Annotated in this window: 55 protein-coding genes (2 of these 55 cut by a window edge); 23 read left to right on the top strand and 32 right to left on the bottom strand. The window is 65.0% G+C overall.

Translation table 11 applies throughout. The annotated features are described in order from the left end of the window. The 3 genes from exbB to AC1DPX_RS06165 all read right to left on the bottom strand — a co-directional run. Nucleotides 1-517, bottom strand: the 5' portion of a protein-coding gene (gene exbB / locus AC1DPX_RS06175; protein ID WP_477235257.1) for a tonB-system energizer ExbB. It extends 410 nt beyond the left edge of the window; only the first 517 of its 927 coding nucleotides appear in the window; it begins with the start codon at nucleotides 515-517; its stop codon lies beyond the left edge, outside the window. A gap of 62 nt (nucleotides 518-579) precedes the next feature. After that, nucleotides 580-1,365 carry an ATP-binding cassette domain-containing protein gene (locus AC1DPX_RS06170; protein WP_477235767.1) on the bottom strand — a complete coding sequence of 262 codons (786 nt, stop codon included), beginning with the start codon at nucleotides 1,363-1,365 and terminating at the stop codon, nucleotides 580-582. 88 nt (nucleotides 1,366-1,453) lie between these two features. Continuing rightward, nucleotides 1,454-1,621, bottom strand: a complete 168-nt coding sequence (locus tag AC1DPX_RS06165; RefSeq protein WP_477235255.1) for a hypothetical protein — start codon at nucleotides 1,619-1,621, stop codon at nucleotides 1,454-1,456. 14 nt (nucleotides 1,622-1,635) lie between these two features. Here AC1DPX_RS06165 and AC1DPX_RS06160 point away from each other — a divergent pair, with 14 nt between their 5' ends. Further along, nucleotides 1,636-2,319 carry a cysteine hydrolase family protein gene (locus AC1DPX_RS06160; protein WP_477235253.1) on the top strand — a complete coding sequence of 228 codons (684 nt, stop codon included), beginning with the start codon at nucleotides 1,636-1,638 and terminating at the stop codon, nucleotides 2,317-2,319. Nucleotides 2,320-2,326: 7 nt separating this feature from the next. Here the strand turns inward: AC1DPX_RS06160 and AC1DPX_RS06155 are convergent, their stop codons facing one another. Beyond that, nucleotides 2,327-3,262, bottom strand: coding sequence for an LLM class flavin-dependent oxidoreductase (locus tag AC1DPX_RS06155; RefSeq protein ID WP_477235251.1), 936 nt, complete (start codon nucleotides 3,260-3,262; stop codon nucleotides 2,327-2,329). A 133-nt stretch (nucleotides 3,263-3,395) separates the two neighbouring features. Next, nucleotides 3,396-3,551, bottom strand: coding sequence for a hypothetical protein (locus AC1DPX_RS06150; RefSeq protein WP_269904759.1), 156 nt, complete (start codon nucleotides 3,549-3,551; stop codon nucleotides 3,396-3,398). Between the two features lie 91 nt (nucleotides 3,552-3,642). Between AC1DPX_RS06150 and AC1DPX_RS06145 the strand changes: the two genes are divergently transcribed. Then, a complete protein-coding gene (locus AC1DPX_RS06145; RefSeq protein WP_477235249.1) occupies nucleotides 3,643-3,795 on the top strand; it encodes a hypothetical protein in 153 nt (50 codons plus the stop codon). 47 nt (nucleotides 3,796-3,842) lie between these two features. Then, a complete protein-coding gene (locus AC1DPX_RS06140; protein ID WP_202357287.1) occupies nucleotides 3,843-4,610 on the top strand; it encodes an SDR family NAD(P)-dependent oxidoreductase in 768 nt (255 codons plus the stop codon). Nucleotides 4,611-4,841: 231 nt separating this feature from the next. Here the strand turns inward: AC1DPX_RS06140 and AC1DPX_RS06135 are convergent, their stop codons facing one another. The 7 genes from AC1DPX_RS06135 to AC1DPX_RS06105 form a co-directional block, all read right to left on the bottom strand. Continuing rightward, nucleotides 4,842-5,786 (bottom strand): ABC transporter permease, encoded by a 945-nt coding sequence (locus AC1DPX_RS06135; protein ID WP_477235247.1) that lies wholly within the window; start codon nucleotides 5,784-5,786, stop codon nucleotides 4,842-4,844. Then, on the bottom strand, nucleotides 5,783-6,838 hold the full coding sequence (locus AC1DPX_RS06130) for an ABC transporter permease (RefSeq protein WP_477235245.1): 1,056 nt from the start codon (nucleotides 6,836-6,838) through the stop codon (nucleotides 5,783-5,785). Before AC1DPX_RS06130 ends, AC1DPX_RS06135 begins: the two co-directional genes overlap by 4 nt. Next, the gene (locus AC1DPX_RS06125) at nucleotides 6,838-8,328 is read right to left on the bottom strand and encodes an ABC transporter ATP-binding protein (protein ID WP_477235765.1); all 1,491 of its coding nucleotides are present in this window, start codon (nucleotides 8,326-8,328) and stop codon (nucleotides 6,838-6,840) included. The genes AC1DPX_RS06130 and AC1DPX_RS06125 overlap by 1 nt, the downstream gene beginning before the upstream one ends. A 211-nt stretch (nucleotides 8,329-8,539) precedes the next feature. Then, complete coding sequence (locus tag AC1DPX_RS06120) at nucleotides 8,540-9,571, bottom strand: BMP family protein (protein ID WP_202357284.1); 1,032 nt, start codon at nucleotides 9,569-9,571, stop codon at nucleotides 8,540-8,542. 152 nt (nucleotides 9,572-9,723) lie between these two features. Next, on the bottom strand, nucleotides 9,724-10,929 hold the full coding sequence (pcaF, locus tag AC1DPX_RS06115; RefSeq protein ID WP_477235763.1) for a 3-oxoadipyl-CoA thiolase: 1,206 nt from the start codon (nucleotides 10,927-10,929) through the stop codon (nucleotides 9,724-9,726). 1 nt (nucleotide 10,930) lies between these two features. Beyond that, nucleotides 10,931-11,725, bottom strand: a complete 795-nt coding sequence (locus AC1DPX_RS06110) for a CoA-transferase subunit beta (protein WP_202357283.1) — start codon at nucleotides 11,723-11,725, stop codon at nucleotides 10,931-10,933. Continuing rightward, entirely contained in the window at nucleotides 11,722-12,579 is an 858-nt protein-coding gene (locus tag AC1DPX_RS06105; protein ID WP_202357282.1) for a CoA transferase subunit A, read from the bottom strand. The genes AC1DPX_RS06110 and AC1DPX_RS06105 overlap by 4 nt, the downstream gene beginning before the upstream one ends. A 120-nt stretch (nucleotides 12,580-12,699) precedes the next feature. Here AC1DPX_RS06105 and AC1DPX_RS06100 point away from each other — a divergent pair, with 120 nt between their 5' ends. Next, on the top strand, nucleotides 12,700-13,470 hold the full coding sequence (locus tag AC1DPX_RS06100; protein ID WP_202357281.1) for an IclR family transcriptional regulator: 771 nt from the start codon (nucleotides 12,700-12,702) through the stop codon (nucleotides 13,468-13,470). A gap of 228 nt (nucleotides 13,471-13,698) precedes the next feature. Here AC1DPX_RS06100 and AC1DPX_RS06095 read toward each other — a convergent pair whose 3' ends face one another. From AC1DPX_RS06095 to AC1DPX_RS06080, 4 genes are read right to left on the bottom strand one after another with little or no spacing between them, the layout of a single operon-like run. Beyond that, nucleotides 13,699-14,997, bottom strand: a complete 1,299-nt coding sequence (locus AC1DPX_RS06095; RefSeq protein WP_477235243.1) for an NAD(P)/FAD-dependent oxidoreductase — start codon at nucleotides 14,995-14,997, stop codon at nucleotides 13,699-13,701. Nucleotides 14,998-14,999: 2 nt separating this feature from the next. After that, nucleotides 15,000-16,379 carry a glutamine synthetase family protein gene (locus AC1DPX_RS06090; protein ID WP_477235762.1) on the bottom strand — a complete coding sequence of 460 codons (1,380 nt, stop codon included), beginning with the start codon at nucleotides 16,377-16,379 and terminating at the stop codon, nucleotides 15,000-15,002. A gap of 5 nt (nucleotides 16,380-16,384) precedes the next feature. Further along, nucleotides 16,385-17,668 carry a glycosyltransferase gene (locus tag AC1DPX_RS06085; protein WP_477235241.1) on the bottom strand — a complete coding sequence of 428 codons (1,284 nt, stop codon included), beginning with the start codon at nucleotides 17,666-17,668 and terminating at the stop codon, nucleotides 16,385-16,387. Between the two features lie 10 nt (nucleotides 17,669-17,678). Beyond that, nucleotides 17,679-18,617 carry a GntR family transcriptional regulator gene (locus AC1DPX_RS06080; RefSeq protein WP_202357277.1) on the bottom strand — a complete coding sequence of 313 codons (939 nt, stop codon included), beginning with the start codon at nucleotides 18,615-18,617 and terminating at the stop codon, nucleotides 17,679-17,681. A 253-nt stretch (nucleotides 18,618-18,870) separates the two neighbouring features. Here AC1DPX_RS06080 and AC1DPX_RS06075 point away from each other — a divergent pair, with 253 nt between their 5' ends. From AC1DPX_RS06075 to AC1DPX_RS06035, 9 genes are all read left to right on the top strand, one after another. Further along, a complete protein-coding gene (locus tag AC1DPX_RS06075; RefSeq protein ID WP_477235239.1) occupies nucleotides 18,871-19,935 on the top strand; it encodes a polyamine ABC transporter substrate-binding protein in 1,065 nt (354 codons plus the stop codon). Between the two features lie 282 nt (nucleotides 19,936-20,217). Further along, nucleotides 20,218-21,060 carry an ABC transporter permease gene (locus AC1DPX_RS06070; RefSeq protein WP_477235760.1) on the top strand — a complete coding sequence of 281 codons (843 nt, stop codon included), beginning with the start codon at nucleotides 20,218-20,220 and terminating at the stop codon, nucleotides 21,058-21,060. After that, nucleotides 21,053-21,847, top strand: a complete 795-nt coding sequence (locus tag AC1DPX_RS06065) for an ABC transporter permease (protein WP_477235237.1) — start codon at nucleotides 21,053-21,055, stop codon at nucleotides 21,845-21,847. Before AC1DPX_RS06070 ends, AC1DPX_RS06065 begins: the two co-directional genes overlap by 8 nt. Beyond that, nucleotides 21,844-22,914 (top strand): ABC transporter ATP-binding protein, encoded by a 1,071-nt coding sequence (locus AC1DPX_RS06060; RefSeq protein ID WP_477235235.1) that lies wholly within the window; start codon nucleotides 21,844-21,846, stop codon nucleotides 22,912-22,914. The genes AC1DPX_RS06065 and AC1DPX_RS06060 overlap by 4 nt, the downstream gene beginning before the upstream one ends. Before the next feature lie 13 nt (nucleotides 22,915-22,927). Beyond that, complete coding sequence (locus AC1DPX_RS06055; RefSeq protein ID WP_477235233.1) at nucleotides 22,928-24,202, top strand: glycosyltransferase; 1,275 nt, start codon at nucleotides 22,928-22,930, stop codon at nucleotides 24,200-24,202. Further along, nucleotides 24,199-24,549: a cupin domain-containing protein gene (locus AC1DPX_RS06050; RefSeq protein ID WP_477235231.1), complete on the top strand. Its 351-nt coding sequence runs from the start codon at nucleotides 24,199-24,201 to the stop codon at nucleotides 24,547-24,549. The genes AC1DPX_RS06055 and AC1DPX_RS06050 overlap by 4 nt, the downstream gene beginning before the upstream one ends. Before the next feature lie 20 nt (nucleotides 24,550-24,569). Then, nucleotides 24,570-24,911 carry a cupin domain-containing protein gene (locus AC1DPX_RS06045; RefSeq protein ID WP_477235228.1) on the top strand — a complete coding sequence of 114 codons (342 nt, stop codon included), beginning with the start codon at nucleotides 24,570-24,572 and terminating at the stop codon, nucleotides 24,909-24,911. 22 nt (nucleotides 24,912-24,933) lie between these two features. Next, the gene (locus AC1DPX_RS06040) at nucleotides 24,934-25,278 is read left to right on the top strand and encodes a cupin domain-containing protein (RefSeq protein WP_477235226.1); all 345 of its coding nucleotides are present in this window, start codon (nucleotides 24,934-24,936) and stop codon (nucleotides 25,276-25,278) included. A gap of 20 nt (nucleotides 25,279-25,298) precedes the next feature. Then, nucleotides 25,299-26,807, top strand: a complete 1,509-nt coding sequence (locus AC1DPX_RS06035) for an aldehyde dehydrogenase family protein (RefSeq protein WP_477235224.1) — start codon at nucleotides 25,299-25,301, stop codon at nucleotides 26,805-26,807. 119 nt (nucleotides 26,808-26,926) lie between these two features. Here the strand turns inward: AC1DPX_RS06035 and bla are convergent, their stop codons facing one another. Next, nucleotides 26,927-27,820 (bottom strand): class A beta-lactamase, encoded by an 894-nt coding sequence (gene bla / locus AC1DPX_RS06030; protein ID WP_477235222.1) that lies wholly within the window; start codon nucleotides 27,818-27,820, stop codon nucleotides 26,927-26,929. Nucleotides 27,821-27,925: 105 nt separating this feature from the next. On the opposite strand from bla, the gene AC1DPX_RS06025 reads away from it, so the two are divergent. Further along, nucleotides 27,926-28,849: a LysR family transcriptional regulator gene (locus AC1DPX_RS06025; protein WP_477235220.1), complete on the top strand. Its 924-nt coding sequence runs from the start codon at nucleotides 27,926-27,928 to the stop codon at nucleotides 28,847-28,849. Here the strand turns inward: AC1DPX_RS06025 and AC1DPX_RS06020 are convergent. From AC1DPX_RS06020 to AC1DPX_RS06000, 5 genes are all read right to left on the bottom strand, one after another. After that, nucleotides 28,793-29,548 carry an SDR family NAD(P)-dependent oxidoreductase gene (locus AC1DPX_RS06020; protein ID WP_477235218.1) on the bottom strand — a complete coding sequence of 252 codons (756 nt, stop codon included), beginning with the start codon at nucleotides 29,546-29,548 and terminating at the stop codon, nucleotides 28,793-28,795. The two genes, AC1DPX_RS06025 and AC1DPX_RS06020, sit on opposite strands and share 57 nt — an antisense overlap. Nucleotides 29,549-29,558: 10 nt before the next feature. Continuing rightward, entirely contained in the window at nucleotides 29,559-30,371 is an 813-nt protein-coding gene (locus AC1DPX_RS06015; protein ID WP_202357265.1) for an ABC transporter permease, read from the bottom strand. Beyond that, a complete protein-coding gene (locus AC1DPX_RS06010; RefSeq protein WP_477235217.1) occupies nucleotides 30,371-31,234 on the bottom strand; it encodes an ABC transporter permease in 864 nt (287 codons plus the stop codon). The genes AC1DPX_RS06015 and AC1DPX_RS06010 overlap by 1 nt, the downstream gene beginning before the upstream one ends. A 65-nt stretch (nucleotides 31,235-31,299) precedes the next feature. After that, entirely contained in the window at nucleotides 31,300-32,463 is a 1,164-nt protein-coding gene (locus tag AC1DPX_RS06005; RefSeq protein ID WP_202357263.1) for an ABC transporter substrate-binding protein, read from the bottom strand. Next, nucleotides 32,444-33,580 carry an ABC transporter ATP-binding protein gene (locus AC1DPX_RS06000; RefSeq protein ID WP_477235215.1) on the bottom strand — a complete coding sequence of 379 codons (1,137 nt, stop codon included), beginning with the start codon at nucleotides 33,578-33,580 and terminating at the stop codon, nucleotides 32,444-32,446. The genes AC1DPX_RS06005 and AC1DPX_RS06000 overlap by 20 nt, the downstream gene beginning before the upstream one ends. Before the next feature lie 115 nt (nucleotides 33,581-33,695). On the opposite strand from AC1DPX_RS06000, the gene AC1DPX_RS05995 reads away from it, so the two are divergent. Then, entirely contained in the window at nucleotides 33,696-34,508 is an 813-nt protein-coding gene (locus AC1DPX_RS05995) for a helix-turn-helix transcriptional regulator (RefSeq protein WP_477235213.1), read from the top strand. Between the two features lie 27 nt (nucleotides 34,509-34,535). On the opposite strand, the gene AC1DPX_RS05990 is transcribed toward AC1DPX_RS05995, so the two are convergent. From AC1DPX_RS05990 to AC1DPX_RS05970, 5 genes are all read right to left on the bottom strand, one after another. Then, nucleotides 34,536-36,608, bottom strand: a complete 2,073-nt coding sequence (locus tag AC1DPX_RS05990; protein ID WP_477235211.1) for a 3-hydroxyacyl-CoA dehydrogenase NAD-binding domain-containing protein — start codon at nucleotides 36,606-36,608, stop codon at nucleotides 34,536-34,538. Between the two features lie 130 nt (nucleotides 36,609-36,738). After that, a complete protein-coding gene (locus AC1DPX_RS05985; RefSeq protein WP_477235209.1) occupies nucleotides 36,739-37,686 on the bottom strand; it encodes an ABC transporter permease in 948 nt (315 codons plus the stop codon). Nucleotides 37,687-37,689: 3 nt separating this feature from the next. Beyond that, the gene (locus AC1DPX_RS05980) at nucleotides 37,690-38,670 is read right to left on the bottom strand and encodes an ABC transporter permease (protein WP_477235207.1); all 981 of its coding nucleotides are present in this window, start codon (nucleotides 38,668-38,670) and stop codon (nucleotides 37,690-37,692) included. Nucleotide 38,671: 1 nt separating this feature from the next. Then, nucleotides 38,672-40,192: a sugar ABC transporter ATP-binding protein gene (locus AC1DPX_RS05975; protein WP_477235205.1), complete on the bottom strand. Its 1,521-nt coding sequence runs from the start codon at nucleotides 40,190-40,192 to the stop codon at nucleotides 38,672-38,674. A gap of 49 nt (nucleotides 40,193-40,241) precedes the next feature. Next, a complete protein-coding gene (locus AC1DPX_RS05970) occupies nucleotides 40,242-41,255 on the bottom strand; it encodes an ABC transporter substrate-binding protein (RefSeq protein WP_202357256.1) in 1,014 nt (337 codons plus the stop codon). Nucleotides 41,256-41,465: 210 nt separating this feature from the next. Here AC1DPX_RS05970 and AC1DPX_RS05965 point away from each other — a divergent pair, with 210 nt between their 5' ends. From AC1DPX_RS05965 to AC1DPX_RS05930, 8 genes are all read left to right on the top strand, one after another. Beyond that, entirely contained in the window at nucleotides 41,466-43,874 is a 2,409-nt protein-coding gene (locus AC1DPX_RS05965) for a glucan 1,4-alpha-glucosidase (RefSeq protein WP_477235203.1), read from the top strand. Nucleotides 43,875-43,929: 55 nt separating this feature from the next. Continuing rightward, complete coding sequence (gene gnd, locus AC1DPX_RS05960) at nucleotides 43,930-44,946, top strand: phosphogluconate dehydrogenase (NAD(+)-dependent, decarboxylating) (RefSeq protein ID WP_477235201.1); 1,017 nt, start codon at nucleotides 43,930-43,932, stop codon at nucleotides 44,944-44,946. A 22-nt stretch (nucleotides 44,947-44,968) separates the two neighbouring features. Further along, nucleotides 44,969-46,345 (top strand): glucose-6-phosphate dehydrogenase, encoded by a 1,377-nt coding sequence (zwf, locus tag AC1DPX_RS05955; protein ID WP_202357253.1) that lies wholly within the window; start codon nucleotides 44,969-44,971, stop codon nucleotides 46,343-46,345. 29 nt (nucleotides 46,346-46,374) lie between these two features. Next, entirely contained in the window at nucleotides 46,375-47,079 is a 705-nt protein-coding gene (locus AC1DPX_RS05950) for an ROK family protein (RefSeq protein ID WP_477235199.1), read from the top strand. A gap of 215 nt (nucleotides 47,080-47,294) precedes the next feature. Then, on the top strand, nucleotides 47,295-47,753 hold the full coding sequence (locus AC1DPX_RS05945) for a Ros/MucR family transcriptional regulator (RefSeq protein WP_477235197.1): 459 nt from the start codon (nucleotides 47,295-47,297) through the stop codon (nucleotides 47,751-47,753). Between the two features lie 122 nt (nucleotides 47,754-47,875). After that, entirely contained in the window at nucleotides 47,876-48,976 is a 1,101-nt protein-coding gene (locus tag AC1DPX_RS05940; RefSeq protein ID WP_477235195.1) for an aminotransferase class I/II-fold pyridoxal phosphate-dependent enzyme, read from the top strand. 161 nt (nucleotides 48,977-49,137) lie between these two features. Continuing rightward, nucleotides 49,138-50,376, top strand: coding sequence for an MFS transporter (locus tag AC1DPX_RS05935; RefSeq protein WP_202357249.1), 1,239 nt, complete (start codon nucleotides 49,138-49,140; stop codon nucleotides 50,374-50,376). Between the two features lie 34 nt (nucleotides 50,377-50,410). After that, nucleotides 50,411-50,719, top strand: a complete 309-nt coding sequence (locus AC1DPX_RS05930; RefSeq protein ID WP_477235193.1) for an NIPSNAP family protein — start codon at nucleotides 50,411-50,413, stop codon at nucleotides 50,717-50,719. A 42-nt stretch (nucleotides 50,720-50,761) separates the two neighbouring features. Here the strand turns inward: AC1DPX_RS05930 and AC1DPX_RS05925 are convergent, their stop codons facing one another. The 5 genes from AC1DPX_RS05925 to AC1DPX_RS05905 form a co-directional block, all read right to left on the bottom strand. Beyond that, nucleotides 50,762-51,478, bottom strand: coding sequence for a glutamine amidotransferase (locus AC1DPX_RS05925; protein WP_477235191.1), 717 nt, complete (start codon nucleotides 51,476-51,478; stop codon nucleotides 50,762-50,764). Between the two features lie 18 nt (nucleotides 51,479-51,496). Then, the gene (locus tag AC1DPX_RS05920; RefSeq protein ID WP_477235189.1) at nucleotides 51,497-51,976 is read right to left on the bottom strand and encodes a tellurite resistance TerB family protein; all 480 of its coding nucleotides are present in this window, start codon (nucleotides 51,974-51,976) and stop codon (nucleotides 51,497-51,499) included. A 37-nt stretch (nucleotides 51,977-52,013) separates the two neighbouring features. Further along, complete coding sequence (locus AC1DPX_RS05915; protein ID WP_477235187.1) at nucleotides 52,014-53,615, bottom strand: heme biosynthesis HemY N-terminal domain-containing protein; 1,602 nt, start codon at nucleotides 53,613-53,615, stop codon at nucleotides 52,014-52,016. Between the two features lie 10 nt (nucleotides 53,616-53,625). Then, on the bottom strand, nucleotides 53,626-55,089 hold the full coding sequence (locus AC1DPX_RS05910; protein WP_477235185.1) for a COG4223 family protein: 1,464 nt from the start codon (nucleotides 55,087-55,089) through the stop codon (nucleotides 53,626-53,628). A gap of 110 nt (nucleotides 55,090-55,199) precedes the next feature. Continuing rightward, nucleotides 55,200-55,897 carry the 3' portion of a uroporphyrinogen-III synthase gene (locus tag AC1DPX_RS05905; RefSeq protein WP_477235183.1) on the bottom strand. Its footprint extends 19 nt past the window's final position, so 698 of the gene's 717 nt are visible here — the last part of the coding sequence; its start codon lies beyond the right edge, outside the window; the stop codon is at nucleotides 55,200-55,202.

Here is a 55,897-nt window from a genome sequence, read left to right as displayed (position 1 = left end):
CGGCGTGGTCGAGCGCGCCGGCCGAGAGCGCGGTCTCTTCTTCCGCCGCCCGCACCAGCAGCGCGCCCGGACCGCCGCTGCGGTCGAGCGTGCGGCTGGCCTGCTTCAAGGTTGGGGCATCGCCGATCGCGCGGACGGCATGGCGGATGCGCAGCTTACCGCCGAAAATCTCCAGCGATTTGGCCAGCCATATCGTCCAGGTGACGAGCGAGGCAAAGGCCAGTCCGATCATCACGGCCTTCACGATGATGTCGGCCGCCATGAACATGCCCCATGGCGACAGATCGTGCGGCAGGTTCGGTTCCATCGCCCCCGCTGGCGCTGCCGCGGCCGGTGCTGGTGGGGTGGGCGTTGGTATTGCAGGCGCCGCTACGATGGGCGCCGGCGCGGCTGGAACAGAGGGCGCCGCCACAGCCGGCGTGGCAGGGGCGCCGGCCGGTTGCTCCTGCGCTGTAGCGTTGCCGCCTGCCAGGATCACCGAAGCGACCAACGCCGCCAACAAACTGGTTCTAGACAACAGCTTCTTCCTTGTTCTCACAGCGGCAGCCGCTTCCTATTCTGCCACCGCATCAAATCGCATCACTGCACGTAGCCGACGGGCTGGCCGGTGACTGGGTGCGCGAACACGCCCATCTCGACGCCGAAAATGCCTTTGAGCACGTCGCCGCGCATGATTTCGCCTGGCGTGCCGCGCGTCAGCAGCTTGCCGTCCTTCAACGCGATCAGCTCGTCGCAATAGCGCGCCGCCATGTTGGGATCGTGCAGCACCACGACGACGCAGAGATCGCGTTTGCGGCTGAGCTCCCTGACCAGCCCCAGCACCTCCACTTGATGGGCTATGTCGAGCGCCGAGATCGGCTCGTCGAGCAGCATGACGCCGGCATTCTGCGCCACCAGCATGGCGAGCCAGGCGCGCTGGCGCTCGCCGCCGGATAGTTCATCGGCCAGGCGGTCGGCGAAGCCTCCCATGTCGGTCAGCACCAGCGCCTCCTCGACATGGCGCCTGTCCTGCGCGCTGAAGCGGCCGAGCGCGCCATGCCAGGGATACCGGCCGAGCGTCGCCAGTTCGCGCACCGTAAGGCCCGTCGCCGCCGGCGTCGTCTGCGGCAGATAGGCAAGCGCACGGGCGAGCTCACGGGCGCCCCACTGCGGCAACGGCCGCCTGGCGAAGGTGATGGCGCCCGAGCTCGCCTGCTGCTGGCGCGCCAAAAGCTTGATCAGCGTCGATTTGCCCGAACCGTTGTGGCCGATCAGCCCATAGACGCGCGCGCGCTGCAATTCGAGCGAGACCGGACCGAGCAGCGTCCGCTCGCCGACGGCAAAGCGCACAGCGTCGATGTGAAAGGCAGTCTCAACTCCAGCCACGGTCACGGCTTTCTCCAATGCGGCCGCCGATTTCCCATTTCTGGTTTCGGCAGTCCGATGTCCGGGTTGACTATGAAACATGACATTACTAGTCAACATTGAAGATGACTGCAACAGTCAACAATTGGTCGTGACCGCCGATGACATACGCCGGCGGCAGCACGACCGCCCCAGCATCCTGCTTCTTCGCGTCAGGGCGGCGACCTGAGTGGACGACTTGAATTTCGCCAGTCAGGATGGCTTTCACGACCGTCAAGGAGACACCTTCGGATGATCAAGGCAACGCCGTTCGACTATCCCTATGATGGCAGGCTGGTGGCCGAAAACACGGCACTTGTCGTCATCGACCTGCAGCAGGATTTCCTGTCGACCACGGGCTATTTCGCCAAGAAGGGTTACGACCCCTCTCCGCTGCGGGCGATCCTGCCCACGGTGAACCGGCTTATCTCAGCCGCGCGCAAAGCCGGCGTCATGGTCATCCACACCAGGCAAGGCTATCGCGCCGACATGGCCGACATGACGCCCTATGAGAAATGGCGCCGCAAGCGCTCCGGGCTCGACGGAACCGACGTCCTGTTGCGCTCGGGCGCTGGGTTCCAGATCGTTCCGGAGGTCGATGTCGCGCCGCAGGACATCATTGTCGACAAGACCTGCAACAGCGCCTTCACCTATACGGATTTCGAGCTTGTGCTGCGCGCGCAAGGCATCACGCATCTGATGTTTTCCGGATGCACGACCGACGTCTGCGTCCACACCACGCTGCGCGAGGCCTGCGACCGCAACTTTCAGTGCCTGACAATCCCGGACGCCTGCGCCAGCGGCGACCAGAGAGCACACGAGGCGGCCCTGCACATGGTGACGGTCGAGGACGGCGTCTTCGGCGTCCTGGCCGATTCAGCCGCCGTCATCGACGGCCTGTCGCGGCTTGGCGACAGGCCTCACGCAGACAATTGAAGGGCCTTCAGCCCGCTGCCCGCGTCTCCAGCCCGGTGCGAGGCGCATAGGCCCCCGGCTGAAAAGCATCATGCTCGCGGCGTGCCAGCGAGTTGCGCAACAGCGCGATCGTTTCACGGCCGACCGTCGCGATCTCGCGCGGCGTGTCGACGCCGACGAACATGAATTCATCGATCCCGAGCCCGGCATAGGCAAGCAGCGACAAAGCGACCTGGGCCGGCGGCCCGGACAGGTCGACCGCCTTGTGGCCGGTGGCGGAAGCGCCCTGGTGAATCCTGACCGGAAGCGCGAAGCGCAGCTTGCCGGCCCGGCCATGTTCGGCCGCGGCGCCACGCACCCGCTCCATCAATTGCCTGATATCATCGATCGAGCCGGGCGCAAGTTCGAAGACATCGGCATGCCGGCCCGCCACTTTCAGCGCGGTTCCGGATTGCCCACCCATGCGGAGGGTCAGGTCGGCGCCGTGCGGGCCTTTGCGCGGCACATAGCCGCCCTTGATGCTGTAGAAAGCGCCTTCATGGTCGAAGGGCCGCTCGTTCGACCATAGCCGCTTCAAAAGCACGAGATATTCATCCATGCGCTGCCAGATGACGCTGTGCCCCACCGGCCGTGAATCGGCATCGTCATCATTCAACGGCTCGCTGATCATCCTGAGCGCCAACCGTCCGCCGCTTTTTCGGTCGATCGATGCCAATTGGCGCGCCGCCACGGTCGGCTCGACGACACCCGCCCAATGGGTCAGCACGACCTCGAGCGAGGCGGTGCGGTCGAGCACCTGGGCGGCAAGATCCATATTGGTCAGCAGCCCGGCCGAATCGTCGACGACGATCTTCCGGAAGCCGCCATCCTCGATCAGCCCGAGCTTGGTCGCCGTCTCGGCAAAGTCATAGAAAAAGGGTACGGCGGCGGTCTTGCCGGGGACATGGGTGAATTCGATCGGCATTGTCATCTCCTCCATCGCTGGAATCATGGATGCGCTGAAATGCGAACCACGGCCGCGCGCAAACGCGCCGGGATCCGGTTCATTCAACTCCGATTGCCTGAAGACGGGGAACTAGCCCTGTCGATCTTGTGCCTTAGGGAATGAGGCCCAGAACGACGGCCCCGGTGAACACGAACGCAAGGGCAAAGACGAGATAGGCGAAAGCTCCGGCATAGGCCGGGCGAAAGGTCTGGGCATTGGCCAGCCTCTGGCCGTTGCTGTCAGTCTGAGCGTTCTGGATATAGGACATATCGACCTCCGTCTCGCCGGTTAATCTATAAAACTTGTAGACTTTATCGATTGCTATTTTTGAGCGATAGGGAGAATAATTTTCTCATTTCATGGCTCAAGTTGGTTATGAATTGCTGGGATCGCTTGTCTGCGCGATCGATCGGCGCGGCATGAGCGTCGCTCCAGACGCCGGTGAATTGACCTATGTCCTTGTTCCCGCTGCACCCAATTCGTCCATTGGCCGCGTGGTGCGGGCGCTGTAGCATCGCCCGACAAGCAAACGCGAACTGGGATGAACAGGGGAACAAAAATGGGCGAAAGACTGGCCGGCAAGGTCGCCATCATCTCGGGCGGCGCGACGGGAATGGGCGGGGCTGCCTCGGAACTCTTCGCGGCCGAAGGCGCCAAGGTCGCGATCATCGACCGCAATGGCGAGGCGGCCGCCGCAACGGCCGCAGCGATCCGCGCGCGCGGCCATGTCGCCGAGCATTTTGTCGCCGACGTCTCCGACGAGGCGCAGGTCGAAGCGGCGGTGAAGGGCGCGACCGAAAAACTCGGCCCGGTCACGGTGCTGTTCAACCATGCCGGCACCATCGTGATAAAGCCGTTCCTGGAGACGACCGTGCAGGAGTGGGATTGGCTGCACGCCGTCAATGTGCGCTCGATGTTCCTGATGACGCGCGCCGTGCTGCCCGGCATGATCGCGGCCGGCGGCGGCTCGATCGTCTGCACCTCGTCGATCTCGGCGGTGGCGGCGACACCGAACGAGGTGCTCTACGACACCACCAAGGGCGCCTGCCACATGTTCGCCCGCGCCATCGCGGTGGAGTTCCGCGACCGCAACATACGCTGCAACGCCGTCTGTCCGGGCTTCATCAGGACGCCCCACGGCCTGCGCGAGGTCGCCGACCTCGGCAAGCTTGGCGTCGACGTTTCCGATGCGGCGCTTGCGGCACAGCAGGGCCGCATCGGCGAGCCGGAAGAGGTGGCAAAGGCAGCGCTGTATCTCGCCAGCGACGAGGCCAGCTTCGTCAACGGCGCCCATCTGTTCGTGGACAATGGTTTTACCGCGATGTGAGGCTTTCCGTTGAGGTTGGCGCTGCCCCTCATCTGCCTGCCGGCATCTTCTCTCCGTGAACGGGGAGAAGATGGCTGGCCGCAACGCCGGCGCCCAATCTGCAACGCTGAAAACTGGCGAAACCGTCGACGGCAGCGACCTTTCTCCCCGTCACTATACGGGGAGAAATGCCCGGCAGGGCAATGAGGGGCAGCGCGAACGCTGAAGGTCTCGCCGGATGAGCCGCAAGCCCTACCGCTCCTCCCGTCGAAACGGCTTCAACAGCGCCGAGGGCGCCACCGCGTTGCGCGACATCACCGCCATGGCAACGATGGTGAAGATGAACGGCAGCATCAGGAACGCTTCGTAGGGGATATGCCCGAGCCCGCTCGCCTGCATGCGCAGCTGCAGCGCATCGACGAAGGCGAACAGCAGTGCGGCACCCGCCGAACGCCACGGATCCCAGCGGCCGAACACGACCAGCGCGATCGCCACCCAGCCGCGTCCGGAGACGACGCCGAAGGTGAAGGCGTTGAACTGCGCCATCGACAGGAAGGCGCCGGCCAGCCCCATCAGCGCGCCGCCGAGAATGACGGCCTGGAAACGCGTGGCAATGACACTGACGCCGGCGGAGTCCGCCGCGCGCGGGTTTTCGCCGACCATGCGCACCGACAGGCCCCAGGGCGTGCGGTAGAGCACGAAGGCGGCGAGCGGTATGGCCAGGATCGCCATGTAGACCAGCGCGAACTGGTTGAACACCGCCGGCCCCAGCACCGGAATGTCGGACAGGACGGGTATCGGCAGCGTCTGAAAACCCTTGATGCTTGGCGGCACCGACTGCTGGCCGAAGATCAGCCGGTAGAGGAAATAGGCGAGCCCCGACGAGAACAGCGTGACGCCAATGCCGCAGACATGCTGGCTCAAGCCCAGCCCCACCGTGAACAGCGCATGCAGCGCGCCCATCAGCATGCCGGTCAGCACCGCCACCAGCACGCCGAGCCACAGGCTGCCGCTGAGGCTGGTGGCGGTGAAACCGGTCATGGCGCAGAGCAGCATGATGCCTTCGATGCCGAGATTGAGCACGCCGGCCCGCTCGGAGAACATCTCGCCGAGCGTGGCGAAGGCCAGCGGCGTGGCGATGCGGATGATGGCGGCCAGGAAGCCGACCTGGAAGATCTGTTCCAGCACCACGCTCATCGGGCAGCCCCCACACGGCGAATGCGATAGGCGGTGAACAGCAGCGCCACCAGCATGGCAAGCAAAGCGGTGCCCTGGATCACGTCGCTGAGGAACGCCGGCACGCCGGTCGCCCGCGACATCGCCTCCGCGCCGGTCATCACGGCGGCGAGGAAGATCGCCGCCGGCACGACGCCCAGCGGATTGAGCCGCGCCAGCATGGCGACGACGATGCCGGAGTAGCCGTAGCCCGGTGAAATGTCGCTCATCACCTGGAAATGCACGCCACCGACCTCGCCGACACCCGCCAGCCCCGCCAGCGCGCCTGACAACAGCGCGGTCGAGAGCAGCACCCGCTCGACATGGATGCCGCCGTAGCGGGCGGCTTCCGGGTTCTCGCCGGTGACCCTGATGCGGAAACCAAGCGTCGTGCGCGCAATCAGGAACCAGATCAACGGTGCGGCGATCAGCGCCACGACGACGCCGAGATGCAGCCGCGTGCCTTCGATCAGCACCGGGAAATTGGCCGAATCCTCGATCGGCGGCGAGATCGGATAGCCGCTGAAACTGTCCTTCCACGGCCCCTCGATCAGCGCCATCAGCGCATAGTAAATGACCGAGTTGAGCAGCAGCGAACTGACGACATCGTCGACCTTGAATTTGACCCGCAGCGTCGCCGGCACCAGCGCGACCACGGCTCCGGCAGCGGCGCCCGCCACGGCCATAAACAATATGGCGAGCGCTCCCGGCATCGGGATGCCGCCGACAAAGCAGCTCGCCACCGCGCCGGCCAGCAATTGCCCCTCGGCGCCGATATTCCAGAACTTGGCCCGGAAGGCGACGGCGACCGCGAGCCCCGTGAATATCATCGGTGCGGCGCGCACCAGCGTTTCTGTGATGGCGTAGCTGTCGCCGAGCGAAGCTGTGAACATCACGCCGTAGGATTCGAGCACGCCCGCACCGGCCAGCGCGATCAGGCCGCTGCACAGGAGAAGAGTCGCCGCGATCGCCACCAACGGCAGCGCCAGATTGAACCAGGTCGGCGTCGAGGTGCGGACTTCCAGGCGAAACATCAGCTGTGGCCCTCCGCTCCGGTCATCAGCAGGCCGAGCCGCGCGATGGTCGCATCGGCGCTGTCGAGCGTGCCGACGATGCGGCCCTCATACATCACCGCGATGCGGTCGCAGAGCACCAGCAGCTCTTCCAGATCCTCGCCGATGACGATGATGCCGCAGCCCTTGGCGCGCATGTCGAGGAACTTTTCGTGGATGAAGCGGGCCGCACCGATGTCGAGGCCGCGTGTCAGCTGCGAGACGATCAAAACCTTCGGGTCGAAGGCGAGTTCGCGCGCCAAAAGCGCCTTCTGCAGATTGCCGCCGGACAGCGCCCCGGCGCGGGTCATCGGTCCGGGACACCTGATGTCGTAGGCCTTGATCTGCTCTTCGGCGAAGGCGCGGATGGCGTCGGGTTTGAGCAGGCCCTTGGCTGAAAAGGCTGCGGTGCCGATGCGCGGCAGCACCATGGAATCGGCAAGCGGCAAATTGGTCACCAGACCCGTCGTCATGCGGTCCTCCGGGATGCGGCCGAGGCCGAGCGCCTGCACCTCGCGCGGCGAAAACCGTGTGACCATCTGGCCCGCGATCGTCATCCGGCCGGCATCGGGCGCACGCACGCCTGAAATCACTTCCGCCAGCGCCCGCTGGCCATTGCCCGACACGCCGGCAATGCCGAGAATTTCGCCGGCGCGGACGGCAAGCGAGACGTCGCGCAACATCGTGCCCGCATGCTTCGAGGTCGAAATGCCATCGAGCGTCAGCACATCGGCACCGGGCGTCGATGGCCCTCTGGCCGGCGGCACGATCTCATGCCCGCACATCAGCTGCGCCATTGCGGCGGATGTCGTGTTGGCCGGATCGTCGACACGCCCGGCGACGCGGCCATGCCGCAGCACCGTGCAGCGATGGGTCAGCGCTCGCACCTCGTTGAGCTTGTGCGAGATGAAGATGATTCCCAGGCCCTGCGCCGCCATCGAGCGCAGCGCCGAGAACAGCCCGTCGACCTCGCTTGGCGCGAGCACCGCCGTCGGCTCATCGAGGATCAGGAGCCTGGCGCCTCGAAACAGCGCCTTGACGATTTCGAGCCGCTGCTGTTCGCCGACCGACAGCGCCGAAACCGGCAGGTCGGGGTCGAGCGTCAGCCCGTGCTGGCGGCCGATTTCGGCCAGCCGTGCAAGCCCGCCGGCACGGTCGATCCGCCCGCCCTTGCCGGGAATGCCGATCAAGAGGTTCTCCAGTACGGTCAGCCTTGGGGCCAGATGAAAATGCTGATGCACCATGCCGATGCCGGCGGCCAGCGCATCGGCCGAACTGGTGATCCGCACCGGCTGCCCCTGGATGAGGATTTCGCCGGCGTCCGGCGCGTAGGCGCCGAACAGCACGTTCATCAGCGTCGTCTTGCCGGCGCCGTTCTCGCCCAGCAGGCCGAGGATCTCGCCCGGAGCCACGCTCAGGTCGACAGCCTCGTTCGCCTTGACGGCGCCGAAGCTCTTGGTGATGCCGCGCATTTCGATGAGGGGGGCGGGCGTCGGCAAGGGGGTATTTCCCGTTGAGAGGTGGCGTTGAAGCAGCTCTTCACCCTCCCCCTCGTGGGGAGGGTCGGCTCACGATCGCAGCGAAGCGAAGATCGCGAGACTGGGTGGGGGTGCGGCGCCGAAGCCCACCACCCCGATCCGCTTCGCGGATCGACCCTCCCCACAAGGGGGGAGGGTAAAGAACTCAATCCGAAACCGGCGTGTTCTCGTCCACATCCACCCGGAAATTGCCTTCCAGAATCTCGGCCTTCTTCTTCTCGACCAGATCCTTGACGTCCGCCGGCAGCGTCTTGTCGAACTTGTGGTAGGGGGCGAGATAGGAGCCGCCCTTGGCCATGCGCGAGAAATCGCCGTAGTCCTGTGCGGTGTAGACGCCGGCCTTGACCAGTTTGATCGCCTGTTCGACCGTCGGGTACATGTCCCAGACCGGGCCGGTGATGACGGTGTCGGGGCCGAGGCTCGACTGGTCCGACATGTTGGAGATGGCGAGGATCTTCTTCTCGACCGCCGCCTCGATGACGCCGAAGCGCTCGGCGTAGATGACATCGACACCGGCGTCGATCTGCGCCACCGCGGCTTCCTTGGCCTTGGGCGGATCGAAGAACGAGCCGATGAAGGCGACCTTCTTCTTGACGTTCGGATTGACCTCCTTGGCGCCGGCAAAGAAGGCGTTGACCAGCCGGTTCACTTCCGGAATGCCCATCGCCGCCACGGCGCCGACCGTGCCGGACTTCGACATCTTGCCGGCGATCATGCCGGAGAGATAGGCGGGCTCGTGGATCCAGTTGTCGAAGACACCGAAATTGGGTTCAGCCGGACCGGCACCCGAACCGAACAACCAGGCCGTCTTCGGGAACTGTTTTGCGGTGCGGCGCGATTCACGCTCGGCGGCGAAGGCATCGCCCAGCACCAGCTGGTAGCCGCCTTGCGCATATTCGCGCATGACGCGGCTGAAGTCGGCGGTCTGCACCTTCTCCGACCATTTGTATTCGATGCCGAGTTCCTTCTCCGCCTTCTGCAGGGCGACATGGATCTGGTTGTCCCACGGCTCCTCGATCGGCGTGGCGAAGATCGCCGCCACTTTCAGCTTCTTGTCCTTGGCGAAGGCCGCATTCGGCAGCATGGCCGCCGCCAGGCCAAGCGCGCCGAGCTCCAGCACGTTGCGCCGCGAAAGACCTTCGGGTGTCGACGAAAATTTGTTCTTCCGGTTTTCCATTGCATTCCCCTCTGTTCGACAGCCGTGTCGAGCCGGCCGTTCTAAAAATCAGACGGGGAACTATGGAACGGGTCCGGACTTTTGTCCACATGGTCAAATTTGGCGACGCGCCGAATCTGACCATGTTGTCAGCAAGTCAAGAGGTCGCGCAATCAGGCCCGCTCAAGCGCGATGGCGATGCCCTGGCCGACGCCGATGCACATGGTGGCCAGCGCATAACGGCAGCCGCGTTCGCGAAGCTCCAACGCCGCCGTGCCGGAGATGCGTGCGCCCGACATGCCCAGGGGATGGCCGAGCGCGATGGCGCCGCCATTCGGGTTGACGTGCTCGGCATCCTCGGCAATGCCGAGCTCACGCAACACGGCGATGCCTTGCGAGGCAAAGGCTTCGTTGAGCTCGATGACATCGAATTGTTGCGGCGTCAGGCCCAGCCGCGCGCACAGTTTCTGCGTCGCCGGCGCCGGCCCGATGCCCATGATGCGCGGCGCAACACCGGCGGCGGCCCCGCCGAGAATGCGGGCGATCGGCGTCAGTCCGTATGTCTTCACCGCCGCTTCCGAGGCAACGATCAGCGCAGCCGCGCCGTCATTGACGCCGGACGCGTTGCCAGCGGTCACCGTGCCGCCCTGGCGGAACGGCGTCGGCAGCTTGGCCAGCGCCTCGACGGTGGTGCCGGCGCGGGGATGCTCGTCCTTCGAGACAACCACCGCGTCGCCCTTGCGCTGCGGGATGGTCACTTCAGTGATTTCCTTGGCCAGCCTTCCATTTGCCTGCGCCGCGACCGCCTTGTCCTGGCTGCGCACGGCAAAGGCGTCCTGGGCCGCGCGGGTGACGGCGAATTCTTCTGCCACGTTCTCGCCGGTCTCGGGCATCGAATCGACGCCATACTGCTTCTTCATCAGCGGATTGACGAAGCGCCAGCCGATGGTGGTGTCGTAAATCTCGGCATTGCGCGAAAACGCCGTGTCGGCCTTGGGCATGACGAAGGGCGCCCGGCTCATCGATTCGACGCCGCCGGCGATCATCAACTCGGCCTCGCCGGCCTTGATGGCTCTAGCTGCGATAGTCAGCGCATCCATGCCCGAGCCGCACAGGCGGTTGACGGTCGAGCCCGGGATTTCCTTCGGCAGGCCGGCCAGCAGCAGCGCCATGCGCGCCACGTTGCGGTTGTCCTCGCCGGCCTGGTTGGCGCAGCCATAGACGACGTCGTCCACCGCCTGCCAGTCGATGCCGGCATTGCGCTCGATCAGCGCCTTCAGCGGGATGGCGCCGAGATCGTCCGCGCGCACCGAAGACAGCGAACCGCCGAAGCGGCCGATCGGCGTGCGGATATAGTCGCAGATATAGGCCTCGGCCATGTCATGCAGCCTTTGCTTTTCCGGTTCCCTCATGCGCCGCCTTGGTGCGGGCCTGCAGGTCGCGCAATGTGTTGAGTTCGAGTTCGCTTGGCGCCGGTGTTTCGTCAAGCGCCTCGGCGAACTTAACCACCCAGCCACAGCTGTCCTGCACCTGCTGGCGGGTGACGCCGGGATGCAGCGACACGACCGTGAATTCCTTGGTCAGCGGATCCGGCTTCCAGATGGCGAGATCGGTGATCAGCAGCGTGGGCCCGGCCGTGTCTATCCCAAGCCGCTTGCGGTGATCGCCGCCCTCGCCATGGCCGAAGGAGGTGAAGAAGTCGATCTTTTCGACCATGCCGCGCTTGGTCTGCGCCATGGTGATGTAGATCTCCTTCGACGAGGTCGCGATCTCCGGCGCGCCGCCGCCACCAGGCAGTCTGGTCTTGGGGTGAAGATAGTCGCCGATGACCGTGGTGTTGATGTTGCCGAACTTGTCGAGCTGTGCCGCGCCGAGGAAGCCGATCGAGATGCGGCCGCCCTGCAGCCAGTAGCGGAACATTTCCGGCACCGCGACCGTGGTGACGGCGGTCTCGCACAATTCGCCATCGCCGATCGACAGCGGCAGCACGTCGGGCGCGGTGCCGATCGTGCCGCTCTCGTAGATCAGCGTGATATCGGGCGCATGCGTCAGCCGCGCCACGTTGCAGGCGGCGGACGGCGCGCCGATGCCGACGAAGCAGACGTCGTCATTCCGCAGCGCGCGGCTGGCGGCGATCGTCATCATTTCGTTGGGGGTGAAGCCCAGCTCGCTCATGCCGCTTTCCTCAGATGCTCGACGCGGCCGGCGAAATCGTCGGCGCTCTTTTCGATGACGTTCGCCTGCATCCAGGCCTGGAATTTATCGCGGTCGGCGGCGATCTCGTCCCATTCCAGATAGGCGGCGTTGTCGCGTGCATAGTAGCCATGGGCGTAGGACGGGTGCGAACCGCCGGGCACGACCGAGATCGCCGCGATCGTCCAGCGCGGCAGCACGGTGAGATTGGGATGCAGATCGTCGAAATTGTCGACCACTTCCTCCACCGTCACCACGGCGCGCCTGGCCGCCAGCACGGCCTCCTTCTGGATGCCGATAATGCCCTCGACAAGCACATTGCCGTTTTTGTCGGCCTTCTGCGCGTGGATGAAGGTGACATCGGGCCGGATCGAAGGCACGGCCGCCAGCACCTCGCCGGTGAACGGACATTTGACCGACTTGATGTTGGGATTGACCGCCGCAAGGCCTGCGCCGCGATAGCCTCGGAACACCGCGCACGGCAGTCCGGCCGCGCCCGCCTCATAGGCATTGGCCATACCGGCATGGCTGTGCTCCTCGACCTCGATCGCCCGGGGAAAACCGTTCTCGATGGAATCGCGGGCGCGTCGCAGCAGGCCGACGCCGGGATTGCCGACATAGGAGAAGACGATCTTCTTCGCCATGCCCATGCCGATCATCTGGTCGTAGATCAGGTCCGGCGTCATGCGGATCAGGGTCAGGTCGCGAAACCCCTGGCGGATCGCCTCATGCGCGGCGGCGGTCGGGATCAGATGGGTGAAGCCTTCGAAGGCGACGGAGTCACCATCGTTCAAATTCTCGGCCACGGCCTGTTTGAGCGGCAGGAACTTGACCATCGATCGGGCTCCGGGTTCAGAAAGTTCGCATTGCGAACATTTGTTTTACATGGGATACTTTCTAAGCTATCGTATGGAGCGGAGTCAATCCTGGCGACGATGCCGTCTGGCGGAGGTGAAATGGACGAAGAGGCTGCTTCCCGTGACCATGTCGGCTCGCTGGAGCGCGGCCTTGCCGTGATGGAGATCCTCGCCCGCCACCCCCAGGGCATGACGCTGACCGAGATGGCCGACGAAGCCGGCCTGACCCGTGCCGGCGCCCGCCGCTTCCTGCTGACGCTTGTCGCATCAGGCTATGCCACGCAGGACGGCCGTGTGTTCTCGCTGTCGCCGCGCCTGCTGGCCGTTGCCCGCACCTGGCTCGGTGGCGGCTCGCTGTGGAGCTTCGCCGCGCCGATCATGCGGACCGTCGCGACACAACTGAACGAGGCCTGCTCGGCGGCGATCCTGTCGGGCCAGGATGTCGTCTATGTCGCCCGCATTCCCGGCCGCCGCATCCTCAGCGTGTCGCTCGATGTCGGCACCAGGCTGCCCGCCTACTGCACCTCGATGGGGCGCATGCTGCTCGCCGGCCTAACGGCTGAGGATCTCGACAAATTTCTGGACCAGGCGACCATCGAGAGACGGACGCCGAAGACGATCACCGACATCGGGCTGCTGGCCGGCGCCATCGGCAAGGCGAAGGCCGACGGCTTTGCCATCGTCGACGAGGAACTGGAGCTCGGCCTGCGTTCCATCGCCGTGCCCATCCGCGACCGCGCTGGCAGCACGGTGGCGGCGATCAATGTCTCGACGCAGTCGGCGCGATTTACCGTCGCCGAGATGGAGCGGGAGATCCTGCCGGCGCTGCTTGGGGCAAGGGAGCGGATCGAGGATTTCTTCGTCGTCTAATCAAATCGCCCGAGACTTTCCACGCCTGCGCCGCCCCTCATTGCCCTGCCGGGCATTTCTCCCCGTATAGAGACGGGGAGAAAGTGGCTGGCCTCAACGCCATCACCTCCTCTGCAACGTTGGTGATTGGCGAAAGCAGCGATCGCAGCGCCCCTCTCCCCGTCTCTATACGGGGAGAGGATGCCGGCAGGCAGGTGAGGGGCGGCGCTGCCGTCGAAAATTACCCCCTCAATGCTTGATCCGGTCCCGCATCGCGTACCACAGCATCCCCAGCACATAGAGCGGCCCGCGCAGCGCCGTGCCGCCGGGGAACGGCAGCGGGGTCAGCGTCGAGAACAGGTCGAGCCGTGAAGCATCCCCCGTGATCGCTTCCGCCAGCAGCTTGCCCGACAGCGTCGACAGGATGACGCCCTTGCCGGAATAGCCATGCGCGAAATAGACCTCGCCATAGTGCCCGACATGCGGCAGCCTGGATGTCGTCACCGACACCAGCCCGCCCCAGGCATGATCGATGCGACAGCCCCTGAGCTGCGGGAAAGTGGCTTCCATATGCGGCCGCACGAAGCCGGCAATGTCGGCCGGCGGCGATGGCGTGTAGCGCTCGCCACCGCCGAACAGCAGGCGTCCGTCCGCCGACATGCGGTAGTAGTTGACGACGAAGCGCGTGTCCGACACCGCGACATTGGCCGGGATGACATTGCGATTGCCTTCCAGCGGCTCGGTGGCGACGATGTAGTTGCCGACCGGCATGATGCGGCTGTTGACGCGCGGCTCCAGCCCATGGAGCAGCGCATCGCCCGCCAGCACGACATGTTTGGCTCGCACCGATCCCTTCGATGTCGAGACGCGGACCGAAGGCTCGCGCTCCAGCTTCACCGCCACCGAATTCTCGTGGATGACGACGCCGGCGGCGACTGCCGCGCGGGCAAGGCCGAGCGTGTAGTTCAGCGGGTGCATGTGGCCGCCGAGCGGCTCATACATCGCGCCGTGATAGGGCGTGTCGACCTTGGCCCGCGCCTCCGCCGCTGAGAGGATCTCGACATCGCGGAATTTCATCGCGCTTTCGAGGCATCTGGACTCTTCCTCCAAATCCTTGAGGTCGGAGCCGTTGACCGCGCCGACCAGATGGCCGGTGAGCCGCAGATCGCAATCGATGGCATGGCGCTCGATGATGTCGAGCACCAGGCCGYGCGCCTCGAAAGCGAGGTCGAACAGCACCTTCGCCCGCTCCGGCCCGTAGAGCTTGACCAGACCCTTGGCGCCCTTGCGCAGGCCGGGGATCATCTGGCCGCCATTGCGGCCCGAGGCGCCCCAACCGATCTTGCCACCTTCGAGCAGCACCACCTTCAGGCCGCGCTCGGCAGCGTGAAGGGCGGCCGACAGGCCTGTGCAGCCGCCGCCGACCACCACCAGGTCGGCCTCGACATCTCCCACCAGCGCCGGATGGTCCGGCGCCGGATTGGCGGTGGCGACATAGTAGGATTTGCCGATATCGAGACCGGAGTTGAAACCTGTCGAAGATGCCATGATCACACCTTCAGCAGCAGATGGTCGCGTTCCCAGCTCGTCACCACGCTCTGGAACAGGTCGAGCTCGACGCTCTTGACGCGCAGATAGGTCTGGAAGAAGTCCTCGCCCAGCAGTTTGCGCACCGGCTCGCAGGCGGTGAATCGGTCGAGCGCCTCCTCCATGGTTTTCGGCAGCGTGCTCTTGATCTTGTAGGCATTGCCCGTGGCTTCCGCCGAGCGCGCGAGTTTCTGCTCAACGCCGAGATAGCCGGCAAGCAGCGATCCGGCGATCGCCAGATAGGGATTGGAATCGGCGCCCGGCAGCCGGTTCTCCACGCGCCGTGCCGCACGCCCACCGGCCGGCACGCGCAGGCCGCAGGAGCGGTTGTCGTGCGACCATTCGATGTTGGCCGGCGCGCTGTGGTTCGGCCGGATCCGGCGGAACGAGTTCACGTTGGGCGCGAACAGCGGCATGATCTCCGGCACGTATGTCTGCAGGCCGCCGATGAAATGGCCGAACATCTCGGTGTCGGCATCATCGTCGCTGGCAAACAGCGCGTTGCCCGCCTCGTCGATGACCGACATGTGCAGGTGCATCGAGCTGCCCGCTTGCGCGGCGATCGGCTTGGCCATGAAAGTGGCGTGCATGCCGCATTGCTGCGCGGCCTGGCGCGTCAGCCGCTTGAACAAAAGCACCTGGTCGGCCAGCGGCAGCGCGTCGCCATGCAGGAGATTGATCTCCAGCTGCCCCGTGCCCGATTCATGGATCAGCGTATCGAGCGGCAGCCCGGCGGCCGCGGCATAATCATAGACGCGGCGGATCACCGGTTCGAATTCTTCCAGTGCCACCATGTCATAGGGATGCTGCACAGTCTCCGCGCGGCCATTGCTGCCGACCGGCGCGGTCAATGGCCTGTCCGGATCGGGGTTGGGCGCGGTGAGGTAGAATTCGACTTCCGGCGCCACCACCGCGCGCCAGCCGCGCTGGCGGTAGAGATCGAGCACGGCGCGCAGCACATGGCGCGGCGAGGCCATCCACGGCCTGCCGTCCATGTGGAAGGCGTCGGCGAAGACATAGGCCTTGCCAGCGCCCGCGCCCGGTGCCAGGCACAGCGTCGAAACGTCAGGCACCATGCGCATGTCCGGGTCGGAATAGGCAAAGCCCTCGTCGATCGAGCCGGAATAGCGGCCGTCGATGCTGACGAGAAAAGCGCTGCTCGGCAGATAGAGCGCGCGGTCTTCCAGCGCCTTGAGGAATTTCGCCGTCGGCAGCGCCTTGCCGCGCAGCACGCCGTTCATGTCGGGCACCAGGCATTCGACCTCGTTGATGCCGTGCTGGGCCAGCCAGGCCTTGGGATCGTTGCCGCTGGAGAGAGAGGTGTTGGTGTTCTTGTCGAGCATATCGTTCAAGTCCGTATCAGAGAGAGTATGGCTTGCGCGGCCACGTCCGTTCCGGGTTTCAGCGCCATCTCAGCTGCATTATCCCTGAGGCGGGCGCGCATTGCGTCGTCGGCCAGCAGGCCGAGAATGGCGCTCTCCAATACTCCTTCGGTCCAGCCGTCACGGCCGATATGGTCGCCGGTGCCGGTCTCTTCTGCGCGACGCGCATTGTCGTGACCGTCCCAGCAATAGGGCATGATCAGCGACGGCACGCCGAAGCGCAGCGCTTCGCAAAAACTGTTGTTGCCGCCATGGTGGATGAACAGGTCCGACTTCGCCACCACCGATGGCTGCGGAAACCAGGCGTCGAGATAGACATTGTCCGGCACCGCGCGATAGGCGTCGCGCAGGCCGCCGACATTGACGATGAAACGCGCCGGCAGCCTGTCGAAGACGGCAAGCATGCGCTCGATCAGCCCGACATCCATGGCCCCGAGACTGCCGAAGGCGACATAGACCAGCGGTCCCTTGTTGCGCGGAAACACCGGCACCTCGAACGGCCCTTCCGAGCGCACGCAGCCTTCGAGATAGACGAAGCGCTGCGGATCGAGCGGCTCGGCGCGCTCGCGCCGCACGATCGCCGGCGTCAGCAGCAGATTGAGATCGGGCGAGCTTTCCAGGAACAGGCCCTTGGGTAATGGCGGCAGGCCGGCATCCACTCGAAATCGGTTGAAGCGGTCATGCACCGGCGCCGAGGCCGAGAGATAGCGCGCCTCGAACGCCGCGCGTTGCGGATCGTCGGCAGCCATCCCTGAAAGGTAGGGCGGCACTTCGGCGTCCGGCAGCTCCGTCTCGGCGCAGGAGACGACCCGCACCCAAGGACAGCCGGCGGCGGCGATCGCCGGGAACATGATGACATTGTCGAGCACCACCGCGTCGGGCTTCAGCCGCGCCAGCAATTGCCGCAGCGGCGCCTCGGCATTGACCGCCGTGTCGACGATCGCTTGCCAGGTCGGCGCGACATAGGTTTCGAGCTGGTCGATCGGGCTCAGCCGGAAATGCGGCAGGTGCCGGCGCACGAAGGCCTGCCAGTAGCTCTGGCGCTCGCTGTCGCTCAGCGGCTCGTCGGTCGGCAGCTGGTATTCCTGGAAGCCGTAGTCGGCAAAGACGCCGGAGAAGCCGGCATGGCAGATGAAGACGGGCCGGGCGCCCCTGGCACGCAAGGCCTGCGCGATGCCGACGCAATTCAACGCGGCGCCGAAGCTGGCTTCGGGAAACAGCGCGATGGTCGGGCTGGCTTTGCGCGTCAATTAATCCTCTTCATTCCGGCCGGCTGATCATGCCGAACAGGGCGGGCGCCCCGCGGCTGGCCGCTTGCGGTCGCTGGTTGCGGGAGAGCCGCAGGTGGATGCGAAGCAGATCGGCAGCCACCTCATACTGCCGGCTTTCGAGATGGTCGAGTATGTTCAGATGTTCCAGCAGCGATTGCCGCAGCCGGAAGACGTTGACGCCGGCATAGATGCCCGGCAGCCGGCGCAGCCTGAGATGATCGGCCAGCGCGTCGGCGATGAAGCGGTTGGCTGAGCCCTCGGCGATCATGCCGTGGAAATCCATGTCCAGCCGCTGGAACTCTCGCGTGTCGAAGGCGGCATCCGGCAGCGCCGACAAAGCGTCCATGCCTTGACGCAACGCGGCCGCCCGCGCGCCGTCCAGCCGGAAGCCTGGCGTCAGGATCGCCGCCGGCTCCAGCAGCAAGCGGAACTCGTAGCTTTCGCCTTGCGCCTCGGGATCGTCGGGCGTGCGGCGGAAAAGCCAGGACTGGCCGGGCGCGCGGTCCAGTAGATTCTCGTCGGTCAGTTTATTAAGCGCTTTTAGTACCGTCTTCCGCTCGGCACTGTACCGCCTCATCAGCCCGGCCGCGGTAACCGTCTGATCCAATCGCCGCGCCGAGCGGTCGCGCAGGATCGCCTCGGCCAGTTCGTCCTCCTCCGCGCTGGGAAGCTCGGCCGATATGGCCGGCTGCGCGGCGAGGTCGACGGCCAGATGATAGCCGGTATCGGCCTCCCAGCGCACGACGCCCCGTTCGGCGAGCAGACTGAGTGCGGCCCGCACCGGCGTGCGCGAGACATTGCACAAAGAGGCGATCTGCTGTTCGGGCAGGCGCGCGCCGGGCTCGAAGCCGCGCTGGCGCGCCACATCCAGGATGCGCTGCGCCAGGTCGAGATGGTTGGTGCGAGGTCGTCGGGCTGCGGCTTGCATATGTGGTCTCGGTGGACGGACGTAGGTCGATATGCTTTGACCGATCGGCCTCGCGGACGCAATCGGCCAGATTCCTCGGTCGCCCAGATTCCTGGGTCGCTCGACAAATTATGGATTGACGTACTTTTTTCTGCAATAGTACTGTCTGCGCAATCGGCGATAAAAAGACCGAGGGAACAGGATCGAAGGCAGCGGCAAGGGTCGCGCCCGATCCAGCACAGAATTCGACGATCAACCGGAATGGGAGTCTGCCATGACCGCTACCAGCCCGCGGCGCCGTGCGCTCAAGGTCTCTTCAATCGCTCTCGGCCTTGCCCTGGCGCTGTCGGCGCCGGCAATCGCCGCCGACCTCGTCATCTCCAACTGGGACGGCTACATGGCGCCCGACGCCATGGCCGCCTTCAAGACCGCCACCGGCGTCTCCGGCGAAGTGGTGGTGCACGCCACCAATGAGGAGATCATGGGCAAGCTGATTGCTGCCGGCGGCAAGGGCTACGACGTGGTCTTCGTCTCTTCGCCCTTCGCCGAAGTGCTGAACAAGCTCGGCCTGACCGAGCCGATGGACCACGCCAAGATCCCCAACCTCGCCAACCTCTATCCGGAAGCAACCAAGCTGCCGCACGATGTCGGCAACAACTTCTCCGTACCCTACACCTGGGGCACGACCGGCCTCTGCTACCGCTCGGACCTGGTCAAGACGGCGCCGACGAGCTGGAGCGACCTGCTCGCGCCTTCCGACGCGCTGAAGGGCAAGACCACCATGCTGGCGACCGATCGCTGGCTGCTGGCCGCCGGCCAGCTCGACAAGGGCTTTTCCGTCAACGAGACCGATCCGGCCAAGATGGCCGAGGTCAAGGACCTGCTGATTTCGGCCAAGAAGACCCTGCTCGCCTATGACGACACCACCTTCTATTCCAAGCTGGTGTCCGGCGAAGCGCTGATGGTGCAGGCCTGGGACGGCTGGTGCAATTACGGCATCGCCGAGAAGCCGGAGATCAAATACGTCATCCCGAAGGAAGGCTCGGACCTCTGGGTCGACACGATGGTGGTGATGAAGGCATCCGAGCACAAGGACGACGCGTTCAAGTTCATCAACTTCATGCTCGACGCCAAGAACCACGCCTGGGCGGCGCAGAACATCGACTACAAGGTGCCGAACAAGCCGGCTATGGAAAGCCTGCCGGCGGATTTCCTGGCCAAATTCCCCAACATGGCGATGCCGGTGGCCGATCTCGTCAAGTTCGAGCAGCTGCGTGACGTCGGCGAAGCCCAGCGCGACTATTCCAAGATCGTCAGCGAGATCAAGGCCGCGCAGTAGGCGGCGTTCCAGCAGCATCTTGGAATTGAGCTTGCGTTCCTTGTCCCAACACCCCTTCATCCGGCCGCTCCGCGGCCACCTTCTCCCCGTGGGGGAGAAGAGGAAGGCGCTGGCGTCAGCAACCTCCTCTCCCCTCGGGGAGAGGTCGGATTGCCCCGAATTGCTCTTCGCAATTCGGTTGGCAATCCGGGTGAGGGGGCGACTGCCGAGACACCATTTCGACGCCGTTGAGATGATCGGCAAGGGTGCCGCTTGACGCGACCTTCCCGCTCCTCCTTGCTGATGGCCCCGGCGCTGGTCTGGCTGACCGCGCTGATGGTGGTGCCGTGCGCGCTGGTGCTGGCGCTCGCCTTCTTCCGGCGCGGCATCTATGGCGGCATCGACTACACTTTCACGCTGGAGAATTTCGGGCTGGTCTTCGACCCGCTTTACGCCGGCATTTTCCTGAAATCCGCGCGCATCGCCGGCACCGCCACGCTGATCGCGGTGGTGATCGGCTATACCGCCGCCTACGCCATCGCAGCCGCACCGCGCCGCTGGCAGCCCGTGTTCCTGTTCTTCGCCGTGCTGCCGTTCTGGTCCAACTATCTGATCCGCACCTATGCCTGGATCGTGCTGCTCAACCGCGGGGGCCTGATCACCCAGCTCCTCCGCTGGTTCGGCTATACCGGCGAACCGCCATCGATGCTCTACACCGAAGGCGCGGTCATCGCCGGCCTGGTCTACAACTATCTGCCCTTCGTCATCCTCGCCTGCTACGCGCCGCTGTCGCGGCTCAACCCGGAACTCGCCGAAGCCTCGCGCGATCTCGGCGCCTCGGCCGCCACCACCTTCCGCCGTGTCATCCTGCCGCTGACCGTGCCCGGCATCGCCGCCGGCGCGGTCTTCGTCTTCGTGCTGTCGATCGGCAATTTCGTCACCCCGGCGCTGCTCGGCGGCGGCCGTTTCCAGATGATCGGCAATCTCGTCTACGACCAGTTCCTGACCGCCAATGACTGGCCGTTCGGCGCCGCGCTCGCCATGGCGCTGATCGCCATCATGCTGCTGGTGCTGATGGCGCAAGCGATGGCCGCCAATCGCGCCTCGGGGCAGGCAGCGCAGGCTGCGGGAGACACAGATGGCTGAGCGCTCTCCGGCGACGCGGCGCACGCTCTGGCTTGTGCTCACCCTCGTCTTCGCCTTCCTCTACATCCCGATCGCCGTGCTGGTGGCACTCTCCTTCAACGAAGGCGGATTGCCGACGGCGTGGTCGGGCTTTTCGCTGAAATGGTACGCCGCGCTGGCCCACAATTCCGCGATCCTGTCCGCCGCGCTCAACACGCTGATCGTGGCGCTGGTCTCCACGGCCATCGCCACCTTGCTCGGCACGCTGCTGGCGATCGGCGTCGAGATGCGCCGGCAATATGGCAGAGGGCTGGAAGCGCTGATCTTCGCGCCGATGATCATTCCCGACATCGTATTGGCAATCGCATTGCTGTCGTTCTTCTCCATGCTCAATTTGACCATGGGCCTGCACACCATCATCCTCGCCCATGTCGTCTTCAACCTCGCCTTCGTCTGCTCGGTGGTGCGTGCCCGGCTGAAGAGCTTCGACTGGTCGATCGTCGAGGCCTCCGCCGATCTCGGCGCCTCCGCGCTCACCACGTTCCGGCGCGTGACCTTGCCGGTTATCCTGCCGGCGGTGATCGCCGGCGCGCTGCTCGCCTTCACGCTGTCGGTCGACGAGTTCATCATCGCTTTTTTCACTGCTGGCGCCGGTCGCGCCTCGACGACGCTGCCGATGCAGATCTACGCCATGATCCGTTTCGGCATCACGCCGGAGATCAACGCGCTGGCGACCATCGTCATGGCGGTTTCCATCACCGCGCTGACCCTATCGCAGCGGCTCAACCGTGGGATCATCGGCCAATGAGCGAACCGCGCACGCTGCTGGCCATCGATCATGTGTCGAAGACTTTCGGCCGGGTCACCGCTGTCGATGGCATCTCGCTCGACATCCGCGAAAATGAATTCTTCGCTTTGCTCGGCCCGTCCGGCTGCGGCAAGACCACGCTCTTGCGCATGCTCGCCGGTTTCGAGACGCCGAGCGACGGCCGCATCCTGCTCGACGGCAAGGACATCGCCAAAACCCCGCCCAACAAGCGGCCGGTCAATCTGATGTTCCAGTCCTACGCGCTGTTCCCCCATATGAGCGTGCGCGCCAATGTCTCCTACGGCCTGGAGATGGAGCGTCTGCCGGCTAAGGAAATCCGCTCCCGCGTCGATGCTATCCTGGCGACCACCGAGCTTGTCCCCTTCGCCGACCGCAAACCGGAGCAGTTGTCGGGCGGCCAGAAGCAGCGCGTCGCGCTCGCCCGCGCGCTGGTCAAGCGGCCCCGGCTGCTGCTGCTCGACGAGCCGCTCGGCGCGCTCGACAAGAAGCTGCGCGGCGCCATGCAGCTGGAACTGAAACGCCTGCAGCACGAGGTCGGCATCACCTTCGTCATCGTCACCCACGACCAGGAAGAATCGCTTGTGATGGCCGACCGCATGGCGGTGCTGAAAGACGGCAAGCTGCTGCAATGCGACACGCCACACGCGGTCTACGAGCATCCGGCCGACCGTTTCGTCGCCGACTTCATCGGCGTCATGAATTTCATCCCGGGCAAGGCGTCGGCCGATGGCGTGGTGGCCGCGAATGGTGCGCGCATTGCCGGCAAGGTCCCCGCAGCGCTGACCCCTGGCGCATCGGCGGTCGCCTCGGTGCGGCCCGAACGTATCCGGCTTTTTGAGGCTCAGACCGCCAACCGCACGACCGGCACGGTCGAGGCGCTAGCCTATCACGGCCTCGACCTGCAGCTGCATATCCGCACTGCCCTGTCGCCCAAACCGTTCCTGGTGCGCGTCACCGCCGATGCCGCCGACCGCAGGCCGGTTTCGTCAGGCGACCAGGTCGAACTCGGCTGGGATGCCGCCGATGTCAGAATTTTCGCAGAATGAGAGGAGCAGCCTGATGGCGCAGAAGACGATCGCGTTTTTCCCGGAAGCCGCTTACGGCCCGGCGCTCAATTCCGTCGGCATCGCGCAAGCCGTCGAGGCGCGCGGCCACAAGGCCGTGTTCCTGTCGGACCCCGGCTTCGTCGAGGTGTACAGGGGCTACGGTTTCGAGGCGCATCCGGTGAACCTCTCCGAACCGATGCCGCCCGAGCAGATGGCCAAGTTCTGGGAGGATTTCATCAACGGCCACATTCCCAACTTCCGCAAATCGCCCTACGACCAGATCGACAATTATGTGAAGGATTGCTGGACGGCGATCGTCGACAGCGCCAAATGGGCGCAGAAGGACCTGCCGGGCGTGCTGGCCGCCATCAAGCCTGATGTCATCTGCGTCGACAACGTCATCCTGTTCCCGGCCATCAAACAGTTCGGCAAGCCGTGGGTGCGCGTTATCTCCTGCTCGGAAAACGAGATCGAGGACGAGGACATCCCGCCGCATCTCTCCGGCTGCGGCGAGAACGACCATGCCGGGCACCAGCGCTACCGCGACCATTTCAACGCGGTGATCAAGCCGATCCATGACGACTTCAACGCCTTCCTGAAGGCCAACAACGAGGCGCCCTACCCGGTCGGCCAGTTCTTCGAGGCGTCGCCCTATCTCAATCTGCTGCTCTACCCTGAAGCGGCAAAGTTCAAGCGCCGCCATCCGCTCGACCCCCGACAATTCCAGTATCTCGAAGGCTGCGTGCGGCAGGAGAAGCCTTATGCGGTACCGATCTTCGCTGAGAACAATGACGGGCCGCTGCTCTATGTCTCCTTCGGCAGCCTCGGCGCCGGCGATGTCGAGCTGCTGAAGCGCATCATCGCGACGCTGGGCCAGACGCGCTACCGCGCGCTGGTCAATGTCGGCGGCTACAAGGACCAGTACACCGACGTGCCCGGCAACGTCATCGTCGAGAGCTGGTTCCCGCAGCCTTCGGTGATCCCACAGGTCGATGCGGTGATCCACCATGGCGGCAACAACTCGTTCACCGAGTGCCTCTATTTCGGCAAGCCGGCCATCATCATGCCCTATGTCTGGGACGGCCACGACAACGCCACCCGCGTCGAGGAAACCGGCCACGGCTTCGGCATGCCGCGCTACGACTGGACCGATGCCGAGCTGGTCGCCAAGATCGAGACCTGCCTGACCGATCCCCAGATGAAGGCGAAGCTGGCGAAGACATCGGCGCAGATGCACGCGCAGAACGGGCCTGAGAAGGCAGCGGGTTTGCTGGAGGCGCTGCTGTGACCTCCTCCGCCCCGCACCTCCACCACGCATCCACCCGCACCGATCTCGTCGACTGGGGCGCCCAGCCCGACGCATTGGAAGGCGCCTCGCATTCCACCGGCAGGCTGGTGCACAAGGGACCCAACAACCAGCCGGAATCGGGCATCTGGGTGTGCACGCCGGGCCGCTGGCGGCTCTCGATCCCGCGCGATGAATTGTGCCATTTCGTCGCCGGCCGCGCGACCTACCGCTCGGATGTCGGCGAAGTGATAGAAGTGTCGGCCGGGACCGTGGTCATGTTCCCTGCCGGCTGGACGGGTGAATGCACGGTGCACGAGACCATGCGCAACGTCTACATGCTGGCTTGAAAGCAACGGAGCTGGATCACATGTCGACACCGCATTGGCTGCAGGCCTCGACCGTGGAACTGGAGGATTGGGGCCCGGGCAGCAACACGCTTGCCGGCGCGCCGCGCGCCTCCGGCAAGATCCTGTCGCAGAACCCGGATGGATCGAGCGAGTGCGGCCTGTGGTCCTGCACGCCGGGCACGCGGAAAGTCACCTTCGCCGCCGACGAGTTCTGCCATTTCCTGTCGGGTCACGGCAGCTATGTCCACGACAATGGCGAAGAAATCCCGGTCGCGGCCGGAACGCTCGTGTTCTTCCCCGCCGGCTGGACCGGCATCTCCGCCATCACGCAAACGCTGACCAAGGCCTTCATGTGCCGGTGAGCATCTTTTCAAGGAAATCGATATGACCACGCCAATCATGCAATCGCCTCTCGCCGTCACCGACCTCGTCGACTGGGGCGTCATCCCGACCATGATCGAGGGGCAGTCCCATACTTCGGGCAAGCTGCTCCACAAGGGACCCGAAGGCCGCTCCGAATCCGGCCTGTGGGTCTGCACCCCTGGCAAATGGCACTGCCACGTCACGCGCGACGAGTTCTGCCACTTCCTCGAAGGCCGCTGCACCTATGTGCACGAATCCGGCGAAGTGATCGAGATCGAGCCGGACACGGCGGCCTTCTTCCCGCAGGACTGGAAGGGCATCTGCACCGTCCATGAGACGATCAAGAAGGTCTACATGATCCGCTGAGCGGACCTGAAAGGACGACCATGGATTTCGACCCTGACCGGCCGACCTTCTTCGTCAATCCGGACTACCGGCCGATGGCCAGTGCAAGCAAAGCAGTGATCGATCCGGCAACGCTGGAAACGGTCGGCGCCATCGCGGCGGCTAGCGATGGCGAGATCGACGCCGTGCTCACCGCGGCAACCAAGGCGCAAGTCGCCTGGAAAGAGCTCGACGCCAAGAGCCGGGCAAAACATCTGCATGCGGTCGCCAACGCCATCGAGACGGCTGACTTCACCCGCTGCGCCGAGCTGATGGTGCGCGAGATGGGCAAGCCCTATCCGGAAGCGATCGGCGAGATCGCCAATTGCGCGCCGATCTTCCGCTATTATGCCGAGATGGCGCGCGACGATGCCGGCAAGGTCGCCGGCACGACGCAGGCCGGTTCGTTCCAATATGCGCGCTACGAGCCCTACGGCGTCTCCGTCCACATCATGCCCTACAACTTTCCGATCCTGCTGATGTGCTGGACCGTTGCGGCCTCGCTCGCCGCCGGCAATGCCTGCATCATCAAGCCGGCCGAAGCGACGACGCTGTCGACGCTGGATTACATGGCGGTGTTCCGCTCGCTTCCCGAGGGCCTGGTCTCCTGCCTGCCCGGCGCGGCCGCGACCGCCCAGGCGCTGATAGCTTCCGATCGCACCCACGCGGTGGCCTTCACCGGCTCGGTTGCCGCCGGCAAGGCGGTGGCGGTCGCTTGCGCCGAGCGCATGAAGCCTTGCGTCATCGAGGCCGGCGGCAGCGATCCGCTGATCATCAGCGAGCACGCCCCTTTGGAGATCGCCGCGGCCGGCAGCGTCACCGCAGCCTTTCACCTCACCGGCCAGGTCTGCACCTCGGCCGAACGCTTCTTCGTCGTCGATGCCGTGCATGACCGCTTCGTCGAATTGTTTGCCGAAAGGACACGCGCGCTTCGCATCGGCAATGGCATGGACAGGACCGAGATCGGTCCGCTGGTCAGTGAGGCGGCTCGTGCCAAGGTCATGCGCCTCGTTGACGATGCCATCGCGCACGGCGCCAAGGCGGTCACCGGCGGGCGCATTCCACCGGCGCACAACACCGGCTGGTTCTACGAGCCGACGATCCTGACCGGCGTTACTCCTGACATGGCGATCGTGCGCGAAGAGTGCTTCGGCCCGGTCGCCGCCATCTGCCGCGTCAAGGATTTCGATGAGGCGATCCGGCTGGCCAATGACAGCCCGTTCGGCCTTGGCGCCTCGGTGTTCACCACGGATCTCGCCGAAGCACATGAGGCGGCCGAACGGCTCGAGGCCGGCATGGTCTGGGTCAACAATCCGCTGATCGACAACGACGCCCTGCCCTTCGGCGGCTGGAAAGCCTCAGGCCTCGGCCGCGAACTCGGCCGCCAGGGGCTCGACGCCTTCCGCCGCTCGAAAATGGTCATCATCGACCACAGACCGGCGATCCAGGACTGGTGGTATCCCTACCCCGACAGCTGGTTCCGCGAGACCGGCGGCCGCAAGCATGTGTGACGCAATTCCAGGAAAAGTGTGACGCGGTTTTCCCGGGAAAGCGCGTAGCGCTCTCCCTTGGGATTTGCGTCAAACCGGCGAGCAGATGCAGCGCGGTATCGCCGCGCTGCTCGAATGGTTCACACCCCGATCGCTTCGACCAATGCCCGCGAGACGGAAGCAATCACCGCGTTGCGTTTCGCCGGGCTCTGCTCGGTGCCGGTCAGGTAGACCGACATCAGAACCGGACTGCCTGACGGCGGCCAGATGACCGCCGCGTCATTGGTGCTGCCATGGGCACCGGTGCCGGTCTTGTCGCCGCATTTCCAGCCCTTCGGCAATCCTGCCCTGATGCGGTCGTCGCCGGTCTTGTTGGCCACCAGCCAGTCGACAAGCTGCGCCCGGCCCCTTTGCGAGAGGCTGTCGCCGAGGGTGAGACGTTCGTGGTCGTCGATCATGGCCAGCGGCGAGGTCGTGTCGCGCGCGTCGCCCGGTGTCGACTCGTTCAGCTCCGGCTCGATCCGGTCGAGCCTCGTCACCGTGTCGCCGATCGAGCGCAGATAGGCGGTCAGCTGCGGCGGCCCGCCAAAGGAAGCCAGCAGCAGATTGGCCGCGCCATTGTCGCTGACCGTTACCGCGGCCTCGCAGAGCTGTGCCACCGTCATAGTGCCGCCGGCGAACTTCTTGGTCGTCGGGGAATTGGCGATGATGGCGTCATGCGGCACCTCTATACTGCGGTCGAGTTGTTCGATGCCGCCATCGACACGATGCAGGATCAGTGCGGCCGCCAGCGCCTTGAAGGTGCTGCACATCGGGAAGAGCTCGTTCTCGCGATAGCCGAACTGAACCGTCGTTCCGGCGATCCGGCAGGCCACGCCAAGCCGGCCACCRCTTTTCGCCTCGATCCGCCTTATTTTCGGCGCCAGCCCATCAAATTTTGTCGGGCTTGTTGCCGCCTTCGCCATCGCGCCAAGCGGGATGGGGGCCGTCAAAACCATTGCGAGACCACCGATGAAACTGCGTCTGCTCGTCATGTCCATACTCTCTGTTGCCCCGCGCCGCAGAACTGGACCGGATCCGGCGCTACCGCAAACGAGTAAACGTCGCCTCCGCCATGAGAAAAACTAGGGCTTGCGTCGATGAAACGATCGCATCTTCCGCTGAACGGCTTGCGCGCCTTCGAGGCCGCCGCCCGGCATCTCTCCTTCACCGGCGCCGGTCTCGAACTGCGCGTTACCCAGGCCGCCGTCAGCCATCAGGTCAAGGGCCTCGAGGAGGTGCTTGGCGTCCGGCTTTTCCGCCGGCTGCCGCACGGTCTTGCCCTGAGCGAGGAAGGCGAGGTCTTGCTTCCGGTGCTGAGCGATGCCTTCAACAGGATCAGCGTGACGCTCGACCGTTTCGAGGGCGGCCGCTTCCACGACATCGTCACCGTCGGTGTCGTCGGCACTTTCGCTTCGGGCTGGCTGATCCCTCGTTTGCCGCTGTTCCACCAGGCCTATCCGGATATCGAATTGCGGATCTCGACCAACAACAACCGGGTCAACCTCGCCGCCGACGGTCTCGACTTCGCCATCCGATTCGGCGACGGCTCCTGGCAGGGAACCGACAACACGCCGCTGCTGCCGGGTTCGTTCTCGCCGGCCTGCGCGCCCGACATCGCCGCGCGCCTGCGCGACCCCTCCGATCTCGTGCGCGAAACGCTGCTCTGCTCCTACCGGGAGGACGAATGGCTGCGCTGGTTCGAGGCGGCGGGAGGGCATTGCCCGCCGATCAAGGGCATCGTCTTCGATTCCTCCGTCACCATGGCCAACGCCGCTGTCCAGGGCGCCGGCGTGGCGCTGTTGCCGGTCTCGATGTTCAGCCGTGAGCTTGGCTCCGGCCAGTTGGTGCAACCCTTCGCCAGCACGGTCGATGTCGGACGCTACTGGCTGTCGGCAAGGCGCCGGCGTCAGCACTCACAGGCGATGACCACCTTCTCCGACTGGCTGAGAGCCGAGGCAACTCAATCAGCCAATGCTCTCGCCGCCGTCGATCACCAGCGCCTGGCCGGTCATGAAGGATGAGCGGTCGGAGACCAGGAACAGGATCGCCTCGGCGATTTCTTCGGCGCTCGCCCAGCGTCCCATCGGGATCTTGGTGCGGACATAGGTTTCGATCGCCTCGCGGCCGCCCATCTGGGCGATGAAAGGCTCATTGAACGGCGTGTCGACCCAGCCGGGGCAGAGCGCGTTGACGCGGACATTGTGGCGGGCATAGTCGAGCGACATCTGCCTGGTCATCGCCACCACCGCATGTTTCGATGTCGCATAAGCGATCATCTCGCGATCGTAGAACACGCCCGAATTGGAAGCGGTGTTGAGGATGACGCCGCCGCCTTGCGCGATCATCGTCGGCATCCGCGCCGCCAGGAACTGCGCCCGCACATTGACACGCCACGACGCATCCATGCCATCGGTCCCGACCTCGGTCAGCGTGCCGCCGACCTGGATGCCGGCGTGATTGTGCAGGATGTCGATACGGCCATGCCTGTCGAGCGTGCCGGCAAGGAGCTTGTCGACATCAGCGTCATCCGCGACGTCGGTGGCAATGGCCTCGGCCCTGCCGCCAGCCGCGCGGATATCCGACGCCGTCGCCTCGCCGCTGGCATGGTCCCTGTCGGCGATGACCACCACTGCGCCTTCCCTGGCCATGATCATGGCGCCGGCGCGGCCGATGCCGGAACCCGCGCCTGTCACCACGGCGATGCGGTCTTTGAGGATCATGATGCGGCTTTCAGTTGGACGGCTTGCGCTGGCGCAGCTGCCATTGGGCAAGCACCACGAGCAGCACGGAAGCGACGAGCACAATCGTCGCGATGGCGTTGATCTCCGGCGTCACCCCGCGCCGGATCGAGGCGAAGACATAGATCGGCAGCGTCGTCTGCGCGCCGGCGACGAAGAAGGCGATGATGAAGTCGTCGAAGGAAAAGGTGAAGGCGAGCAGGAAGCCGGCGACCACCGCCGGCATGATCTGCGGCAGGACGATCGAACGGAACGTCGTCAGCGGCGTGGCGTAGAGATCGCTCGAGGCCTCGACCAGGTTGCGGTCTAGACTGCCCAGCCGCGTGCCGACGATCATCGTCACCAGCGCCATCGAGAACAGGCCGTGCGCGGCGATGATCGACCCATAGCCAAGAGACAGCTTGGGCGGCTGATCGTCAGGCCAGATCGAGGCAAGGAACGGATTGACCACGCCGAACAGCTGGACGAGCGCGACCAGCGTCGAGATGCCGATGACGACACCGGGGACGACGATCGCCGCACCCAGCAGCGCGTCGAAGACCGCACGGGTCCGCACACCAACGCGCGCCAGGCCGAGAGCTGCTGCAGTGCCGAACACTGCCGCCAGAAGCGCGCTGGTGGTGGCGATGAACAGGCTGTTCTTCAGCGCCTCGACCAGGAACGGGTTCGACAGCGCCTTGCCGTACCACTGCACCGAAAAGCCGGTGAACTCGCTGGCATGGTGGCCGGCATTGAAGGAAAACAGCACGACAAGCGCGATCGGCAAATAGAGGAAGGCAAAGACGGCAATGACGAAGGCGCGCATCAAATCAGATCCACCCGGCGAGCGCCCGAGACACGGGTCGAGATGCGGTTGGCGGCGATCAGCACCACGACCGAAACCAGCACCAGCGTGATGGCGATGGCCGATCCGAACGGCCAGTTGCGCGACTGCAGGAACAGGTCGACCAGCGCATTGCCGATGAAGAACACCTTGCCGCCGCCAAGCAGCGTCGGAATGAGGTATTCGCCGAGCAAGAGGATCATCACCAGCGAGAAACCGGTCATCACGCCCGGCAGCGACAGCTTCAGGGTCACGCCCAGGAAGGTCGACAGTGGCGTCGCCCCGAGATCGGCGGAGGCTTCGAGCAACCGTCGGTCGAGCCGTTCGAGGCTGACGTAGATCGGCAGGATCATCAGCGGCAGGTAACCATAGACGATGCCGAGCAGGACGGCGCCCGGCGTGTTGATCAGCCTGACATCCTCAATGCCGACAAGAGCGAGCAGCGCCGGTATGCCGCGCCCGCCCAGAATGTACATCCAGGCATAGGTGCGCATCAAAAGGCTGGTCCAGAACGGAATGACGACCAGCGCCAGCAGGATCAGCCGCCAGCGCTGCGGCGCCTGCAAGGCGAGGTAGTAGGCAACCGGATAGGCGACGAGCAGGCAAGCGAGCGCGCCGACCGGCGCCAGCACCATCGTGTTCCAGAAGGCGGTCGCCCGTGCCGGCAGATTGGCATATTGCGCCAGCGTGAAGGCCGCCTGATAGCCGCCTTCCGGCGGCCGCTCGCCGACGCTGAAGATGGCGATCGCGATGAACGGCAGCACCAGGAACACCACCAGCCACGCCGTTGCCGGGGCAAGCAGCAAGGCGGTCAGGAAATTATGACGAAATCTGTTGCCGTGCATTTAAAAACCGTCCCGATTCCGGCGGGCATGTGCCCGCCGGTCGATTGTCCGCGTCAGGCCGATCGTCAGGCCGACTTGAAGCGCGCCATCAGTTCGGCACGGCCTGGATCGGTCAGCGTTGCCGCGGCGCCGAACTCCAGCGGTGTCAGCAGATCCGCCGCCGGATAGAGGATCGGATTGTCCAGCACTTCCTTGGGCAGCAGCTTGTTGACGCGCGCATCGGTCGAGGGCGCACCGTTGGCGAGATGCTCCTTCACCGCGACCTGCGGGTTCATCAGGTAGTTGAGCAAGGCATAGCCCGCCGGCTTGTTCGGCGCGTCCTTCGGGATGGCATAGAAATCGGTCCAGATCTCGCCGCCTTCCTTGCCCAGCACATAGGCGATCTCCGGAATGTCGCGATGGAGCTGCGCGCCGTCATTGGTCCAGCACATGGTCATCCACGCATCGCCCGCGCGCATGCCCGGCTGATAGTCGGAGGATACCGCGAACAGATGCGGCTTGACCTTGAGCAGAAGTTCCTCGGCCTTGGCGAGCTCGTCCTGCTTCAGCGAGTTGAAGGAGTAGCCAAAGTACTTCAGCGCATTGCCGATCGTCGTCAGCTGGTAGTCGTGCACCATGGTGCGGCCGTCGCCTTCGGCCATGGCCGTGTCCCAGAATTCCTTCCAGCTCGTCATCGGCTTGGTCAGCTTCTTGGTGTTGACGGCAAAGCCGGTCGTGCCCCAGTTCTTCGGCACGGCGTAGATCACCTTGTCGATCGTGCCCTCGGAGGTGAAGCGCGGATCTTCCTGCGTGCCGTCGAAATTCGCCAGCTTCGCCATGTCGAGCGGCTCGATGATGCCGAGCTTCTTGTAGGTCGAGATCGTGTAATTGGTCGGCACGAACAGGCTCCAGCCCGAGGCGCCGGCCTGCAGCTTGGCCAGCATCTCCTCATTGGAGCCGAACACGTTGACCTCGACGGCGACGCCGGTGTCCTTCTTGAAATTCTCGAAGGTCTGCGGGTCATGATAGTTCGGCCAGGTGGCGATCGACATGCGGTCGCCGAGGTTTTCGGCGGCGAAGGCCGGCGTCGGCATGATGCCGATCTCGCGCGCCATCAGGGCCGTGGCAATGCCAAGACCGGTGAGGCCAAGAAAGTCGCGGCGGCCGATCGAGCCGCGCTTGAGGCGCATCAATTGGTCGACGAAGTTCTCGGGGCTTATCGGCAGTCCGTCACGATATGATTTCGACATTTTGGTTTACCCTCTGGTTGGTCCCGTTGTTCTTGGTCTCCGGAAACGCCAGCGGCGTCCCGGTGGCGTAGCCGATGGCGACGGGTTCACCCGGCTTGAAGAGATTGCCCTGGCCGATCAGATGGTCGGCCTTGGCCAGCAACGTTCCGATGCCCTGGACCTCGATGGCGTATTCCGCCGTCGAGCCCAGGAAGATGCGGTTGCGCACGATGCCCTTGAGCGGGCCGCTTTGCGGAGCGCCGAGGCTGAGCGATTCCGGACGCAGGCTGACCGAAACGCTCTCGCCCTGGCGCAAGGCGGTGCGCTTGCGCGCCGCGATGATTGTGCCGTCGGCCAGCGCCACATCCACCAGATCGCCCGAGTGTCCGGTGACCTTGCCGCTCAGCAGATTGGTCTTGCCAACGAAATCGGCGACGAAAAGGTCGGCCGGCTCGTCATAGATTTCGCTCGGCTGGCCGAGCTGGACGATGCGCCCGCCATTCATGACGCAGACGAAATCGCTCATCGACAGCGCTTCCTCCTGGTCGTGGGTGACCAGCACGAAGGTGATGCCGATCTCGCGCTGCAGGTTCTGCAGCTCGATCTGCATGTCGGTGCGCAGCTTCTTGTCGAGCGCGGCCAGCGGCTCGTCGAGCAGCAGCACCGCCGGCTTGTTGACCAGCGCACGCGCCAGCGCGACGCGCTGCTGCTGGCCGCCGGACAGTTCGTGGATCTTTCGGCCGCCATAACCGGCGAGCCGCACCATTTCGAGCGCTTCACCGGCGCGCCGGCCGATCTCCTGCGACGACAGGCGCGGCCTCGCCTGGCGCAGCCCGTAGGAGACATTGGCTTCCACATCGAGATGCGGGAACAGCGCATATTGCTGGAACACCATGTTGACCGGCCGTCTGTAGGGCGGCGTGCCGGCCATGTCCTGGCCACGGATGAGCACCTGGCCTTCGCTCGGCTGCTCGAAGCCGCCGATCATGCGCAGGCACGTCGTCTTGCCGCAGCCGGACGGCCCGAGAAGGGCCACAAAAGCGGAGGGCGGCACAGAGAGATCGATGCCGCCGACCGCGGTCACCGCGCCATAGCGCTTGGTGACGCCGCGAAACTCGATGTCGGGCACTGCGGTCAAAGGCTGCGGACTCCAGCGACAGGGCAATTTCAGAACGCTACCAGAGCCAATGGCCGCTAGTATATACCTCGCAGGTGGTATATCTGATCTATTTTCTCGTTTAGAGGGGTATGGATTGAGCGCATCGCGCAGCGACGAATACAGCCGGCTCGCCGCCCTGGTCGCGGCGACGCGGGAGACGGTCGGCGATCAATTCGGCAAGGCGATGGTCGACTGGCTGCGCCAGCATGTCAGCTTCGACCACTGCGTGGTCTTCGGCTATCGCGGCGCCTCGCGCCCACCGCTGCTGTTCGAGACCTTCTCGCCGGCGGAAAGCCATGTCTTCGTCGCGCTCTACCAGGAAGGGCCCTACCTGCTCGACCCGTTCCACCACGCGGCGGTCGAGCGCAAGGAAGGGTTCTGGCGTATGCGCGAACTCGCGCCCGACCGCTTCTACGCCAGCGAATATTTCCGCTCCTACTACAGCCAGACCCGGTTGGCCGAGGAGGTCGGTTTCTTCGTGCCATTGCCCGGCAAGGACGCGCTGGTGCTGTCGCTGATGCGGTTGCGCGCCTCGGGCCCGTTCGGCACCGCCGACGCCAGGCTGCTGCGCGACATGGCGCCGGCAGTGATCAATTTCATCAGGTTGCGCTGGCCTTCTCTCCCGGCCGACGAACCGGCCCAGGCGAAACAGGACGAGACAATCGCTTCGGTCAACGAGTTCGACCGCGCCCATATCTGGAAGAGCCTGTCGCTGACGCCGCGCGAAAAGCATGTCGTCGACCTGGTGCTGCAGGGCCATTCCACCGAATCGATCGCCCGGGCCATGCGCATCGTGCCGGGAACGGTGAAGGTTCATCGCCGCAACATCTACCGCAAGCTCAAGATCAAGTCGCAGGCCGGCCTGTTCGCCCGCTTCGTCGAGATCATCGACGCGCGTATCCGATAATCGCCCTCGCCTTGAGCGGTCATCTGGTCAGGCTGTGGCCTCGACCTCCCAGGAGCCGGTATCGGCCATCCGCTTCAGCAGCGGGGCAGGTTTGAACACGTCCTTGCCGGTCCGCTGGTGCCAGTGGTCGAGCCGTTCGACGATCTTTGCCGCCCCTTCCAGACCGGCCCAGAACATCGGGCCACCCTTGCCGATCGGAAAGCCATAGCCATTGACCCAGACGACATCGATGTCGGAGGCGCGGGCCGCGATCTTCTCTTCGAGGATTTTCGCGCCCTCATTGACCAGCGGATAAAGCGTGCGCTCGATGATTTCGYCCGCGCCGATCGCGCGCGGCTCAATGCCCTTCTCGGCGGCCTTTTCGCGGATCAGCGCCTCGACCTCTGGATCGGGGACGCCCGCCCGTGCGCCGGCCTCGTAGAGGTAGAAACCCCGGCCGGTCTTCTGGCCGAAACGGCCCTGTTCGCACAGCGTATCGGCGATCACGGCCGTCAGGCCGCGCGCCTTGCGGTTGCGCCAGCCTATGTCGAGGCCGGCGAGATCGCCCATCTGGAACGGCCCCATCGGCCAGCCGAAATCGGTGAAGGCCTTGTCGATCTGGCTGGGCGTCGCGCCCTCCAGCAGCAGCGCTTCCGATTCCGACCCGCGCGCCGCCAGCATGCGGTTGCCGACGAAGCCGTGGCAGACACCGACGACGACCGCCACCTTGCCGATCCGCCGCGCGAGATCGACGACGGTCGCCAGCGCGTCCGGCGCGGTCTTGTCGGCCCGCACGATCTCGAGCAGCTTCATGACATTGGCCGGCGAGAAGAAATGCAGGCCGAGCACATCCTGCGGCCGCGAGATCGAGCCGGCGATTTCGTTGATGTCGAGATAGGAGGTGTTGGTGGCAAGGATGGCGCCCGGCTTGGCTATCGTGTCCAGCTTGCCGAACACCTCCTTCTTCACCGCCATGTCCTCGAACACCGCCTCGATGATCAGGTCGCACTCGGCGAGATCGGCATAATCGGTCGAGCCCTTGAACTGGGCGAGCCGCTGACGCCTGGCGTCTTCGGCCAGCGAACCGCGCGAAACGGAGACGGCATAGTTCTTCTCGATCATGCCCAGCCCCCGCTGCAGCGCCTCCTCGCTGGTCTCCAGCAAGGTGACGGAAAAACCACCATTGGCGAAGGCCATGGCGATGCCGCCGCCCATCGTGCCGGCGCCGATGACACCGACGCGCGCGATCCTGCGCTTGGGCGTGTCCTTGCCGGGAAGCTTTGCCGCCTCGCGTTCGGCGAAGAACAGGTGCCGCTGCGCCCGCGACTGGTCGCTGGCGACCAGTTTCACGAACAGCGCTCGCTCCGCCGCCAGCGCCTCGTCGAAGGGCAGCGTGAGGGTGTTGCGCACCGCTTGCGCGCAGGCGACCGGCGCTTCCAGCCCGCGTGCCTTTTTGGCGAGCTCCGCCGCCTCGGCATCGAAAGCCGCGAGGTCGGTTTCCCCGAGCCGCTCATCGCGATCGCGCACCGGTGTGAACGGACCACCCTTGCGGGCGATTTCGCGAGCGAAGTTCACGGCATGCGTGGTCAAATCGCCTTCGAAAACGGCATCGACCAGACCGGCGGCGTGCGCCTCGTCGGCACCAACCGGTGAACCCGAGACAATCATCTTCAGCGCCTTCACCGCCCCGACCAGGCGCGGCAGCCGCACCGTGCCGCCACCGCCCGGCAGCAGGCCAAGTTTCACCTCCGGCAGGCCGAGCCTGGCGCCGGCGTCGGCGACGCGAAAATGACAGCCGAGCGCCAGTTCCAGCCCGCCGCCGAACGCAGTGCCGTGGATGGCGGCAACCGTCGGCTTGGTGATGGTTTCCAGCGTCGCCACGACGGCGCGCAGGTCGGGCTGCTGCACCGGCTTGCCGAATTCCGTGATGTCGGCGCCGGCAACGAAGGTCCGTCCGGCGCAAGCAATGACGATGGCCGTGACCGAAGCCTCGTCGCGCAAGGCGAACAGCGCCTGCATCAGCGGCTCGCGGACATGGAAACTCAGCGCATTGACCGGCGGATTGTCGATGGTGACGATGGCAACGCCATTGTCGATCACGACACTGACAGAATTGGACAAGCAGAGCCCTCCCGGGACCGACTGAGATCGCGGAAGGGTTTACTAGGGCGCGCCGCGAATGGGAACCCGCTGTCGGGCTGGACTAACGATTGTCCGGGAACCCAGTGCCGATGCGTCGTGATCCCTCACGCTACCGCAGTGCCTTCTCCCCACCCGCCGCGGTAATCACGCCGACAATGATCAGGCCGGTCAGCAGCAGCCGCACGCCGGCGCTGACGCCGAACGTGTTGAGCATGGTCAAGAGCAGCACCAGGAACAGCGCGGCGCCCCAGACGCCGGGCACATTGGCCTTGCCGCCGGCGACCGAGGTGCCGCCGATGACCACCACGGCGATCGAGGCGAGCAGGTATTCATTGCCGATATCGACATTGGCGCCGCGGAAATAGCCGGCAAGCAGCGCGCCATCGATGCCGCCGAGCGCGCCCGACAGCGTGTAGGTGAGGAAGCGGATGCGGCCGACATTGACGCCGGCCAGCCAGGCGGCGCGGATGTTCTGGCCGATCGCCAGCACCGAGCGGCCATAGATCATACGCTGCAGGGCGATGGCCGCGCCGATGGTGAACAGCACGGTCAGCACCGCCAGCACGGGAATGCCCAGCACCTGCCAGTTGGTGAAATCGGCGAAGCCCGGCGGCGGCTTGATCTGCAGCCCACGCCCGTAGCTGATGTCGATCGACTGGATGATGAAGCTCGCCGACAAGGTGGCGATGATCGGCGGAATGCGCAGCGCCCAGATCAGCAGATAGTTGACGGCGCCGATCGCCGCGCCGCAGGCGAGTGCCGCCAGAAGGCCTACCACGATCATGGAATCGCTGCCGGCCATCACCTTCATGGCGACCGCGCTGGCGAGCCCGATATTGGCCGGCAGCGACAGGTCGACATTGCCGGGCCCGAGCGTGATGACGAACATCTGGCCGACACCGACGATGACCGTGAACACGGCAAGCGACAACGCCGCCGTGACCATGCCGCCGGCGCCATAGCCGCCGGTGAAGGCGATCGTCGCCAGCCACACGACAAGCGCGCCGAGGAACGACCATACCCAGGGCTTGCCGGCCAGCGATTTAACCAAAACCATCGCTCACCTCTCCTTGCGGCTGATCAGCACCCGCGCCGCCAGCACGATGATCAGGATCGCGCCGTTGGCGGCCACCTGCCAGTCCGGCGGGATGTGCATGAAGGTGAGCAGCGGCGAAGCCGCCAGCGCCAGTGTCAGCGCGCCGATCACGGCGCCGATCGGCGACACCCGGCCGCCGACGAATTCGCCGCCGCCGAGGATGACGCCGGCGATCGCCAGCAGCGTGTAGCCATTGCCGATATTGGCATCGGCCGAGGTGGTGATGCCGATCAGCGCCATGCCGGACAGCACGCCGAACAGGCCGGCCAGCGCGAACAGCACGATCTTGGTCTTCAGCAGCGACCACCCGGCGCGCTTGAGCGCCGCCGGATTGCCGCCGGAGCCGCGCAGGATCACGCCGTAGGAGGTGCGTATCAGGCCGAAATGGACGACGAGCCCGATCAGCAGCGCCGCGATGATCGGGAAGGGAATGAGAGGCGGCTTGAACGCCATGAGGCCAAGCAGCCAGTCCGGCGCCTTGCCGCCGGGCTTGGGCAGGACGAGGATGGCCAGCCCCTGCCAGACGAAACTCATGCCGAGCGTCACCACGATCGACGGCAGATTGCGCAGATGGATCAGCGCGCCGAGCAGCGCATAGACGCCGATCGAGCCGAGCAGGATGGCGACGCCGATGAGCGGCGCGTCCTTCAGCCAGGTCGCGGTGACGCAGCCGACGAAACCGACGAAGGTGCCGATCGAGAGGTCGAGCTCATTGCCTGCAATGACGAACATCTGGGCGATCGTCGCCAGCGCGATCGGGATCGCCAGGTTCAGCATCAGGCTGAAGCCGAAATAGCTGATGGCGCGCGGGTTGAGCCAGGCGATGGCGGCGAGCACCAATGCCAGCGACAGCGCCGGCAGCAGCCCGCGCATCAGGCGGGCACGGGCCAGCGCGCCACGCTCGGCGGAACTCCTGGCTGTGGTGTCGAGGCTGGCGGCGGTCATCTCAGGCCGCGTCGCCGAACGAGGACTGGATGATCTTCTCTTCGGTCAATTCGTCGCGACCCAGATTGGCAACGATGCGGCCGTTCTTGAAGACATAGACATGGTCGCAATTGTCGAGTTCCTCGGTTTCCGTAGTGTACCAGAGGAAGGTGCGGCCACGGCCAGCCTCCTCGCGCACGAGGTCGTAGACTTCCAGCTTGGTGCCGATGTCGACGCCGCGCATCGGATCGTCCATCAACACGATCTGGGCATCGGAGCCGAGCGCGCGGGCAAACAGCGCCTTCTGCTGGTTGCCGCCCGACAGCGAGAAGATGTTGTTGTTCATGTCGGGCGTGCGGATGCCGATCTTCTTCTGCCAGAACTGGGCCAGTTCGGCCTCGCGCCGCGGCGAGATCAGCAGGCCGCTGCGCAGGCGCGCCAGCGATCGGATGCCGATGTTCTCGGCGATCGACCATTGCGGAAAGATGCCGTCCGACTGCCGGTCGCCGGCGACCAGCGCCACCGGCGCGGTTACCTCGATGCCTGCCCTGGCGCGTGAGGCAGCAGCGAAGACCGCCAAGAGCAGATCGGTCTGGCCATGTCCCGCCAGCCCGGCAAGGCCGATGATCTCGCCGGCGCGGGCGACAAGGTCGGCGCCGTCCTTCTGCGCGGCGGGACGCGCCCGCACCCGCAACGGACCGGCCGCCGGCTTGGCGGCGGCAATCTCGGCGGCGATCTTCTGGCGCGCTTCCGCGCCGCCCATGGCCGTCACCAGCCGGTCGCGGTCGAAGGCATTCGCCGCGTCGGTGACGACCACCTTGCCGTCGCGCATCACCACGATGCGGTCGGCATTCCTGAGCACCTCGCCCAGCACATGCGAGATCAGGATGCAGCTTTTGCCGCCGGCAATGAAACGGCGCACGAAGGCCAGCAGCTGGCCAGCAGTATGCGCGTCAAGCGACGAGGTCGGCTCGTCGAGGATGACGAGGTCGAGCCGGTCCTGGGTGACCGTGAAGGCGCGCGCCACCTCGACCATCTGGCGCCGGCCGATCGACAGGTCGCCGACAATGTCTGAGGCCGAAATACCATGGTCCGGGAAGATCTCGTCGAGCTTGGCGGTGATCAGGGAGGCCGCCTTGCGCCGCCAGCCGAGGCCCGAGAGCGAGGCGTGGTTGATGCGCGTGTTTTCGGCCACGCTGAGATTGGGGCACAGCGACAGTTCCTGGAACACGCAGCGTATGCCGAGCTTTTGCGCCCGCGACACCGAGTAGTTGTCCTCGCTGCCGCCATGCACGCCGATCGTGCCGCTGTCCGGCGTGAGCGTGCCCGCCACCATGTGCATCAACGTCGATTTGCCGGCGCCATTGTGGCCGACCAGGCCGACGCATTCACCGGGCCGGACATGGAAGTCCACGCCGCCCAGCGCCCTGACGGCGCCGAAATGCTTTTCGGCACCGTCAAGTCTTACAATGTCGACATTGGCGGCGCCGAAATGTTTTTCGGCGCCGTTCAGTCTGATGAAGTCAGCGTTCCCTTCAGGCATGCTTAGAAATATCCGCACGATGGTACGAAGGGCAACGCTGGCGCGACATTTACTTGATGTTGGCCTTGATCGCCGCGAGGGCGTCTTCCTGCGTGTATTCGTGGGTGGCGACGCCGCCTTCCTTGATCTTCGGCAGGGCTGCCTCGAAGTCGTCCTGGGTGAAGGCCAGATACGGCACCAAGAGATCGTGCGGAATGTCCTTGCGGCCATCGAGCACCTGCTGCGCCACCCAGAAGGCGAGCGACGACACGCCGGGCGCGATCGAAGCCGACCAGGTCTTGTAGCCGTCCTTGTCTTTCTGTTCCTTCCACCACTTCAGCTCGTCCTGCCGGTTGCCCATGATGATGGTCGGGCGCGGCTTGCCGGCGGCGGCGAAAGCCTGTGCGGCGCCATAGCCGTCACCACCCTGGTCGACGATGCCGACGATGTCGGGCAATGAGGGCAGGATGGTCGCAACCGCCTTCTGCGCCGTCGTCTGGTCCCAGTCGCCGGTCACCGAGCCGACGATCTTGAACTCGGGATGCGCGGCGACGCCTTCGAGGATGCCGGCATGGATGGCATCGTCGATCGAGGTGCCGGCCAGGCCGCGGATTTCCAGAAGGTTCCCGCCCTTGGGCTGGAACTTGGCCATCTGCTCGACTTCCTGCTTGCCCATGTCCTTGAAGTCGACGACGACGCGGTAGGCGCAGGGCTCCGTGACGGTGCCGTCGAAGGAGACGACGACGATGCCGGCATCGCAGGCCTGCTTGATGGCGCCGTTGAGCGCATCCGGCGAGGCGGCGTTGATGACGATGGCGTCATAGCCCTGCAGGATCAGGTTCTGCACCTGCGCCGCCTGCGTCGGCACTTCCTTGTCGGCGGTGGTGAAGATGTCGGCCGCGCCGACGATCTTGTCTTCAACCGCCTTCTTGGTGACGATGCCATAGCTGTCGAGCATGGCCTGCCGCCACGAATTTCCGGCGTAGTTGTTGGAGAATGCAATCTTCTTGCCGCTGGTGTCGGCAAGTGCGGTGCCGGATGCGAGCATCGCGGCAAGGGCGCCTAATACGAACAGTTTCTTCATGTCATACTCCTCCCAAGAGTTGCTGGTCCTGCGGATTTCAGGTGGAAAGTCGAGCCCGGATTCCTGTTTTTTATCGATTGTCAGACAAATGCAGATGGCGCGGCGGCCTGTCAACTGCAATCAGTATGAGCCAGCCGATCAACTTGCGGTGCAATGATTGAAATGGCCTCGGTGGATGGGTAAGGCATGCGCACAGGAGGCCAGACAGGAATGGCAGTGACGCCGATCGTTCCCCCGGGCGCACCGGGTATTCCGGCGCGCTGGACGTCAAGCGCCAAGAGTGGCGTCGGGACGTCGCTTTCAGCCAAAAGCCCGCTCTGGTTCACCATCAGCCATGGCATCTTGAACGAGATCTACTATCCGGGTCTCGACAGCGCCTGCACGCGTGACGTGGAGCTGATCGTCACCGGTCCCGATGGCTATTTCTCGGAAGAGAAGCGCGACGCCGCGCACGCAGTGGCGCCCTTCGAGGACGGCGTGCCGGGCTACAGGCTGACCAACACCGCGGCGGACGGCGCCTACCGTATCGAAAAGCGCATTATTACGGACCCGAAACGGCCCGTCCTGCTGCAGGAGATTGCATTCGTCGCGCTGAAAAATTCGGCGACCGACTACCAGATCTACGCACTGCTTGCGCCGCACCTCGTCAACGCCGGCATGGGCAACACTGCCTGGGTCGGCGAACACAAGGGCCAGCGCATGCTCTTCGCCACGGGGCGCGGCGTATCCCTGGCGCTGGCCTCCTCACTGCCCTGGAATGGCTGTTCGGCCGGCTATGTCGGTTTCTCCGACGGATGGCAGCAATTGCGCAACGGCGGCGCACTCGATCCCTCCTGCCAGCGGGCGGAAGACGGCAATGTCGCCCTGACCGGCGAGATCGGTTTTTCCGCCGGCAAAACCACGGCCCTGCTGGCGCTTGGCTTCGGCGCGTCGCCGCAAGCAGCCGCCGACCTGGCGCTGGCCAGTCTCAAACAGGGTTTCGAAGCCGCCGCCGAAACCTATGTCGAAAACTGGAGGGCATTCCAGGCCAGGCTTGAGAAGCTCGACCGACATGCTGCCTCCGGGCTGAACACCTATCGCGTGAGTGCAGCGGTCCTGGCCTCGCATCTCTCGGTCGCCAGACCGGGTGCTGCCGTTGCCAGCCTGTCGATCCCGTGGGGCTTCAACAAGGGCGACGACGATCTGGGCGGCTACCATCTGGTCTGGCCGCGCGACCTGGTCGAGACCGCCGGCGGCTTCCTTGCCGCCGGCGACGGCAAGCAGGCGTTGCAGATCCTGACCTATCTGCGCTCGATCCAGCAGCCGGACGGTCACTGGCCGCAGAATGTCTGGTCGGACGGGTCAGCCTATTGGCCCGGCATCCAGATGGATGAATGCGCCTTTCCGTTGCTTCTTGCCGACGCCTTGCGCCGGGCGGGCCACCTGCCGCGCGCCAGGCTCGCCGATTTCCTGGCCATGATCGAAACCGCCGCCTCCTATGTCGTGCGCAACGGCCCCGTCACCGGCGAAGACCGCTGGGAGGAAGACGCCGGATACAGCCCGTTCACGCTGGCCGTCGAGATCGCCGCGCTGCTTGCCGCCGCCGATATGCTGGATATCGCCGGAAAGGGTGAGCCGGCAAACTACCTGCGCGAAACCGCTGATTGCTGGAACGATCAGGTCGAACGCTGGACCTATGTCACGGGCACCCAGCTCTGCATCGAGGCCGGGGTCACAGGCTACTATGTCCGCATCACGCCGCCGGACGATGCGGGCGCCGCTTCACCCAGGGACGGCTTCGTGCCGATCAAGAACCGTCCGCCGGCAGACACCGATAAACCGGCGCAAGCCATAATCAGCCCGGACGCTCTGGCCCTGGTTCGCTTTGGCCTTAGGCCGGCTGACGATCCGCGCATCGTCGACACCGTCAAGGCCGTCGATACGCTTTTGCGTTGCGATCTGCCGCAAGGCCCGGTCTGGTACCGCTATACCGACGACGGCTATGGCGAGCACGAGGATGGCGCGCCTTTCGACGGCACCGGCCAGGGACGCGCCTGGCCCCTGCTCACCGGCGAGCGGGCGCATTACGAGCTAGCCGCCGGCCGCAAGGAGAAAGCCGCGCGGCTTCTGGAGACCTTCGAGCGTTCGGCGGGCCTGGGCGGGCTGCTGCCGGAACAGGTCTGGGACAGCCCGGATGTGCCGGGCCGCGAGCTGTGGCTGGGCAAACCGTCGGGCAGCGCCATGCCGCTGGTCTGGGCGCATGCCGAGCACATCAAGCTGCTGCGCTCGCTGCGCGACGGCGTGGTCTTCGACACGCCGCCGCAAGGCGTCGAGCGCTACATCAAGGGCAAGACAGGCTCGCCGCTCAGGATATGGCGCTTCAACAACAAGATCCGCTCTTTTCCCGCCGGCAAGGCTTTGCGCGTCGAGCTTTCGGCGCCCGGCGTCGTCCATTGGAGCAGCGACAATTGGCTGACGATCCAGGACCACAAGACAAGGGAAAACGCTTTTGGCGTCCATCTGGTCGACCTGCCGGTCGCCGGATTGGCGGCGGGAACAGCAATCGTGTTCACTTTTTTCTGGCCCGATGCGATGCGTTGGGAGAATGTCGACTTCAGCGTCGGCATCGACGCATCATGATTAACGCAGCCGGGCCGCTCGATTTTCTCTTTCCTCAAGCAATCAGGACGAAACCATGCAGATCGGAATGATGGGACTGGGCCGGATGGGCGCCAACATGGTGCGGCGCCTGATGCGCGACGGCCATGAATGCGTCGTCTACGACATCAATCCGGCCAGCGTCGCGGCTCTGGTGAGCGACGGCGCGCTCGGCGCGGCCTCCCTGACGGAATTCGTCGGCAAGCTCGCCAAGCCGCGCTGTGTCTGGCTGATGCTGCCGGCGGCGATCACCGGCAAGATCATCGATCAGGTCTCGGCCCTGATGGAACCCGGCGACATCGTCATCGACGGCGGCAATTCCTACTATCACGACGCCGTCGATCAGGCGGCGAAACTGGCCGCCAAGGGCATCCATCTTGTCGATGTCGGAACCAGCGGCGGCGTCTGGGGTCTGGAGCGGGGCTACTGCCTGATGATCGGCGGTCCCGACGTGGCGGTGCAGCACCTCGATTCGGTCTTCGCCACGCTGGCGCCCGGCGCCGATGCCGGCGCGCCGGCTCCCGACAAGGCCGCCGGCACCGCGCCCTTCGGCTATCTGCATTGCGGACCGAGCGGCGCCGGCCACTTCGTCAAGATGGTGCACAATGGCATCGAATATGGCGTCATGGCCGCGTATGCGGAAGGCATGAACATCCTGAAGTCGGCCAATGCCGGCAAGCGGCAACGCACGGCGGACGCCGAGACCAGCCCGCTGGAAAACCCGCAATACTACCAGTTCGACATCGACCTTCCCCAGGTGGCCGAAGTCTGGCGGCACGGCAGTGTGATCGGCTCCTGGCTGCTCGATCTCACCGCCGGCGCGCTGAAGAGCGATCCAGGCCTGGCGCAGTTCGGCGGCCGCGTCTCGGATTCGGGCGAAGGACGCTGGACGCTGAAGGCCGCGATCGACACCGGCGTGCCGGCACCGGTGCTGTCCTCGGCGCTGTTCGACCGCTTCTCCTCGCAAGGCGAATCCGAATTCGCCGACAAGCTTCTGTCGGCCATGCGCTATGCCTTCGGCGGCCATGTCGAAAAGCCGAAGGCCGGCAAGTGACGCCACAGCGGGAGACGCACGCATGAGCCAGGAACGGTCCGACACGCTGGTACTCTTCGGGGCCACCGGCGACCTCGCCCACAAGAAGATATTCCCAGCACTTTACCAGATGGTCGCCAAGGGCACGCTCACCGAACCGGTGATCGGCGTCGCCTTCGACGCCTGGGACATCAAGCAGTTGCAGGCCCGCGCCCGCGACGGCATCGTCAATGCGCTGGGCAAGATCGACGAGAAGGTGTTCGCCAAATTCGCCTCGCTGCTGCGCTATGTCAGCGGCGACTATCGCGATCCGGCCACTTTCGAGAAGCTGAAGACAGCACTCGGCAGCGCCCGGCGGCCGCTGCACTACATGGCGGTGCCGCCAACCATGTTCGAAACGGTCGTGCAAGGGTTGGAGCAATCGGGCACCGCGCATGGCGCGCGGCTGATGGTGGAAAAGCCGTTCGGCCACGATCTGCAATCGGCCCGCTGGCTGAACCGTGTGCTGCATCTGGTGTTCGACGAACAGTCGATCTTCCGCATCGACCACTATCTCGGCAAGGAAGCGATCCAGAACCTGCTCTATTTCCGCTTCGCCAATTCCTTTCTCGAGCCGATCTGGAACCGCAACTTCGTCGAAAGCGTGCAGATCACCATGGCCGAGGATTTCGGCATCGAGGGGCGCGGAAAATTCTATGACGATGTCGGCTGCATCAGGGACGTCATCGAGAACCACCTGCTCAACATCCTCTTGCTTTTGGCCATGGAGCCGCCGGTCGGCCGCTCCGCCGACGATTTGATCGACGAGAAGGTCCAGGTGCTGAGGGCAATCCGGACGCTGACGAAAGACGATGTCGTACGCGGCCAGTTCACCGGCTACCTCGCCGAGCCCGGCGTCAAGCCGAACTCGCCGGTCGAGACCTTCGCAGCGGTGCGCTTCTTCGTCGACACCTGGCGCTGGCAGGACGTGCCGTTCTTCATCCGCGCCGGCAAGAACATGCCGGTGCATGTCACCGAGGTGGTGGTGCGGCTGAAGCGCCCGCCGCTCGACGTCTTCGACCCGATCAAGCCCGCCGACCAGAACTACGTGCGCTTCCGCATCGACCCGCAGGTGGTGATCGCCATCGGCGCGCAGCGCAAGGCGCCCGGCGACGACATGGTCGGCGAGCAGGTGGAGCTGACGGCGCTCGACGACAGCAAGGCCGACATGCCGCCTTACGAAAGGCTGATCGGCGACGCCATGAACGGCAACGGCCAGCTCTTCACCCGCCAGGACGCGGCCGAGCTCGCCTGGCGCATCGTCGGCCCGGTGCTTGGCGACACCACGCCGCCGCATCTCTATGAGCCGAAGACATGGGGACCGGCCGACGCCATGGCCGGCTTCGGGCCGCCCAATGGCTGGATCGACCCGGTGGCATGAGTTCCGTTGGTAGAAGTGGAGGGGACGCGATGGCCAAGGCAGTGAAGCAACCGGCATTGGGCGCCGAGCAGATCGTGCTGACGATCGACATTGGCGGCTCGCACGTCAAGATCCTGACCAGCGCCGGCGGCGAGGAGCGCCGCGACGATTCCGGCCCGGATCTGACGCCGCAGCAGATGATCGACAAGGTGAAGAAGCTCGCCGAGGGCCTGTCCTATGACGTCATCTCGATGGGCTATCCCGGTCCGGTGCGTCACAACAAGCCGGTGCTCGACCCCAAGAATCTCGGCAAGGGCTGGGCCGGCTTCGATTTCGCCGCGCAGTTCAACAAGCCGGTCAAGGTGGTCAATGATGCGCTGATGCAGGCCATCGGCAGCTATGAAGGCGGGCGCATGCTGTTCCTCGGGCTCGGTACCGGCCTCGGCGCGGCGATGGTCTTCGACAATGTCGGGCAGCCGATGGAGCTCGCCCATCTTCCCTACAGGAAAGGCCAGAGTTTCGAGGACTATGTCGGCGAGCGCGGCCTGGAAAAGCGCGGCAAGAAGAAGTGGCGCAAATATGTCTTCGACGTCGTCACCCGGCTGCGCGCCGCCCTGCAGCCAGACTATGTCGTCATCGGCGGCGGCAATGTCGACAAGCTCGACACGTTACCAGCCGAGGCTAGGCGCGGTGACAACACACGCGCCTTCGAAGGCGGATTTCGTCTGTGGCGAGACAAAGCCCTGATTGTCTGATAGTATTACAGTTTAGTATAGTTGTTCAAAATAACGTGTGGCGCCGCGCTTGATCATTGCGTTGCGCAGATTTGCCGACTAGGAATTTCGCGCGCTGCCCCCGCGTGCTTCACTGGATACGCCAGAGACGCTTCAGCATCTTTTTCGATTTTGTGCCTCGCCCTTTCGAAAACGATCCCCATTTTCGAGGCCGTGCACCATAGACGGAGGAAACATTGACCGACGATAGCAACGACGCTCGCATCGACCTTCTCGAGCTGACCGCCCACATCGTATCCGCCTACGTTGAGAAGAACCGCCTGCCCGCCTCCGGCCTGGCCGACCTCATCGCCAGCGTCGCCACCTCGATCGGCGGGCTCGGCAAGCCGGCCGTGCCGGTGGCCGCCCCGCTCGTTCCCGCGGTCAACCCGAAGAAGTCGGTGACGCCGGATTTCATCATCTGCCTTGAGGACGGCAAGAAGTTCAAATCGCTGAAGCGCCATCTCGGCGTGCATTTCGGCCTGACGCCGGACGCCTACCGCGCCAAATGGGGCCTGCCGTCGGATTATCCGATGGTTGCGCCGAATTACGCGGCCTCGCGCTCGCAACTGGCGAAGTCGATCGGCCTCGGCCGCAAGGCCGCCGAGGTCATGCCCGTCAAGGCCAAGGGCCGCAAGGTCAAGGTTTCGGCCTGAGCATTCAGGCCTGAGCCAATATTTAGAACGACTGGAACAGGAGCCTGCCGGCGAAACCGCCTTGGCAGGCTTCCTGTTTTTGTGGCTTGGATAGACCAGGCAAGGGTGATCCGGGGGAAGCCATGAACTACACCAGGATGGTGATCGAGAAGGAAGCGCCGGAGGAATACGGCTACGACCGCATCCGCTTCAATCTCTCCGAAAGCTCGATCGCCGACCAGAAGCTTTCCGACATCGGCCTGTCGCTGCCTGATCTCACGCTGTTCTACGGCGAGCATCGCGGCGACAAGGAACTGCGCGCGCTGATCGCGGCGCAGGATGCCGGCGTCTCGCCTGACGATGTCCTGGTCACCGCCGGTGCCGCTGGCGCGCTGTTCATCATCTCGACATCGCTTTTGTCGGCGAGCGATCATCTCGTCGTCATCAGGCCCAACTATGCCACCAACATCGAAACCCCGCGCGCGATCGGCTGCGCCATCAGCTTTGTCGACCTCGCTTTCGAGGACAGCTTCGCCATCGATGTCGAGGCTGTCAGGGCGGCGGTGCGGCCGAACACGAAACTGATCAGCGTCACCTGCCCGCACAACCCGACCGGCACGATGATGTCTCGCGCCGATCTCGACGCGCTGGTGGCGCTCGCGGAAAGCCGCAACTGCCATTTGCTGGTCGACGAGACCTATCGCGACCTCTCCTATGGCCGGCGCCTGCCGTCGGCGGCTTCGCTCAGCAAGAAGGCGATCAGCGTCTCTTCGCTGTCGAAGGCCTTCGGCATTCCCGGCATCCGCATCGGCTGGCTGATCACCAGGGATGCCGCGCTGCAAGAGACATTCCTCGCCGCCAAGGAGCAGATCGGCATCTGCGGCAGCGTCATCGACGAAGGCATTGCGCGCGGCATGCTGGAGCGCCGGGACGCTTTCCTCGGAGCCCTGTTGCCCGAAATGGCCAAGCGTCGCGACATCGTCCAGGCCTGGATCGACCGGGAACCGCTGGTCGACTGGATCAGGCCCGAAGGCGGTGTCGTCGGCTTCCCGCGCCTCAACGTCGAACCAGGCTTCGACCTCGACAAGTTCTATCTCAATCTGCTGGAAAACCATGGCACCTATGTCGGACCGGGCCACTGGTTCGAGATGGAAAAGCGCTTCTTCCGCGTCGGTTTCGGCTGGCCAACGGAAGCTGAATTGAGGGGCGGGCTGGACGCCATTTCGGCCGCGCTGCGGCAGTAACGTCCTTGTGCGATCGAAGGAACAGTCCGGAAATCCCTTGATCCAGGCCTGATTTTAACGCACATCCCGCCGCGAACTTTGTTAGACGTTCCATTGGTCGGACCAGCGCCCATCCGGGAAGTGCCCCGCCGATCAATGCCATCGCAACGGGGCCTCTCTCCATGACATCAGCACAAACTTCACCTGAGCAGCGCTACGCTGCCTTCCGGCACAAAGCCTTCCTCAGCTACTGGACGGCGCGCTTCCTCACCACTTTCGCGACCATGATCGTCTCTGTCGCCGTCGGCTGGCAGATCTATGATCTGACGCGCGATCCCTTCGATCTCGGCATCGTCGGCATCGTCCAGTTCCTGCCGTCCCTGCTTTTGGTGCTGGTCACCGGCGTCGTCGCCGACCGTTTCGGCCGCCGGCTGATCATGGCATTGTCGACGGTGACCGAGGCAGGCTGCGCGCTCGTTCTCCTGTACTTCACGCTTCGCGGCCTCGTCAGTCCGCTGCCGATCTTTGTGGTTCTGGCGCTGTTCGGCATGGCGCGCGCCTTTTACGGACCAGCCTCTTCGTCGCTGTTCGCCAATCTGGTGCCGCCGGAGGATTTCGGCAACGCGATTGCCTGGAACTCGTCCGCCTGGCAGACGGCGACCATCGTTGGACCGGTTGCCGGCGGCCTGCTCTACGGCGTGTCGGCGGAAGCGGCCTATGGCACCGCCGCCATCCTGATGCTGGTTGCCGCCCTTTTGATTTTCACCATTCCCAGGCCCGCCCAGCGGACCGCCACCGACAAGCCTTCCATGGAGACGCTGTTTGCCGGCTTCCGCTACATCTGGAGCGAGAAGATCGTGCTCGGCGCCATCTCGCTCGACCTCTTCGCGGTGCTCCTGTCCGGCGCCTCGGCATTGCTGCCGGTCTATGCGCGCGACATTCTTGAACTCGGCCCGTGGGGCCTCGGCCTGTTGCGCTCGGCGCCCGGCATCGGCGCCATCTGCGTGGCGGTATGGCTGGCCGGGCACCCGCTTCGCGACAATGCCGGCAAGATCATGCTCGGCTTCGTCGCGGCCTTCGGCGCCTGCACGGTATTGTTTGGCCTGTCGACCGTCACCTGGCTGTCGATCGTCGCACTCGCCCTCCTCGGCGCCACCGACATGTTCAGCGTCTATATCAGGGAGACGCTGATCCAGTTGTGGACGCCGGACGAGGTGCGTGGCCGCGTCAACGCCGTCAACCAGGTCTTCGTCGGCGCCTCCAACGAAGTCGGCGAATTCCGCGCCGGCACCATGGCGGCGCTGATCGGCACGGTGCCTGCCGTGGTGATCGGCGGTGTTGGTGCGATCGCGGTGGCGGGGTTGTGGGCGTGGCTGTTCCCGCAGTTGCGCAAGGTGCGCCACCTCAACGGGCGAAACTGATGCTCAGCATGATTACCCTGTCACAGGAGCTGCCATGATTACCTGTTACCTGAAATATGTCATCGATCCGTACAAGCTTGCCGAGTTTGAAGAATATGGCCGTCGCTGGATCGGCCTGGTCAATCGCCTCGGCGGAAACCATCATGGCTATTTCCTTCCGAGCGAAGGAGCCAACAATATCGCCTACGCCATGTTCAGCTTTCCGAGCCTTGCCGACTACGAGGACTATCGCAAGCGGATGGCCGCCGACCCGGAATGCCAGGAGGTGTTTGAAACGGAAAAACGCAATCGCAGCATCCTAAGCTACGAGCGCAGCTTCCTTCGGCCGGTGCTCGAACCCTAGAGGAGCCGCAAGAGCGGTTCTCCGTCCAGAGTGACGATAGAGCTACCGCACTGCCGGTCTGCCAAACACCATCCGCAAGAACTCGTCCAGCCAGCGTTTCAGATGCATGTCCCAGATCAGCCGGCCGCCGAGGTGATCGCGGCCGGGCTGTGCGCCCGGCAGTTCGAAGCGATGCGCGCCGCGCACCACCCAGCGCTGCATCATCACCCGGGTCAACTCGCCGTGGAACTGGATGCCCCAGGCATTGTCGCCGTAGCGAAAGGCCTGGTTGGGATAGGTCTCGGCCGTCGCCAGCAGGGTCGCATCCCTCGGCAGGGAAAAACCCTCGCGGTGGAACTGGTAGACCATTTCGGGCCAGTGCATCAGCTTCTTGCCGGCCTCGGTTGCCTTCAGCGGATACCAGCCGATCTCGACCAGCCCCTCGCCGTGCCCCTCGACCTTGCCGCCGAGATGGTTGACCAGCATCTGCGCGCCGAGGCAGATGCCGAGGCATGGCCGGTTCTCCCGTAGCGGGATTTCCAGCCAGTTGGTCTCGCGGCGAACGAACTCGTCCTCGTCATTGGCGCTCATCGGCCCGCCGAACACCACCGTGCCGGCGTGGCCGTCCAGCGTTTCCGGCAAGGCGTCGCCAAGCGGCGGGCGGCGGATGTCGAGCTCGAAACCCTCTTCGATGAGCATGTGGCCGACACGTCCGGGGCTCGAATTCTCCTGATGCAGCACGATCAGGATTTTTGGCTTCGAGCTCGTTGCGCGCGGCATCGTCAGGCGAGATCCCGTCTATTCGTCGCTGGATGTTCCACGGGCGCCCGGCGCGTGCGCCGCCGCCTTGCGGCGCGCCTCGACCCGGTCGTGGCGCTCGACGCCGATCAGCTCGGCGACGCGCCAAACCGTATTGTCCTCGAGCTCGTGCAGTTCGCCATCGGCATAGACGATCTCCCACATCAGGCCGATAAAGGCCTTGCGTCCTTCGGCATCGAGATGGCGCTTGAGCACGCTGGTGAAGGCATAGAGGTCGATCGCCTCATTGTCGGCCCGTTCGCCGGCGGCGACCAGCGCTTCGAGTTCCGCGCCGCTGATCGAGTAGCTCTCGGAAAGCACCGACTTGAACCGCTCCCATTCGACATCCTGGCGCACGCCGTCGGCGTTCATCACATGATAGAGCAGCGCCGAGGCCGCGACGCGCGGATCGTCCGTGCTGGGTTGCGCGCCGGCGCCGGCCGGCAAATCCCTGAGAAACGACAGAACGCGTTCGAACATCAATCCATTCCCCAACGGCCCAAGAGCCGGCCCAAATTCAAAACAGCCGGAACCGGCGCGGCGCCTTTTCCGCTTCCTCGTCCGGATCGACGCCCGGATCGTCCGGCAGGCGCGCCAGTTCTTCCGCCGGCTCGACCGCCTCGGCATCGTCCGGCACCGCCGCGAAGGCCGCCGCCGTGACCGGCGTGACGTGGTCCTCGCTTCTGTCGGTCCCTTTTGCCGTCGTCTCGCTGCCCGCCGTGGCCGGTTCGATCGCGTCGATCGGCATTTCACTGGCCGGCTTCGCCAGCGCCCCGATCACCGGCGCCGTGGTCTCAGGCGCATCGTCGCGGCTGTCGATCAACTGGCCAAGCCGCTCCATCGGCGCGCGCCACTCGAAGGCGTCGAGCCGTCCGGTGACAGGCGACACCGGCGCCCAGCGCTCCGACACGACGCCGTCGGCGACCCAAGCCGGATCGCGCGGCGCCCGCACCGCCTTGGAGAGCAACTGCCGCACCTTGCCCTGGTCGCCGGTCTCGGCCTCCTCGATGTCGGCCAAAAGCAGATAGGCGCCCTCGCGGCGGTCCATCCGGATCGCCGCCTCGGCCTCGCGGCGGGCGGTCGAAAAATCCTGCGCGTCGAGCGCGGCCCGCGCCACCGTCATCGACGATTCGGCGTGGTTCTTCTTCAGCTCCTGCAGCTTCTTCGCCCGGTTGAGGCGGTCGAGCACGGCGTCGCCCGGACGGGCGTGGGTGTAGAGTTCGGCGATCTCCGGATGCGGCTCGGCCCTCCAGGCCGTTTCCAGGATCTTCGAGCCCTTGCGCACATCGTTCTGCTTGAACAGCGCTGCCGCCGCAGCAACGGCTGCCGGCGCGAAATCCGGCTGCAGCTTGTTGGCCTCGAGCGCCGCTGTCCTGGCAGCATTGGGATCGCTGTCGGCCAGCGACTGCGCCTTGGCGGTCAACAGCACGGCGCGGCGGCGATTGGCGGCGTCGCGCTCGATCTGCCGCGTCGACTTCTGCGCGTCGACCAGTTTCAAGGCGCCGTCCCAGTCGCCGCGCGCGGTCAGTTCCTCCAGCGTCGATTCCGCCGCCCAGGCGAGTTGCGGCGCAACGGCGGCGGCGCGGCCGGCGTAGTGCCGCGCGGCGTTGCGGTCGCCCAGCCTTTCGGCTTCGAGATAAAGCCCGCGCAGGCCAAGCAGCCGCATTTCGGGATCGTCGAGCATGCTCTCGAACTTTTGCCGAGCGCCTTCATGGTCGCCTTCGAGCAGCGACGCCTGCGCTTCGAGCAGATGGATCAATGGCTCCTGGTCGGAGCGGATCAGCTTGGCCGCTTCCTTGGTCTTCTTGCGGGCCAGCGCGCCGTCGCCGGCGCCGGCGGCGATCATGCCGGTCGACAGCGCCTGGTAACCACGGTCGCGGCGGCGCACGCGGAAATAGCGCGAGATGGTGTAGGGGCTGTTCCACAGCGACTTGAGCAGCCACCACGCGATCATCACCGCCGCAACGACGGCGACGATGGCTACCGCCGCCACCATCAGGCTGACCTGGTACTGATAGCCGTTGAAGGTGACGACCATGTCGCCGGGCCGGTCGGCCAGCCAGGCAAAGCCCAGCCCGAGTGCGAAGACGACGATGAGGAAGGCGAGCAGGCGGATCATATTGTTGCCCTCATGCCTTCATGGCGCCGGAGATCAGCGCGTCGACCTGGGTTTCGACCTCGATGCGCGCCTTCAGTTTGCCGGCAAAGTCGGCGCCGGCGGCCTTCACGGCTTCGGGCAGCGAGTTGTATTCACTCAGCGCCTTGGCGTAGTCGCCCTGGGTGACCGCCACTTCCATGCGCGCCACGGTTTCCGGCGCGCCCGGACCCTCGACGGCGCCGATCGGCCGGACCTTGACCAGCGATTCGGCGCTCGACATCAGGTTCTGCAGGAAGCCGGCATTGTCATCCACCGGCGTGGCGGCGGCGACCATGGCATTGGCGGCGGCATCCATCTGCGCGGCGATCTCGGTGCGGGTCGGCACGCCCTTTTCGGCATAGGGCCGCAAGGTCGCAAGCTCCGGAGCATTGGGCGAGATCGCCGCCAGCGTATCGAGTTCGGCCGAGAATGGCGCGCCGCGGTCGAGTGCCGACTTGAGCGCCGAAGCGGCGATGGCGAGCGCGATCTTCGGCTGCGACGCCTGGGCGTCGACCTTGCCGGAAAGCTGCGACACCGACTGTTCCAGCGCGGTCAGCCGGCCGTCCTGCGCCTTGGCCGCCTCGCCCGCCGATTTCACCAGCGCGTCGAGACCGGCCAGTTTCTCGTTGAGCGGGGCGAGATCGACCGGTGCTGCGCTGCCGGCCTTGCCCAGCGCCGCGACCGCGGTCTCGATCTGCTTGACCTTGTCGCCAAGGGCGGCAAGCCCGGCATTGTCACCAGCGCCGCCCTTTTCGACCGCCGATTTCAGCGCCGCGATATCGGCCTTTACCTGCTCCAGCCCAGAGGAAAGCCCGACCACCTTCGCCGCTGCATCGTTGTTGCCGCCGGCTTCCTTGAGACTGGCGATGTCGCTCTTCAGCGAAGCAATCTCGCCATTGACGCCGTCGAGCGAGACTCCCGCGCCGGAACCCGGCGCGCCAAGCACGCCGGCAAATTGCAAGCCGCCGGCGCCGGCGAGCGCAATGACGCCACCGATAATGCCGGCGGCAATGCCGTTGAGACCGCCACGCTTTGCCGGAGGTGTCGGCGCCATCTTTTCCTCCCGCGTCTGGGTTTTTTCCTGCCTGTCGTCGCTGCGCTTGGCCGATGCGTCCTCGAAAGTGTAGTCGGAGGCGGCAGGGCGATCGGCTGGCTTATCCGAACCGGGATAGGGCAGTTCCGGCTCAACGGCCTTGGCCTGCGCGGACGGCTCCGCCCCGGCCTGCCCCACGCCATCGGCATGCTCCCAGGGTTCGAGATCGGTCTGGTCGGCGTGCACCGGCTCTTCGGGAGCCTCCGGCTGCGAGGCATCGGCGGCTTCCTTCGCCTCGTCGGCCTGGGCCGCTGCCTTGGCGGCATCCTCGTCGACGATGCGAGACACGGCACCGGGCTCGAGATCGATGGTCACCGGCTCGCGGCGGCTTTTCGAGTGTCGCATCTTCGGCGTCTTGACCATGCCTGGGCTCCGCAAAATTCGCTTCGTCTCAACGCCTGGGGGCGCGTGATGGTTCAGAAAGGGTCTAGCACATCACCAAGCGGTGAAAAGGGGCGGTGTGATGACGCGGCTCAGGGCAGCACCGGCAAAAGCGCCAGCAACGCCTCCTCGTCGGGCTGTGCGGCAATGCGGATTGCTGTGCCGGCGCCGCCGTCGAAAGCAGCGGCGATGCGCGCGGAAAGTGCGAAAAACAGCGTCTTTTCAAAGGCCTCTTGCAGGGCAGGCCGTTTGGTCAAGACCTGCATCGCGGCGGCCGCCTTGGCCGAATAGAGCAGCACCGCATCGACCGGCTGGCCGGACAGCAGCGCGAGGACGGTGTCGTCGGAATGCCGCACCGGCAGCGTGTCGTAGGTCTCCACGGCGCGGACCTGGACTCCCGCCTCCTTCAACCTCTGCTCGAACACCGGAAACCGCACGCGTCCGCAGAGATAGGCGATTGCCTTGCCGGGAAGCGTTGCCGCGATGCTGTCGGCCAGCGCCTCGGCATCGCCGGAACCTTCAATGACGCAAGAGAACCCCATCTTACGCGCTGCCTCGGCGGTCCTGGCGCCCACGGCATGGCAAGGCAGGTCAGCCAGCGCCGCGATCACCTCTTTCGGGGCATGGCGCACGGCATTGGCGCTGGTGACAGCGACGGCGGCAGCGTCATCCGGAACCAACCCGGCGTCGGCCGGCAAAGCCACCGTTTCGGTCAACGGCAGGAGAATCGGCTGGAACCCTATATGCTGAAGCCGCCGCGCCGTGCGCGAGGCGCCCGGCTCCGGTCTGG

This window comes from Mesorhizobium sp. 01N446 (assembly GCF_056399285.1).
Note: the sequence above shows the minus strand (reverse complement) of the source record. Positions and strands in the feature narration are given on the sequence as shown.

Excerpts from the sequence above, each read along its gene's own strand:
- AC1DPX_RS06160 (WP_477235253.1), top strand. The coding sequence starts at position 1,636 with ATGATCAAGGCAACGCCGTTCGACTATCCCTATGATGGCAGGCTGGTG.
- AC1DPX_RS06155 (WP_477235251.1), bottom strand. The coding sequence starts at position 3,262 with ATGCCGATCGAATTCACCCATGTCCCCGGCAAGACCGCCGCCGTACCC.
- AC1DPX_RS06150 (WP_269904759.1), bottom strand. The coding sequence starts at position 3,551 with ATGTCCTATATCCAGAACGCTCAGACTGACAGCAACGGCCAGAGGCTG.
- AC1DPX_RS06145 (WP_477235249.1), top strand. The coding sequence starts at position 3,643 with ATGGCTCAAGTTGGTTATGAATTGCTGGGATCGCTTGTCTGCGCGATC.
- AC1DPX_RS06140 (WP_202357287.1), top strand. The coding sequence starts at position 3,843 with ATGGGCGAAAGACTGGCCGGCAAGGTCGCCATCATCTCGGGCGGCGCG.
- AC1DPX_RS06135 (WP_477235247.1), bottom strand. The coding sequence starts at position 5,786 with ATGAGCGTGGTGCTGGAACAGATCTTCCAGGTCGGCTTCCTGGCCGCC.
- AC1DPX_RS06130 (WP_477235245.1), bottom strand. The coding sequence starts at position 6,838 with ATGTTTCGCCTGGAAGTCCGCACCTCGACGCCGACCTGGTTCAATCTG.
- AC1DPX_RS06125 (WP_477235765.1), bottom strand. The coding sequence starts at position 8,328 with ATGCGCGGCATCACCAAGAGCTTCGGCGCCGTCAAGGCGAACGAGGCT.
- AC1DPX_RS06120 (WP_202357284.1), bottom strand. The coding sequence starts at position 9,571 with ATGGAAAACCGGAAGAACAAATTTTCGTCGACACCCGAAGGTCTTTCG.
- pcaF (WP_477235763.1), bottom strand. The coding sequence starts at position 10,929 with ATGGCCGAGGCCTATATCTGCGACTATATCCGCACGCCGATCGGCCGC.
- AC1DPX_RS06110 (WP_202357283.1), bottom strand. The coding sequence starts at position 11,725 with ATGAGCGAGCTGGGCTTCACCCCCAACGAAATGATGACGATCGCCGCC.
- AC1DPX_RS06105 (WP_202357282.1), bottom strand. The coding sequence starts at position 12,579 with ATGGTCAAGTTCCTGCCGCTCAAACAGGCCGTGGCCGAGAATTTGAAC.
- AC1DPX_RS06100 (WP_202357281.1), top strand. The coding sequence starts at position 12,700 with ATGGACGAAGAGGCTGCTTCCCGTGACCATGTCGGCTCGCTGGAGCGC.
- AC1DPX_RS06090 (WP_477235762.1), bottom strand. The coding sequence starts at position 16,379 with ATGCTCGACAAGAACACCAACACCTCTCTCTCCAGCGGCAACGATCCC.
- AC1DPX_RS06080 (WP_202357277.1), bottom strand. The coding sequence starts at position 18,617 with ATGCAAGCCGCAGCCCGACGACCTCGCACCAACCATCTCGACCTGGCG.
- AC1DPX_RS06075 (WP_477235239.1), top strand. The coding sequence starts at position 18,871 with ATGACCGCTACCAGCCCGCGGCGCCGTGCGCTCAAGGTCTCTTCAATC.
- AC1DPX_RS06070 (WP_477235760.1), top strand. The coding sequence starts at position 20,218 with ATGGCCCCGGCGCTGGTCTGGCTGACCGCGCTGATGGTGGTGCCGTGC.
- AC1DPX_RS06065 (WP_477235237.1), top strand. The coding sequence starts at position 21,053 with ATGGCTGAGCGCTCTCCGGCGACGCGGCGCACGCTCTGGCTTGTGCTC.
- AC1DPX_RS06060 (WP_477235235.1), top strand. The coding sequence starts at position 21,844 with ATGAGCGAACCGCGCACGCTGCTGGCCATCGATCATGTGTCGAAGACT.
- AC1DPX_RS06055 (WP_477235233.1), top strand. The coding sequence starts at position 22,928 with ATGGCGCAGAAGACGATCGCGTTTTTCCCGGAAGCCGCTTACGGCCCG.
- AC1DPX_RS06045 (WP_477235228.1), top strand. The coding sequence starts at position 24,570 with ATGTCGACACCGCATTGGCTGCAGGCCTCGACCGTGGAACTGGAGGAT.
- AC1DPX_RS06040 (WP_477235226.1), top strand. The coding sequence starts at position 24,934 with ATGACCACGCCAATCATGCAATCGCCTCTCGCCGTCACCGACCTCGTC.
- AC1DPX_RS06035 (WP_477235224.1), top strand. The coding sequence starts at position 25,299 with ATGGATTTCGACCCTGACCGGCCGACCTTCTTCGTCAATCCGGACTAC.
- AC1DPX_RS06025 (WP_477235220.1), top strand. The coding sequence starts at position 27,926 with ATGAAACGATCGCATCTTCCGCTGAACGGCTTGCGCGCCTTCGAGGCC.
- AC1DPX_RS06020 (WP_477235218.1), bottom strand. The coding sequence starts at position 29,548 with ATGATCCTCAAAGACCGCATCGCCGTGGTGACAGGCGCGGGTTCCGGC.
- AC1DPX_RS06015 (WP_202357265.1), bottom strand. The coding sequence starts at position 30,371 with ATGCGCGCCTTCGTCATTGCCGTCTTTGCCTTCCTCTATTTGCCGATC.
- AC1DPX_RS06010 (WP_477235217.1), bottom strand. The coding sequence starts at position 31,234 with ATGCACGGCAACAGATTTCGTCATAATTTCCTGACCGCCTTGCTGCTT.
- AC1DPX_RS06005 (WP_202357263.1), bottom strand. The coding sequence starts at position 32,463 with ATGTCGAAATCATATCGTGACGGACTGCCGATAAGCCCCGAGAACTTC.
- AC1DPX_RS05985 (WP_477235209.1), bottom strand. The coding sequence starts at position 37,686 with ATGGTTTTGGTTAAATCGCTGGCCGGCAAGCCCTGGGTATGGTCGTTC.
- AC1DPX_RS05980 (WP_477235207.1), bottom strand. The coding sequence starts at position 38,670 with ATGACCGCCGCCAGCCTCGACACCACAGCCAGGAGTTCCGCCGAGCGT.
- AC1DPX_RS05975 (WP_477235205.1), bottom strand. The coding sequence starts at position 40,192 with ATGCCTGAAGGGAACGCTGACTTCATCAGACTGAACGGCGCCGAAAAA.
- AC1DPX_RS05970 (WP_202357256.1), bottom strand. The coding sequence starts at position 41,255 with ATGAAGAAACTGTTCGTATTAGGCGCCCTTGCCGCGATGCTCGCATCC.
- AC1DPX_RS05965 (WP_477235203.1), top strand. The coding sequence starts at position 41,466 with ATGGCAGTGACGCCGATCGTTCCCCCGGGCGCACCGGGTATTCCGGCG.
- gnd (WP_477235201.1), top strand. The coding sequence starts at position 43,930 with ATGCAGATCGGAATGATGGGACTGGGCCGGATGGGCGCCAACATGGTG.
- zwf (WP_202357253.1), top strand. The coding sequence starts at position 44,969 with ATGAGCCAGGAACGGTCCGACACGCTGGTACTCTTCGGGGCCACCGGC.
- AC1DPX_RS05950 (WP_477235199.1), top strand. The coding sequence starts at position 46,375 with ATGGCCAAGGCAGTGAAGCAACCGGCATTGGGCGCCGAGCAGATCGTG.
- AC1DPX_RS05940 (WP_477235195.1), top strand. The coding sequence starts at position 47,876 with ATGAACTACACCAGGATGGTGATCGAGAAGGAAGCGCCGGAGGAATAC.
- AC1DPX_RS05935 (WP_202357249.1), top strand. The coding sequence starts at position 49,138 with ATGACATCAGCACAAACTTCACCTGAGCAGCGCTACGCTGCCTTCCGG.
- AC1DPX_RS05930 (WP_477235193.1), top strand. The coding sequence starts at position 50,411 with ATGATTACCTGTTACCTGAAATATGTCATCGATCCGTACAAGCTTGCC.
- AC1DPX_RS05925 (WP_477235191.1), bottom strand. The coding sequence starts at position 51,478 with ATGCCGCGCGCAACGAGCTCGAAGCCAAAAATCCTGATCGTGCTGCAT.
- AC1DPX_RS05920 (WP_477235189.1), bottom strand. The coding sequence starts at position 51,976 with ATGTTCGAACGCGTTCTGTCGTTTCTCAGGGATTTGCCGGCCGGCGCC.
- AC1DPX_RS05915 (WP_477235187.1), bottom strand. The coding sequence starts at position 53,615 with ATGATCCGCCTGCTCGCCTTCCTCATCGTCGTCTTCGCACTCGGGCTG.
- AC1DPX_RS05910 (WP_477235185.1), bottom strand. The coding sequence starts at position 55,089 with ATGGTCAAGACGCCGAAGATGCGACACTCGAAAAGCCGCCGCGAGCCG.